General features: G+C 41.3%; 49 protein-coding genes and 1 pseudogene (1 of these 50 running past the window's edge). 7 read left to right on the top strand and 43 right to left on the bottom strand.

The genetic code is table 11. The features are described 5' to 3' along the window. The 29 genes and pseudogenes from ABE613_RS12075 to ABE613_RS11935 form a co-directional block, all read right to left on the bottom strand. Positions 1–317 carry the 5' end (the start) of a nucleotidyltransferase family protein gene (locus ABE613_RS12075; RefSeq protein WP_235233854.1) on the bottom strand. Its footprint begins 592 nt before the window's first position, so 317 of the gene's 909 nt are visible here — the first part of the coding sequence; its start codon is at positions 315–317; the stop codon falls past the left edge of the window. Between the two features lie 120 nt (positions 318–437). Next, positions 438–1976 (bottom strand): MBOAT family O-acyltransferase, encoded by a 1539-nt coding sequence (locus ABE613_RS12070; RefSeq protein ID WP_347376490.1) that lies wholly within the window; start codon positions 1974–1976, stop codon positions 438–440. Positions 1977–1991: 15 nt separating this feature from the next. Next, a complete protein-coding gene (locus ABE613_RS12065; RefSeq protein ID WP_347376489.1) occupies positions 1992–2219 on the bottom strand; it encodes a phosphopantetheine-binding protein in 228 nt (75 codons plus the stop codon). Positions 2220–2235: 16 nt separating this feature from the next. Beyond that, positions 2236–3219: a hypothetical protein gene (locus ABE613_RS12060; RefSeq protein WP_347376488.1), complete on the bottom strand. Its 984-nt coding sequence runs from the start codon at positions 3217–3219 to the stop codon at positions 2236–2238. Continuing rightward, positions 3216–4415, bottom strand: coding sequence for an alanine racemase (locus ABE613_RS12055; RefSeq protein WP_347376487.1), 1200 nt, complete (start codon positions 4413–4415; stop codon positions 3216–3218). Before ABE613_RS12055 ends, ABE613_RS12060 begins: the two co-directional genes overlap by 4 nt. Then, positions 4408–5931 carry an amino acid adenylation domain-containing protein gene (locus ABE613_RS12050; protein WP_347376486.1) on the bottom strand — a complete coding sequence of 508 codons (1524 nt, stop codon included), beginning with the start codon at positions 5929–5931 and terminating at the stop codon, positions 4408–4410. Before ABE613_RS12050 ends, ABE613_RS12055 begins: the two co-directional genes overlap by 8 nt. 169 nt (positions 5932–6100) lie before the next feature. After that, positions 6101–6364, bottom strand: coding sequence for an HPr family phosphocarrier protein (locus ABE613_RS12045; RefSeq protein WP_235233865.1), 264 nt, complete (start codon positions 6362–6364; stop codon positions 6101–6103). Between the two features lie 11 nt (positions 6365–6375). Further along, positions 6376–7629: a CdaR family protein gene (locus ABE613_RS12040; RefSeq protein ID WP_235233867.1), complete on the bottom strand. Its 1254-nt coding sequence runs from the start codon at positions 7627–7629 to the stop codon at positions 6376–6378. After that, positions 7607–8491, bottom strand: a complete 885-nt coding sequence (cdaA, locus tag ABE613_RS12035; RefSeq protein ID WP_235233869.1) for a diadenylate cyclase CdaA — start codon at positions 8489–8491, stop codon at positions 7607–7609. Before cdaA ends, ABE613_RS12040 begins: the two co-directional genes overlap by 23 nt. Positions 8492–8529: 38 nt before the next feature. After that, positions 8530–9654: a hypothetical protein gene (locus tag ABE613_RS12030; protein WP_347376485.1), complete on the bottom strand. Its 1125-nt coding sequence runs from the start codon at positions 9652–9654 to the stop codon at positions 8530–8532. Beyond that, positions 9655–10050, bottom strand: coding sequence for a hypothetical protein (locus tag ABE613_RS12025; RefSeq protein WP_235233871.1), 396 nt, complete (start codon positions 10048–10050; stop codon positions 9655–9657). 57 nt (positions 10051–10107) lie between these two features. Next, on the bottom strand, positions 10108–10833 hold the full coding sequence (locus ABE613_RS12020; protein WP_347376484.1) for a double zinc ribbon domain-containing protein: 726 nt from the start codon (positions 10831–10833) through the stop codon (positions 10108–10110). Next, positions 10830–13040 carry an SF1B family DNA helicase RecD2 gene (recD2, locus tag ABE613_RS12015; RefSeq protein WP_347376483.1) on the bottom strand — a complete coding sequence of 737 codons (2211 nt, stop codon included), beginning with the start codon at positions 13038–13040 and terminating at the stop codon, positions 10830–10832. The genes ABE613_RS12020 and recD2 overlap by 4 nt, the downstream gene beginning before the upstream one ends. Then, a complete protein-coding gene (locus ABE613_RS12010) occupies positions 13040–14029 on the bottom strand; it encodes a rod shape-determining protein (RefSeq protein WP_328282622.1) in 990 nt (329 codons plus the stop codon). Before ABE613_RS12010 ends, recD2 begins: the two co-directional genes overlap by 1 nt. Before the next feature lie 139 nt (positions 14030–14168). Beyond that, complete coding sequence (gene uvrA, locus ABE613_RS12005) at positions 14169–17012, bottom strand: excinuclease ABC subunit UvrA (protein ID WP_347376482.1); 2844 nt, start codon at positions 17010–17012, stop codon at positions 14169–14171. A gap of 13 nt (positions 17013–17025) precedes the next feature. Then, positions 17026–19020: an excinuclease ABC subunit UvrB gene (uvrB, locus tag ABE613_RS12000; protein WP_347376481.1), complete on the bottom strand. Its 1995-nt coding sequence runs from the start codon at positions 19018–19020 to the stop codon at positions 17026–17028. 286 nt (positions 19021–19306) lie between these two features. Continuing rightward, positions 19307–19969: a PDDEXK nuclease domain-containing protein gene (locus ABE613_RS11995; protein ID WP_347376480.1), complete on the bottom strand. Its 663-nt coding sequence runs from the start codon at positions 19967–19969 to the stop codon at positions 19307–19309. Positions 19970–20177: 208 nt separating this feature from the next. Continuing rightward, on the bottom strand, positions 20178–21179 hold the full coding sequence (locus ABE613_RS11990; RefSeq protein WP_235231682.1) for a virulence RhuM family protein: 1002 nt from the start codon (positions 21177–21179) through the stop codon (positions 20178–20180). Positions 21180–21543: 364 nt separating this feature from the next. Beyond that, positions 21544–21813, bottom strand: a pseudogene (locus tag ABE613_RS11985) (DEAD/DEAH box helicase family protein); the annotation flags it as partial. A gap of 213 nt (positions 21814–22026) precedes the next feature. Further along, positions 22027–23082, bottom strand: coding sequence for an acyltransferase family protein (locus ABE613_RS11980; protein WP_347376479.1), 1056 nt, complete (start codon positions 23080–23082; stop codon positions 22027–22029). A gap of 4 nt (positions 23083–23086) precedes the next feature. Continuing rightward, the gene (locus tag ABE613_RS11975) at positions 23087–24628 is read right to left on the bottom strand and encodes a nitrite/sulfite reductase (protein WP_235231686.1); all 1542 of its coding nucleotides are present in this window, start codon (positions 24626–24628) and stop codon (positions 23087–23089) included. 38 nt (positions 24629–24666) lie between these two features. Next, positions 24667–25809 (bottom strand): sporulation integral membrane protein YtvI, encoded by a 1143-nt coding sequence (gene ytvI, locus ABE613_RS11970; protein ID WP_347376478.1) that lies wholly within the window; start codon positions 25807–25809, stop codon positions 24667–24669. Continuing rightward, positions 25799–26416, bottom strand: a complete 618-nt coding sequence (gene yihA, locus ABE613_RS11965) for a ribosome biogenesis GTP-binding protein YihA/YsxC (RefSeq protein ID WP_347376477.1) — start codon at positions 26414–26416, stop codon at positions 25799–25801. The genes ytvI and yihA overlap by 11 nt, the downstream gene beginning before the upstream one ends. An 11-nt stretch (positions 26417–26427) precedes the next feature. Next, entirely contained in the window at positions 26428–28794 is a 2367-nt protein-coding gene (gene lon, locus ABE613_RS11960; protein WP_347376476.1) for an endopeptidase La, read from the bottom strand. Positions 28795–28873: 79 nt separating this feature from the next. After that, complete coding sequence (gene clpX, locus ABE613_RS11955) at positions 28874–30133, bottom strand: ATP-dependent Clp protease ATP-binding subunit ClpX (RefSeq protein ID WP_235231693.1); 1260 nt, start codon at positions 30131–30133, stop codon at positions 28874–28876. A 33-nt stretch (positions 30134–30166) separates the two neighbouring features. Continuing rightward, complete coding sequence (clpP, locus tag ABE613_RS11950; RefSeq protein WP_235231695.1) at positions 30167–30748, bottom strand: ATP-dependent Clp endopeptidase proteolytic subunit ClpP; 582 nt, start codon at positions 30746–30748, stop codon at positions 30167–30169. A gap of 28 nt (positions 30749–30776) precedes the next feature. Then, a complete protein-coding gene (tig, locus tag ABE613_RS11945; protein WP_235231696.1) occupies positions 30777–32063 on the bottom strand; it encodes a trigger factor in 1287 nt (428 codons plus the stop codon). Between the two features lie 121 nt (positions 32064–32184). Then, a complete protein-coding gene (locus ABE613_RS11940) occupies positions 32185–32874 on the bottom strand; it encodes a hypothetical protein (RefSeq protein WP_347376475.1) in 690 nt (229 codons plus the stop codon). 11 nt (positions 32875–32885) lie between these two features. Further along, on the bottom strand, positions 32886–33434 hold the full coding sequence (locus tag ABE613_RS11935; protein ID WP_347376474.1) for a DJ-1 family glyoxalase III: 549 nt from the start codon (positions 33432–33434) through the stop codon (positions 32886–32888). 109 nt (positions 33435–33543) lie between these two features. On the opposite strand from ABE613_RS11935, the gene ABE613_RS11930 reads away from it, so the two are divergent. After that, on the top strand, positions 33544–33987 hold the full coding sequence (locus ABE613_RS11930) for a CYTH domain-containing protein (RefSeq protein ID WP_347376473.1): 444 nt from the start codon (positions 33544–33546) through the stop codon (positions 33985–33987). 110 nt (positions 33988–34097) lie between these two features. Then, a complete protein-coding gene (locus tag ABE613_RS11925; protein ID WP_235231701.1) occupies positions 34098–34502 on the top strand; it encodes a helix-turn-helix domain-containing protein in 405 nt (134 codons plus the stop codon). Here ABE613_RS11925 and ABE613_RS11920 read toward each other — a convergent pair. From ABE613_RS11920 to ABE613_RS11870, 11 genes are all read right to left on the bottom strand, one after another. Then, positions 34499–35707, bottom strand: a complete 1209-nt coding sequence (locus ABE613_RS11920; protein WP_235231703.1) for an aspartate kinase — start codon at positions 35705–35707, stop codon at positions 34499–34501. The two genes, ABE613_RS11925 and ABE613_RS11920, sit on opposite strands and share 4 nt — an antisense overlap. Continuing rightward, positions 35701–36912: a cofactor-independent phosphoglycerate mutase gene (locus ABE613_RS11915; RefSeq protein WP_347376472.1), complete on the bottom strand. Its 1212-nt coding sequence runs from the start codon at positions 36910–36912 to the stop codon at positions 35701–35703. The genes ABE613_RS11920 and ABE613_RS11915 overlap by 7 nt, the downstream gene beginning before the upstream one ends. A gap of 22 nt (positions 36913–36934) precedes the next feature. Next, positions 36935–38158 carry a homoserine dehydrogenase gene (locus tag ABE613_RS11910; RefSeq protein ID WP_235231705.1) on the bottom strand — a complete coding sequence of 408 codons (1224 nt, stop codon included), beginning with the start codon at positions 38156–38158 and terminating at the stop codon, positions 36935–36937. A gap of 15 nt (positions 38159–38173) precedes the next feature. Then, a protein-coding gene (gene prfB / locus ABE613_RS11905; protein ID WP_420370566.1) for a peptide chain release factor 2 occupies positions 38174–39278 on the bottom strand; the annotation gives its coding sequence in 2 pieces (ribosomal slippage) (positions 38174–39214 and positions 39216–39278; 1104 coding nt in all). A gap of 14 nt (positions 39279–39292) precedes the next feature. Continuing rightward, complete coding sequence (gene secA, locus ABE613_RS11900) at positions 39293–41860, bottom strand: preprotein translocase subunit SecA (RefSeq protein WP_235231707.1); 2568 nt, start codon at positions 41858–41860, stop codon at positions 39293–39295. A gap of 101 nt (positions 41861–41961) precedes the next feature. Then, positions 41962–42774 (bottom strand): phosphoribosylformimino-5-aminoimidazole carboxamide ribotide isomerase, encoded by an 813-nt coding sequence (gene hisA, locus ABE613_RS11895; protein ID WP_347376471.1) that lies wholly within the window; start codon positions 42772–42774, stop codon positions 41962–41964. Positions 42775–42912: 138 nt separating this feature from the next. Beyond that, positions 42913–43251, bottom strand: a complete 339-nt coding sequence (locus ABE613_RS11890) for a hypothetical protein (RefSeq protein WP_235231710.1) — start codon at positions 43249–43251, stop codon at positions 42913–42915. A 111-nt stretch (positions 43252–43362) separates the two neighbouring features. Further along, positions 43363–45315: a fructose-1,6-bisphosphatase gene (locus ABE613_RS11885; RefSeq protein ID WP_235231711.1), complete on the bottom strand. Its 1953-nt coding sequence runs from the start codon at positions 45313–45315 to the stop codon at positions 43363–43365. A gap of 92 nt (positions 45316–45407) precedes the next feature. Beyond that, positions 45408–46166: a 4-hydroxy-tetrahydrodipicolinate reductase gene (gene dapB, locus ABE613_RS11880; RefSeq protein ID WP_235231712.1), complete on the bottom strand. Its 759-nt coding sequence runs from the start codon at positions 46164–46166 to the stop codon at positions 45408–45410. 16 nt (positions 46167–46182) lie between these two features. Beyond that, positions 46183–47073: a 4-hydroxy-tetrahydrodipicolinate synthase gene (gene dapA / locus ABE613_RS11875; protein ID WP_347376470.1), complete on the bottom strand. Its 891-nt coding sequence runs from the start codon at positions 47071–47073 to the stop codon at positions 46183–46185. 84 nt (positions 47074–47157) lie between these two features. Beyond that, positions 47158–47787 (bottom strand): single-stranded DNA-binding protein, encoded by a 630-nt coding sequence (locus ABE613_RS11870; protein WP_235231715.1) that lies wholly within the window; start codon positions 47785–47787, stop codon positions 47158–47160. Between the two features lie 197 nt (positions 47788–47984). Here ABE613_RS11870 and typA point away from each other — a divergent pair, with 197 nt between their 5' ends. The 4 genes from typA to hpf all read left to right on the top strand — a co-directional run bounded on the left by typA (position 47985) and on the right by hpf (position 51947). Next, positions 47985–49808 carry a translational GTPase TypA gene (gene typA / locus ABE613_RS11865; protein WP_347376469.1) on the top strand — a complete coding sequence of 608 codons (1824 nt, stop codon included), beginning with the start codon at positions 47985–47987 and terminating at the stop codon, positions 49806–49808. After that, positions 49808–50713 carry a phosphatase PAP2 family protein gene (locus tag ABE613_RS11860; RefSeq protein ID WP_347376468.1) on the top strand — a complete coding sequence of 302 codons (906 nt, stop codon included), beginning with the start codon at positions 49808–49810 and terminating at the stop codon, positions 50711–50713. Before typA ends, ABE613_RS11860 begins: the two co-directional genes overlap by 1 nt. Further along, positions 50698–51309 carry a transporter gene (locus ABE613_RS11855; protein ID WP_235231719.1) on the top strand — a complete coding sequence of 204 codons (612 nt, stop codon included), beginning with the start codon at positions 50698–50700 and terminating at the stop codon, positions 51307–51309. The genes ABE613_RS11860 and ABE613_RS11855 overlap by 16 nt, the downstream gene beginning before the upstream one ends. A 101-nt stretch (positions 51310–51410) precedes the next feature. Next, complete coding sequence (gene hpf / locus ABE613_RS11850; protein WP_347376467.1) at positions 51411–51947, top strand: ribosome hibernation-promoting factor, HPF/YfiA family; 537 nt, start codon at positions 51411–51413, stop codon at positions 51945–51947. 211 nt (positions 51948–52158) lie between these two features. On the opposite strand, the gene ABE613_RS11845 is transcribed toward hpf, so the two are convergent. Beyond that, positions 52159–52824 (bottom strand): YigZ family protein, encoded by a 666-nt coding sequence (locus ABE613_RS11845; protein WP_347376466.1) that lies wholly within the window; start codon positions 52822–52824, stop codon positions 52159–52161. Positions 52825–52977: 153 nt separating this feature from the next. Between ABE613_RS11845 and ABE613_RS11840 the strand changes: the two genes are divergently transcribed. Next, positions 52978–55494, top strand: a complete 2517-nt coding sequence (locus ABE613_RS11840) for a transglycosylase domain-containing protein (RefSeq protein WP_347376465.1) — start codon at positions 52978–52980, stop codon at positions 55492–55494. Positions 55495–55582: 88 nt separating this feature from the next. Here the strand turns inward: ABE613_RS11840 and ABE613_RS11835 are convergent, their stop codons facing one another. Both ABE613_RS11835 and hprK read right to left on the bottom strand, forming a co-directional pair. Beyond that, a complete protein-coding gene (locus ABE613_RS11835; RefSeq protein WP_347376464.1) occupies positions 55583–56515 on the bottom strand; it encodes an ROK family glucokinase in 933 nt (310 codons plus the stop codon). A 13-nt stretch (positions 56516–56528) separates the two neighbouring features. Further along, complete coding sequence (gene hprK, locus ABE613_RS11830; protein WP_235231726.1) at positions 56529–57455, bottom strand: HPr(Ser) kinase/phosphatase; 927 nt, start codon at positions 57453–57455, stop codon at positions 56529–56531. Between the last annotated feature and the right edge of the window lie 216 nt (positions 57456–57671).

The following is a 57671-nucleotide window of genomic DNA, read 5'->3' as shown; positions in this document are numbered from 1 at the left end:
GCTTGTCCGGTTCCCCATGGTTTGGTTCTTCCTTCCAGCTTATCTTTGAACTGCGTTGGAATATTATCCAATTCCTGATAGGCATAATCAACCGCTACAACTTTCTCAATACGATTGCCTATGATTTCTTTAAAGTCTTTTTCAAGATCCTTACGTATTACAAATACCACTTTATTAAATCCGGCTTCCAGAGCATCATAGATAGAATAATCCATAATGATTTCTCCATTTGGTCCTACCGGCTCTAACTGTTTAATACCGCCACCGAACCTGCTTCCGATTCCTGCTGCCATGATAACCAATGTAACATTTTTCATACTGTTTACTCCTTGTAGAAAATTAATAGTTCCTTGTTAGTTGATTGTATTATACAATACTTTTTGTGAATTGTACAATGATACATTATTTCGATTTTCCACTAATATCTTCTCATTTTTCTAAAATTGTGCGTAGATGAATCCGCCAGCTGTATCCATTACACAACCGAACATTGGAATGCAGAATACCAGCATTCCATATACTGCCCATCTTAATATCAACGGCTTCTGCCCAAGGCTTTCCCGTATCTTAACTCCTCGTTCTTGAAGCACGCTGATCAAGAATACGACAAGACATCCCATTGCCAGAATCGCATAATCCAGCCGATCCAGTCCCAGTGACATTATCGTTCCGTCCGAAAGCGTCTGCAATGCGAATCCTGTCACCGTACTTTTCATCATAGCCCATGCTGCCGACAGGCTGACCGCCATATCAAAATACCAGCTGATATTGACCAACAGAAAGGTTCGCAGAATCTGAATCACATGCCAACACTTGGCCTTGGGATCTATATGGGAGAATGCCAATCCTTTCTTATAGACCGGAGCAAGGAGGCTACTGATTGCAATAATCAGACCATTATAGAATCCATAAGCAATGTATTTCCACGCTGCTCCATGCCAGATACCTACTACAAGAAACACAATAATATTAGCCACACAGATAGGCAGGACTCTTCCCGTCTTCTTCCCGAATACCTTCTTGGTCCATTTTCCAAACTTTCCCATCCATTTTGACAAAGAGATTGGATAGAAGATATAATCTTTCATCCAAGTCCCCAGTGTAATATGCCAACGGTGCCAGAAATCCGTAATCGAAGTCGCAAAATACGGTCGTCTGAAGTTCTGATCCAGTTCGATTCCAAACAGACTTGCCACACCTGCCACTACATCCATTCCACCAGAAAAATCCATATATAATTGTATCGAATACATCAGAACCGCCATTATATTCGTGACACCTGAATACTGTGTATAATTCAAGAACACTTGGTTGACCACTACAGATGCCCGGTCGGCAAGCACCATCTTCTTGAAGAATCCCCATAAGATTAACTGTAAGGCGTTCTCAATGTTGATGAGATCAAACCGATGTTCTGCATATAATTGTTCTGCCAGACGATGATACCTTCCAATCGGTCCCTGCAGGATCTGTGGAAAGAAGGAGACGAACAGCGCGAATCGGAAAAAGTTATGCTCAGCCTTACATTTTCCCCAGTACACATCGATAATATATCCCATCGACTGGAACGTATAAAACGAGATACCAAGAGGCAATAGAAGCATCTGAAACGAGATACCTGTGTGGAATACGGCATTGATATTCTCAACCACAAAGTTTGTATACTTCAGAACTGCTAACATTCCAAAGTTCAATACCAGGCATCCTGTCAGAATCGCTTTTTTTCTTGCTTTCCTTCTCTTCTTTTCTTCCTTTGAATCCCCTTGATCACGATCGATCCACTCCAGAAGTCTTCCCGTACCGTAAGTGATAATGGTGGTATACAGAAGGAAGAACAGGAGTTTCACTCCTGATGACGCATAATAGATATAGCTGAATATCAACAGCCAGATCCATTGATACTGCTTAGGGATCAGGTAATATCCCACAGCTGCGATTCCTACGAATAGCAGGAATTCCATTGATATCAGAGACATATCTTTCCTCCACTTTTAAGCTTCCTGGAGCCGTTGTACCATTTCCCATAATGCCTGTGCAGAGTTAAAATTCTCTGGGATGATATCGACTGGTGTGATCTCAACATCAAAAGCATCCTCCAATTCACTTACAATACTTAAGATTGCAAATGAATCCAGTAATTCGTCGTCAATCAGAGTTGTACAGTTCTCGTAATCCACATCTGGCTGAATATCCTTTAATATTTCTAATAATTGTTCCATTGTCTTGTTCCTCCTTTTAATCATTCTCTTTTAGATAATTGCCTAGTTCAAGGCTGAATTGTTCTGCTGCATCTCCATACATGTGACCATCATAATCCCAATAGTTATCTATACTTCTGTCATACGCAAGAGCCGAATCAAAGATAAAATTATGATATGGAATACGATATTGCTGCATCAGTTCTGTAAAATACCGGTCAGACTGCTGATAACTTTCCGGTGTGTTGGCATATGTCTCTGCCGGTACCGGAAGTGTGATCACTTCCAATTCAATATTTTCCTTCTTGCAATGGTTTAAGATTTTTTCAAAATATTCTTCTGCCTCCGGCCGGAGTTGTTCCTCATTCCATGGAACATTATTGAAGGTTCCCTTCTCTGCTCCTTCTACCTTATCCTGATAGATGAAACCGTCACCGCCGTAATGACCTCCGGGAATATCCAGAATCGCCGGATCATATTGCCGATATTCCGCGCTCAATTTCTTTCGGATTGTCTGCGGTGCTTGAGGGAGAAGATTCTTATAGTAGCTCCACGGGAATATTGTCTGTCTATAATCCAGCTTTATAATCTTATCCCCAAGATACTGAAGCTTGTTCATGGACCAGGGCATTTCCTTATAGAACATACCAGCTACCGTTCCCATATTCTGGTCGGTGATCCAGTAGGATGGGTCTAGCTCATAGATAATCTTTTTCGGTTTCTGCTGCCTGCATGCTTCCTTGATCAGATAATAAGTATCGACAGGATATTCATTTGCCATGCACAAGTTAAAACTATTCCTACCCGTCACCTGATCCACTACTTGTGGGCTGATTCCATACTGTCCATGGGATGTCCCTACGAACAGATAATCATAAGGGCCATCTTCCTTCAACTCATGGAGATTCAGCCATATAACATTCGGTGGCATCGTAACCCAACTCAGGCAACAAGACAGAATCACGCACAAGATCACGAATATGATCATTCTAATGATATGGTTGTTTCTCTTCTCTTTCATCTTTCTGCCATCCCATTCATGATATCTGTCTGCCTCCGTTCCCGTATCATCTGAATGCCATTTTCCTTCGAGTAGAACAGTATCTGCGGAAGATCTCTGCTTAAGAACAGGTAGATCCCTTCTGTAACCGCATAAGCTCCTGTCCGTTCGAAGATGATGATATCCCCCACTGCAGCATCTTTTAGTGGAAGTTGCTTCACAATGACATCATTGACTGTACAGAGTGATCCGCAGATGTTCCAATTCTCTTCTGTCACATCTCCTTCATTTTTTTGCACATTTTTATGAACATGTTGATAATATGGAGTTTTCATAGCCATCGCCTGCCCATAATATGTGAGATGATTGATTCCGCCATCCACGATTGCATACTGTTGTCCATGGTTTTTCTTTTGATCTGCAATGCTGGTCAGATAATATCCACAATAAGCAGACAGATACCTTCCCATTTCCAAAGTAATCTTCCCTGTATATTTTAATTCTGACAATAGGTTTCGAAGTCCTTGTAGTAACTCTCCATCATCCGTCTCCTCATCCGTCTGAAAATACGGCACGTAGAGGCCCGGTCCATATTCCAGTTCTTCTGCCTCATAACCTGATTCTTCTTTTAATCTCTGAAGAAATGTATCCAGATATCTCAGCTCTTTCTCAATCTTTTCCATCTTCTTTTTCTGCGTTCCGGAATAATACTGTAATCCCACGAAAGAGATATGCGGATATGCTTTCCGTTTTTCAATTATGGTACAGATATCTTCTTCATCAACACCGAACTGATTTCCACTGGTCAATCGGACCAATGCACGAATCACATTGCCTGTCTGAGCAGCACAATACTCCAGAAGCTCCAACTGTTCCAGGGATTCGATTGTATAAGTCCCCTTTGATCCATATGTTTCCATAATGGAGAGAATATCTTCTTTTTCTTTATTTACACCAGATAAGACAATCTGCTCCATGGCAATCCCTGCACGTTCACAGATACGAAATTCTCCCATCGAACACACTTCATACTTATCAACGCGTGTTTGAATCGGCTTTATCAGGAATGGATTGGCTTTCATTGCATAACACAGCTGAATTGACTGGGCAAGTTCTTGCTTTACCATCTCAATTCTACTTATCAGCTCATCAATATCAAAAAGATATGCCGGAGTAGCACATTCTCTGGCTATCGTCTGCAGCTGTACTCTATCCATAGATACCCTCCCTGTATTCTTTCATCATTTTCTTTCGGTCAATCTTTCCATTCTTTGTAATTGGAAGTCGATCCATCTTCACCCACACGTTTGGAATCATATATGCCGGAAGCTTCTTTCCCAATGCACGGACAATCTGCCGTTTCTCAGCCTCGCCTTCATAAAAAGCAATGATCTTATTCTCCGGCTCATCATAAGTACAACAGGCTCTGCGGATTCCCTCTGCCATCTCCATCGCCAGCTCGATCTCTCCAAGCTCAATCCTGTGTCCCATATGCTTGATCTGGAAGTCTTTTCTGGAAGCAAAGTACAGATATCCATCGTGCCCATAATAGGCCATATCTCCTGTACGATATATACGTTCCAGATACTTTTCATTCAGCGGATTCTGAACGAATACTTTCTTGGTCTGTTCCGGATTCCGATAATATCCCAGAGACAGGGCTGTTCCAGAGACGCAGATCTCTCCTTTCTTTCCAGCTTCCCGCACAAGTTGATTCCCCTCATCCAGTAAAAATACCTTTTCATTGGGAAATGGTTGTCCTATTGGCAGACTCTCTCCTGGCTGAAATTCCCGGTCCACAATATAATAGGTACAATTACAGGTAATCTCTGTGGGCCCATATACATTCGCATACAAGGCATCCGGCAGATATTTTTTCCATTCATTCAAGTGCTTTATCGGCATGACCTCTCCGCTAAAGATAATTTTATTCACTTTTTGAGGTACTTTATATTCCAGTCCTTTTAACGTTGTAACTATACACAGTGCGGACACTGCCCAGATCAATGTAGTGATCTCTCGCTCGTCCAGATAATCCAAAAGCTTTGTCGGAAATGAGAACATCTTCTTTGGAATAATCTGCATAGTTGCCCCTGTTTTCAAAGTAGAATAGATATCCTTCACGGATACATCAAAGTCGAGGGGCGCCTGATTACCGATGACATCTTTGTCTGTAATCCCGAATATATCAACAAATTCTTCCATAAAATCAATGACTGATCGGTGACTGACTAACACTCCTTTAGGGATCCCTGTGGAACCAGATGTGAAAATTGCATATAAAGGATCTATGTCAAGTCTCTGCTCACGAATCGTTTCTAATAGAACTGCATCTTCTTCCCCCTGTAACGCTTCCAGAATATTTACAACATTCCTTTCATATTCCAATGCCTTGAACTGTTTCTCATAATCCGGGTGTAACACCAGAACTTCTGACTGAAGAGTCTGAAGAATCTGTTTCAATCTTTCTGAGGGAAGCTTTGGATCCAGCAGCACATAAAAACAGCCGGCATACACTGCACCCAGGAATGCATAGATGGTCTCCACTCTTTTCTCCATGAATACAGGAACCGGTGATCTTGGCGGAACATAATTGGCCAACTTCGTGCCTACAGATCTGGCAGTTTTCCACAACTCTTTATAAGTACATGTTGACATTTCATCTGCAAATGCAATCTTATCTGGATAATGTCTTGCTGATTGTTCCAGATAGTCTAATATATTTCTAATCATAAGATTCTCCCATCAATTATTTACACACTACTTATTAAGTTTATACTATAACTACCTTTAAATCTAGATGTAATTTCTGAATAATTCTTAATAATTTTGTAATTTTTAAAACAAATCAAGAAAGGCAGTTTACACATCTTATGTAAACTGCCCTTCTCTCTTTTTCACCTTATTCACCAAGTCCATCTGCAATGACTTTTGTCATCGTCCGCATTGCTTCTTCTTCATCTTCCCCGTCGCAGATCAGTTCAATCTCATCGCCTCTTTTAATGCAGGCTCCGAGAACACTCAAGACACTCTTTGCATTGGCTGTCGTATTGCCATACACAAATGTCACTTTACACTTAAAACTGCTGGCAGTGTTACAGAAGATTCCTGCGGGTCTAAGATGCAAGCCTGTAGGATTGGTAATCGTTACTTTTTGCTTAACCATAATTCCTCCGTTTATTCCTCCTGCTCTTGTTTTTCTTCCAGTATCACTTCTACGCTCACCTCATTCACCAGAGAACATCCCGACGGAAGTTCCACTGATACGGGCACGGTATAAGTTCCTGGTCTTGTATAATCTTTAAGGTCTATACTGACTTTTTTTGCAATCGAGAACGTATTCAGAGTTGCATCCGGACCTTTGATCTGAATCTCAAGATCTACGACCGATCCATAACTCAATTCCAGATTACTGTCAAGGTTATTAACGGTAATCGAACTAGTGGATACTTCGAAGTTCTTTGCCCCCGGCTTTTCCACCGCGATTGTAACCACTACATTATCCGCATTCTCATCTACCAGAGAAACATCTTCCGGGAGATACTGCGAGATATCTATACTTCTCTCTGTTCTCTGCGTCAGGTTCACTGCTGTGAGAGCTGACGCAGGCACTGATATCTCAGTTACTCTTGCCAGGGCACTTTTGCTTCCTGAGATACGGACCTCCTGAGGTTCTACACTGATCTCACTGATCTTATATCCATCTGCTGCCGTCACCATCGAAGTATCTAACTCTACCTTCACACTCTTGATCTGATGTAATGTCACTTCGACAGTAAGTCCTTCTTTTCCAAGATTATTAGCCAGTAGCGATTGGTCAATGACATTATTATTCGCATCGTACAACACCAGTCGTGCTTCCACTTCTGTATCCGATGACAAGCCCGACACATCCACTTCTGCCACAACTCTATTGATGCTGTCAATCACTGTCTTCGGGCCACGAATCGTCACCTTTTCAGGATTAGCCTTCAATTCTCCGATGACATATCCTTCTCTTACCGTTCCCAATGTAGTAGGAGTAATCGGGAAATTGTTCTTTGCTTCATCATCAATCTGTATCTGAAGGTTTCTTGGATTCGAGACAGCACTATCGTACTTATATCCCTCAATCTTGACCTCGATCGGAATCTGTGTGCCAAGTGACATCTCTTTCATATCAGCAATTGCCACAATATCTTCTGCTTTGATATCATTCAACACGGAACGCTGAGCAGTCACTGTAACACTCACTTCCTGTGTATCATCTACAATCTGATAGGTTCGGTTTGCTGACGTTACTACTTCTTCATTGATTACTTGTACCGGAATACCGGTATAGGTCTTATCCGTTACCGGATCATCGATATTAACCACGATCAGCCACATGAACAATGCGATAAAGAAGGCTAATATCTTAAGACCGAAATTAACTGTTAGTCTTTTTTTCATGCTTATGCCTTCCTTTCCACAATGCTGTCAACCTATTTACTTCTGTCTGCTTATCCTGAATTCTTACCAATCTCTCCCTTAATTCTTTTTCACTGATATTTCGATAGATCCTGCCTCCCTGTGCCACAGAGACTGCTCCCGTCTCTTCTGATACTACAATAATCAGTGCATCGCTTACTTCACTCATACCGACAGCCGCACGGTGTCTGGTTCCAAGATCCTTGCTGATTCCCATGTTGTCAGACAGCGGCAGATAACACGTTGCAGACACAATCCTGTCTCCCCGCACGATAATCGCACCATCATGGAGAGGTGTATTATGTTCAAAGATATTAATCAGCACCTGACTGGACACCAGACAATCCATCTGAATCCCAGTACTCTCATATTCTGTGAGCCGAATGGCCTGCTCTACTACGATAAGAGCTCCTGTCTTGACCTTACCCATTGCATAAGCTGCGCTGATCATACTCTCTCTTGTTTCCTCACTGAAGCGCACCTTCTCTCGCTTGGTCTCAAATGGAATCATAGATGGCAGAAACTTCCGTTCTCCCAGTTTTTCCAGCGCACGCCTTAGCTCAGGCTGGAACACCACAACTGCAGCCGTCGCCATCACCGTGACCGCATTCTTGGCCAGGAACAGAATTGTATGCATCTCAAATATTGCGGCGATCAGAATGAATACAGCAAGTACCAGAATACCTTTCATGAGCATCCAAGCTTTCGTATTTTTAATCCACACTATCAGCTGATAGATCAAAAATGTAAGGATTAAAATCTCTACAATATCCGTAATACGCACTTCCGGGAAATACAAGTCTCTTACATATCTTCCAAGAAAATTGCTGATCTGCTGTTCCATTCTTTCACCTCCTTTATATTGCTATTATTATGATGCCTCTAATCCTTTAAATTAAGATCTTTTCTAAGGCTCTGTGTCAGAAGCATCTTATCTACTTCTTTCATATCATGTTTCTTTGCAGCCGGTCCTTTTTTGGGTGCTGGCTTTTTTCCACTTTTTTTCACATTTACTCTACGGTTCTGAGCCTGGGAATCTGCTTTTTTGCGAACCGTCTCTGTATCAATGATCTCAGTCTCCTGACGTTCGTTAATTCGCTTAACAGTCTTCTCTGGTGTTGCCACCGATACCTTTGGAATTGCTTTTACATAATAATAATACTCATCATCTTCAAACTGAAGGTTCTCACTTCTTGCATAATCCACTGAGAACAGGAACAATTCCAGAATCAGTCCAATTACGATTGCTCCGACATTCCCACCGATCAAAGTTCCATAAGAAGTATGTACTCCTAATGCGATGTCTCCTGCTACGATTACAATGACATTAGCAACGGCACCTGCGACAATAGCCACCTTCCACGCATGATCCATAGAAGTTCTGCGCAATGTAAATACTACAAAAAAGCAAATTATAAATGCAACGATAACGATCCACATCTCTTTATTCTGAAATACCTGCTGTACATACTTTGTTACCTGCGTCAGCATTCCTTTTGCACCGACATTTTCAATATTCACAGAACTCTTTTTTACATATTCCAGCATGTAATACACAATCGTTCCGCAAGAGATTGCGATCAGACTGATTGGGGTTGCCACCAGACCACATGCCACCGGGATAATATATGGGACTTTCAGGAAGAATGCCAACGGTGTCAACAGAACGATTAATGCCTTCTTCGGTGTCAGCCGCAGATAGAAAATGTACATAATCAAAAATATAACTGCTGTTACCGCCAACATTCCAATAGACAAAGCAAACATATGGGCAAGAATCAGTACTGTTGCCATGATTACTGTCACCATCAACGGAAGGAAAGTACAGATTACCGCAAGTGCAAGACTTGCCACCGGCGATGCCACAGCCTTCATAAACCCTACATTGTGGTTGATTACCGTAAATGTCACAATTGCAAGAATAAACTGGAATATCTTGTCAAACACCTTTGAATTCTTAGCATATAGCTCTTGTATCCGTCCGCGAAATACGTATATCATATCCATCTATTTGTTCTCCTTTTCATACATCTTAAGCAATCTTGTCAGATTATGATTATATTTCTTCACTCTCTGTCTGGCCTTCTTATGCTTCTCATTATAAATAAAGCTGCTGATAATCAAATATATGATAACCAGCGCAACATATCCCAGCAATATGATTCCAATCATCATCACCAGTGCTCCATTTGACATCTTCTCCATCAGAGTATCCAGACCCGCCAGTATCACCAGTGCAACTGCCAATATATATCCAACGGTAACCCATAAAAAAGTGCATATCGTATGCAGACTTGCATAATCCTTACGGTAATACGCACTGATTTTAAAATCTTCCTTTCCTTGTGTCTGTTCATAGAACGCAAGATGGGTCATAAGTTTTACCTTTTTTTCATCTAACATAATCCACCTCAAAATGTTTCACTATCCATTTAAACATCATTTTTAGTATAACAAATATCAGTATCCTTGTCCAATACTTATGGTCAAAAAGTATACTTTTTCAACTCCCGCTTTTTTCAGAGTTTTCGCGGCATAATCTATAGTATTTCCCGTTGTATAGATATCATCAATCAATAGCACTGCTGACACCGGGACAAAACCTTTTCTCACAGAAAATGCATGACTCAGATTCTTCTTCCGCTCATCATGATCTAACGTTTTCTGAGGATTGGTAGATATACATCGTACCAGACTTTTCGTATCTACCGGTATATTCATATTCTTTCCAATCTCTGCACTGATAATCTGTGCCTGATTATAGCCTCGCTTTTTCCTTCGTTTTTTATGAAGGGGAATCGGAATGATAAGATCTGGGTTCCACCTTTTGATCATATGACCATAGGTACGTATTAATTCCTCTGCATAATGGATTCCATATCTTCTCTGATTATGATATTTGAATTGATAGATGGATGTGTTGACCGGAGCTTTGTGAAGCCATAGGCTCAGCCCTCTGTCATAAAAATGATGTGTACATGTACAATCATGACAATACTCTTGTTCTGCATATCGGATCGGCTTTCCGCACTGCATACACCGCGGTTCCCGGACTTTTAAGTGTTCCAGTTTCCGCCTGCATGCAGTGCAGATTCCCTGACGATATACCTTTCCACAAAATGGACAGACCTCTGGCCACAGCCATAGACTGATTCTTTTCAGAAAAGCCTGTAATATCTTTATCATTGTAATTCCTGGATTCGTTCTGCAAGGCTTGTGTTACGATCCTGTTCGTTGGTATTATGAATCATTTCCTGAAATACCACATCACTTCCTACTAACGTTACACATTGCTTTGCTCTTGTGACAGCCGTGTACAGAAGGTTCCTGTGATACAACTGCCTTGGTCCCTGCAGTAACGGAATCACGACCGCAGGATATTCACTCCCCTGAGATTTATGTATAGTAATCGCATAAGCGAGTTCCAGCTCATCCAGCAAAGTATATGGATACTTCACCAGGCGCTGCTCATCATACTCCACAATTACCACTTCTTCATATGTATTGATCTCCTTGATGATTCCCATATCACCATTAAAGATGCCCTGGCCTTTGTCGATGGTCATTCCATATCTTGTCACCACTTCCCACTCCAGCTGATAGTTATTCTTGATCTGCATGACCTTGTCACCTTCTCGGAACAGACGATCTCCATACTCTTTTTCCGTCTTTTTGGGCTCTGGTGGATTCAGATATTCCTGGAGTATCCGGTTCAGACGTTCCACACCTAACAGACCTTTTCTCATAGGCGTCAGAACCTGAATATCATAAGGCTTGGCATTGACATACTTCGGGAGTTTCTTTTGGATCAATGTAATCACAACACTGATAATCACATTGGCATCCTGCCGCTTCAGGAAGAAGAAGTCCCGGCTCTTATTATCTAATACAACCTCTTCTCCACGATTGATCTTATGAGCATTGACCACAATATCGCTTTCTCCTGCCTGACGAAATATCTTCGTCAACATAACGACGGCAAAGCAATGGGAATCAATAATATCCTTCAGTACACTTCCCGGTCCTACGCTTGGAAGCTGGTTACGGTCACCCACCAGTATCAATCTGGTTCCCGGAACGATTGCTCCCAGCAAAGCATACATCAGTGGAAGGTCTACCATTGACATCTCATCAATAATGATCACATCTGCCTCCAGAGGATTCTCTTCATTTCTCTGAAAACCATTGGTACTGTCATCTTCTGGATTCCCACTGACCTCTAACAATCGATGGATCGTCTGTGCCTCATATCCGGTTGCCTCCGTCATACGCTTGGCAGCACGACCGGTAGGTGCAGCCAGATAGATGTCCATTCCTTCACTTTCAAAGAAATGTATCATCGCATTGATGGTCGTCGTCTTTCCGGTTCCCGGTCCTCCCGTCAAGACCATGACGCCTCTGCGTGCAGCTTCCATCACCGCTGTTCTCTGCTTATCATCCAGATACAGTCCTGTATTCTTCTCGATCGCCTGAAGCCGACGTTCCAGATTGTCCTCTGCAACATCACAGTTCACATTCAGATCATGCAGCATCTTAGCTACATTCATCTCCATGTAATAATAATGGGAAGAATAGATGCGCATTCCATTCTCCGCTTTCTTCATAACGATTTTCTTTTCCATGGCGAGATCCATCAGATATTTCTCGATATCCTGAATCTCCACTTCCAGAAGTTCACTTGCTTTTCTTAATAATACTTCTTGCTTCAGATAGACATGTCCATCATTCACACTCTGTAAAAGCGTATAGAAAATGCCGCTGCGGATGCGATAGTCAGAATCCGTATGAATTCCAACCTTTGCTGCAATCTCATCAGCGGTCTTAAACCCAACTCCCGACACATGATCGGCAAGCTGATAAGGATTTTCCTCGATCACACGATATACGTTCCTGCCATAATGCTGGTATATCTTGGCTGCCAGGGTCGTTGATATTCCATATTTCTGCAGATATATCATTGCCTGGCGCATATCCTTCTTCTCTTCTACCTGTATGGCAATCTCTCTTGCCTTTCGCTCGCTGATTCCCTTGATCTCAGCCAGCCGTTCCGGCTCCTCTTCTATAATTCGAAAGGTATCTTCTTTGAATTTCTTAACGATCTTTCCGGCAAGTGCTGTGCCCACACCCTTTACTGCTCCAGAGCCCAGATACCGTTCAATGGATATCAGGTCCTCCGGTTCGCACACCTCAGAAGTCTCTACCTTCATCTGGAGACCATATAATTTGTGCGTAGTATACTCTCCTTCCAGTTTCAGGAGCTCTCCTTCTTCGATATAATGAAAGTTACCGACACACGTCACTTCACCATCATCGTTACTCAGATGAAATACTGTATATCCGTTATCTTCATTACGGTATACAATATGTTCTACATATCCTTTTATACTTTCCATTAGAATTCTCTTCGTCCGCCCATTAACTCTACAAACTGTCCGGTTCCAATCGCAACCACTTTCATTGGATCATCTGCAGTCATGGTATTGATTCCTGTCTTTTCTTCTATCAGCTCTTCCAGGCCTCTCAGCAAAGCTCCGCCGCCGGTAAGCATGATTCCACGATCCAGGATATCTGCCGACAATTCCGGTGGTGTGCGTTCCAGTACATTGATAACCTCTTCCACGATCTGACCCGTCGGCTCTCGAAGCGCCTCCTCCGTCTCGGAAGATGTAACGGTTACCGTCTTCGGAAGACCTGTCACAAGATTTCTTCCTCTGACTTCCATGACCTCATCTTCAATCAATGGATAAGTAGTCCCTATCTTAATCTTAATATCTTCTGCCGTTCTCTCACCGATCAAAAGATTATGCTTCTTACGCATATAGCGGACAATGGCTTCATCAAAATCATCGCCTGCAATCTTAATAGAAGAATTTACTACTGTTCCTCCCAGGGAAATCACCGCAATATCTGCAGTTCCGCCACCGATATCTACGATCATGTTACCGCAAGGCTTGGAGATGTCTATCCCGGCTCCGATCGCAGCTGCCACCGGCTCTTCGATTAAGTTCACTTCTCTCGCGCCTGCCGCATAAGTTGCCTCTTCTACTGCCTTTCGTTCCACTTCGGTAACCCCACTTGGAACACAGATACTGATTCTCGGCTTCTTAAATGTCCGCTTGCCCAATGCTTTCTGTACAAAATACTTAATCATCTTTTCTGTAACTGTATAGTCTGAGATCACACCCTGACGTAGCGGCCGGACAGCCACAATATTTCCCGGTGTTCTTCCCAGCATCAGACGTGCTTCCTCGCCGATTGCCTTTATCGCGTTCGTATCCCTGTCATAAGCTACAACGGAAGGCTCTTTTAATATGACGCCTTTCCCTTTTACATAGACCAGAACGCTTGCTGTTCCCAAATCAATTCCAATATCTACTGACATCCTTATTTCCCCTTTCATTAAGCTATCTATATGATTATCATTTGTTTATTTATTCACATGCACCTTTAGTGCACGTTCCATTATAATCAACTTTCCTGAAAATGGAAACCTTTTTTTCTTAAATCTTTGTGAATTCCATCTACTTGCGCAGCATGGCATCGATGTATTTTCCTGTGTAGGATATTGGGTTCTTTGCGACCTCTTCTGGTGTCCCTTTTGCAATTACAGTTCCACCTTTGTCTCCTCCTTCCGGCCCGATATCAATGATATAATCTGCCGTCTTAATCACATCCAGATTATGTTCAATGACTACTACCGTATTGCCATCCGAAGAGAGCCTGCGCAGAATCTCTGTCAATTTGTGAACGTCCGCAAAATGCAGTCCTGTTGTTGGCTCATCTAAGATATAGATTGTCTTTCCGGTACTTCTCTTGCTTAATTCCGTAGCAAGCTTAATCCGCTGCGCTTCTCCGCCTGACAGTGTGGTAGACGGCTGTCCCAGCCGGATATAAGATAATCCAACATCATACAGCGTCTCCATCTTTCTTCGAATGCTGGGTACATTTTCAAAGAAATGTAACGCCTCTTCGACCGTCATATCCAGGACGTCATAGATGCTCTTTCCTTTATATTTCACTTCCAGTGTCTCCCGATTATAGCGCTTTCCGCCACAGACCTCACAAGGAACATACACATCCGGCAGGAAATGCATCTCAATCTTCAGGATTCCGTCTCCGGCACAGGCTTCGCATCTTCCACCCTTCACATTAAAACTGAATCTGCCTTTCTTATATCCTCTTGCTTTCGCATCCGGCGTTGCCGCGAACAGATCGCGGATCAGATCGAACACTCCCGTATAAGTCGCAGGATTAGATCGCGGAGTACGTCCGATTGGAGACTGGTCAATATTGATGACCTTGTCCAGCTGACTGATTCCTTCTATATCTTTATGTTTTCCCGGGATTGTTCTTGCACGGTTCAATTCTCTCGCAAGGCGCTTGTACAAGATCTCATTCACAAGAGAACTCTTCCCCGATCCGGAAACACCTGTTACACATGTCATCACTCCCAAAGGGAATTCTACATCAATGTTCTTCAGGTTGTTCTCCTGCGCACCAATGACCTTCAGCCATCCGGTTGGCTGCATCCGTTTCTCAGGCACAGGGATCTTAATTCTACCACTTAGGTATGCGCCGGTTATGGAATTTTTATTCTCCATAATCTCTTTTGCAGTGCCTTGGGCAACGACTTCTCCGCCGTGTTCGCCAGCTCCCGGTCCAATATCCACAATATAATCTGCTGCCAGCATCGTATCTTCATCATGCTCTACAACGATTACAGAATTACCCAGATCGCGCAAATGGCGCAATGTGCCCAACAACTTGTCATTATCTCGCTGATGCAGCCCAATGCTCGGTTCATCCAGAATATAAGCAACCCCAACCAGGCCAGAGCCGATCTGCGTTGCCAGCCGAATCCGCTGTGCCTCTCCACCAGAAAGGCTTCCAGTTGCGCGGGCCAATGTCAGGTAATTCAGACCTACGTCCATTAAAAATTGAATACGGGCATTGATCTCCTTTAAGATCTGTCCTCCAATCATCTGTTGCTGCTTACTCAACTGCAATTGCTTTAAGAATACTTGCAATTTTTCGATGGACATGGCCGTTACTTCAGAGATATTCTTATCTCCTACTGTAACAGCCAATGCTCCTGGCTTCAATCTCTGTCCGCCACACTCATGGCAAGGTGTGATACACATAAATTCTTCATATTCAGCCTTGACAGTTTCTGAAGATGTCTCCCGGTAGCGCCGTTCAACATTCCGAATCAGTCCTTCAAATGCCACATCGTAGATTCCCTCACCGCGCTGTCCGCGATAATGTACCTTTACCTCTTTTCCTCCAGTTCCATAAATCAACACATCGTGTATCTTTTTTGGATAATCTTTAAATGGTGTATCCAAAGAAAAATTATATTCTTTACTCAGCGCATCCAGAATCGCATAAGTGAAACTCTTCTTATCCGTACAGGACTGCCATCCCATGACAGCGATTGCCCCTTCGCTGATGCTAAGATTCTTGTCTGGAATCATCAGATCTTCATCGAATTCCATCTTATATCCCAATCCAAAACACTCTGGGCATGCACCGAAGGGATTATTGAACGAAAAACTTCTCGGTTCAATCTCATCAATGCTGATACCACAGTCCGGACAAGAAAAACTCTGGCTGAAATTCATCGGCTCACCACCGATGACATCCACAATCATCAGTCCCTCCGCAAGTGCCAGAACATTCTCAATAGAATCTGTCAGCCGCTGCTCAATTCCTTCTTTTACGACCAGTCGGTCTACAATAATCTCGATATTATGCTTGATATTTTTATCCAGAGTAATCTCTTCCGACAATTCATAGAGATTGCCATCCACCCTCACACGGACATAACCGCTTTTTTTCGCGCGTTCAAATAATTTGGCATGGGTTCCTTTTCTTCCTCTTACGACCGGCGCCAACAGCTGTATCTTCGTCCGCTCCGGCAATTCCAGAATCTGATCTACCATCTGATCTACCGTCTGCTTCTTAATCTCTTTACCACACTTCGGGCAATGTGGAATACCGATTCTTGCATACAGCAATCGAAAATAATCATAGATCTCTGTGACCGTTCCCACCGTTGAACGCGGATTCCTGTTCGTAGACTTCTGATCAATGGAAATCGCCGGGGACAGTCCTTCAATGCTCTCTACATCTGGCTTCTCCATCTGTCCCAGGAATTGCCTTGCATAAGATGACAAGGATTCCATATATCTTCTCTGCCCTTCCGCGTAAATAGTGTCAAACGCAAGAGATGATTTCCCGGAGCCGCTGAGTCCCGTCAATACCACCAACTCATTTCTTGGAATATCCAGATCAATATTCTTCAGATTATGCTCATTGGCACCTCGTATTCTTATATATTGCTTCTTATCATTGTTCTTCGACATTGTTCTATCCCTTTCACATCTGCTGCAGCTGTTGCTTCAGTTCTACAATCTTATCTCTTAATTCTGCGGCAGCTTCAAAATTCAATTCTGTTGCAGCCTTCTTCATCTGTTTACTCAATTCCTTGATTAACTTCTCAAGTTCCTTTTCACTCATAGACTCCGGATCTTTTTCCATCCGAATCTCTTCTGCAGCGACCTTCTTCGATACTGCGATCAGATCACGTACACTCTTCTGAATGGTCTTCGGAGTAATCCCATGCTCCTCATTGTACGCCATCTGTACCTTGCGGCGGCGCTCTGTCTCATCGATTGCCTGACGCATGGAATCTGTCATCACATCCGCATACATGATAACATGTCCTTCTGCATTTCGCGCCGCACGCCCAATTGTCTGAATCAAAGACGTTGCCGAACGTAAGAACCCTTCCTTATCGGCATCCAGAATCGCCACCAGGGTAATCTCTGGAATATCCAGACCTTCTCTCAAAAGATTGATTCCCACCAGCACGTCAAAGACATCCAGACGCATATCCCGAACGATCTCCGTCCGTTCCAATGTATCCACATCCGAATGCAGATAACGTACACGGATGCCCAATTCTCGCATATAATCCGTCAGATCCTCTGCCATTCGCTTCGTCAATGTCGTAATCAATATCTTATTCTTCTTGGCGATCTCCTTATTGACCTCACTTACCAGATCGTCAATCTGGCCTTCCACCGGGCGCACTTCCACCTCAGGATCTAATAGCCCTGTCGGACGGATGACCTGCTCAGCTCTAAGCAGTTCATGCTGTTCCTCATAAGGTCCGGGAGTCGCTGATACAAATAGTACCTGATCAATCTTACCTTCAAATTCTTCAAAATTCAAGGGGCGATTGTCTTTTGCCGACGGCAGACGGAATCCATATTCTACCAACGTAGACTTTCTGGACTGATCACCATGGAACATACCTCCAATCTGCGGCACTGTCTTATGCGACTCATCAATCATCATGATAAAATCATCCGGGAAATAATCTATCAACGTATGTGGCGGCTGTCCCGGTGCCAGTCCCGTCAAATGTCTTGAATAATTCTCTATTCCTGAACAAAAACCGGTCTCCCGCATCATCTCGATATCAAAATTCGTCCGCTCAGAGATTCTCTGAGCTTCCAGAAGCTTCCCTTCACTCTTAAAGAATCGGATCTGCTCCTCCAGTTCTTCTTCAATCCCCTGAATCGCCCGTTCCATATTCTCTTTCGACACTACATAGTGGGAAGCAGGAAAGATGGCGATATGACTCAGTTCATTCTTAATCTCTCCCGTTAATACATCAACCTCAGTGATCCGGTCAATCTCATCTCCAAAGAATTCAACCCGCACCACATATTCCTCAGATCCTGCCGGAAACACCTCCAATACATCCCCATGAACCCGGAATGTGCCGCGCTTAAAGTCCATCTCATTACGATCATATTGTATATCGATCAACTTGCGGATAACTTCATCACGATCCTTGATCATACCCGGACGCAGGGAAATGACCATGTTCTGATAATCAATCGGCGAACCCAGACCATAGATGCAAGATACGCTGGCCACGATAATCACATCCCGCCGCTCCGATAACGCTGCCGTGGCAGAATGGCGAAGCTTGTCTATCTCATCGTTGATGGATGAGTCCTTGGCAATGTAAGTGTCAGAGGAAGGGACATAAGCCTCCGGCTGGTAATAATCATAGTAGGACACAAAATACTCCACCGCATTGTTCGGGAAGAACTCCTTGAATTCACCGTAGAGCTGTGCAGCAAGGGTCTTGTTATGCGCTATGATAAGCGTTGGTTTATTTAATTGTTGGATAACATTTGCCATCGTGAAGGTCTTACCGGAACCGGTGACACCAAGAAGCGTCTGGCATTGGTTACCTTCTTTAAAACCTTTTACTAACTGCTCAATCGCCTGCGGCTGATCGCCGGTCGGCTTGTATTCAGAATGTAATTCAAAACATTTTTGTGCATCTTGCATAAAAACACCTCTTAAAATCTATAGTATAAAAAATTTATCCATCAGCCAAAAATTCGTGTAATTATTGTAAATTCATCTAGTTAATACTCCAAATTAACCCTTTACTCGAATTTAAGAACTCAAAAGTTAACATATGTATTGAAAACAAACATTATTCCGATTCAAATGTTGAATTTTTTGACGATTCGACAATTTTGTTCAATAAATTATCCACACACTGAATTGGCTACACACGTGTAGCCAATTCAAATACATCTAATGGCTTTCGCATTTTTTTGAAATAATTTTAATCCTGATTATATATCAATTGATTTCGTTCCAATTCTTTTTGCAACTCTTCTATAGTAGGTAAAACAGTCATGTATTTAGAAGCAAAAATCTGTTGATTCTCATGTAAAACAGAATATTTAACCATCGTTTCATCTTTGTCCGTACAAAAAATAATACCAATAGTGGGATTATCATCTTCCCTACGTTTCAAATCATCAAACATACGCACATACATATCCATTTGCCCAATATCTTGGTGCGTTAACTTTGTTGTTTTTAAGTCAATAAGTACAAAACACTTCAAAATATAATTGTAAAAAACTAAATCAATATAAAAATCTGTTGTTTCCGTGCAAATTCTCATCTGTCTACCTACAAATGAAAATCCTTTTCCCATTTCTAATAAGAATTTTTGAAGATTGCTAATAATAGCCTTTTCAATATCACTTTCTAAATGTCCATCATTTTGCTTTACTCCCATAAATTCTAGCACAAACGGATCCTTAACAAATTCTAATGTTTTATTCTCCGTATCTGGCAACTGTGTAGACAGCATTCTCTTATAATATCCACTTTTAATATTACGTTCCAACACTCTTACAGTCCAATTTTCATTAGCCGCTTCATCCAAATAGAAATTGCGTTCTTCTTCGTCTGAAATACGCATAATATTTCTCAAATGAGACCATATTTACTGAGATAATCCACAACTGGAATTTAGTTTTTCACTTAAGTATCTGATATTCCAACAAAAATATATTCACCATATGTATTTGCTAACGCAGAAATCTCTTTTACTTATTTAGCACCGGACACTTCATCATTTTTAAATTCAAAAAAGAACGATTCTTCTATTTCATTCAAAAAATGTAATATTAATTTTCTCTTTAACCTTTAAGATATTTTTCTACTTCCCGATCAAACTCAGAAACATACTCCCTATCCTGTTTTACCCTAAACACTTCATATTCTTTTTCAGCTTTTTCCATCGCAGTATCATGTGATACTTTTCCTTTTCCAGCCAATACCTTACGCCTGTTATTCGTTAAAAACTGATTTGTCTGGTCAACCCAATCCTGCATACTCATTAATATCTCATCTTCAGCCATTAATTCTGCATAATCAATGAACATAGTTACCAGTCTATTTAAGCGGGATAATTCTTTTTCATTTAAATAATTTTTTGCAATTCCAATATCACGTTTTAAAACCTTGCCATCAGGAGCATCTTTCCATGTAGTTAACCCCATCGCAGGTTTTCCCGAATCAGCACGTTCATATATCAGTTCTGCAGCGGTCTTGCCCGTAACCGCAAAATGCAATTTGTTCTGGACAAAAGCATAGAAATTCTTTGTAATTTCACTGTTTTTATCGTAATCATAACTGCATTGCTCAAAAATATCCGTGATTTTTTGATAAGCTCTTCGCTCACTTGCCCTGATTTCACGGATACGCTCCAATAATTCATCAAAATAATCTTTTCCAAAAGGCTTTCCATTTTTAAGCATATCATCATTCAACACAAACCCTTTGGTAATATATTCTTTTAATGTTTTAGTAGCCCACTGTCGAAACCGCGTAGCTTTCTTGGAGTTAACTCGATATCCAACCGCAATGATTGCATCCAGATTATAACATTTTACATTTCTTTTAACATTCCGTTGACCCTCATTTTGAACTACCGAGAAAAACTCGGTAGTTGACACTTCGTCTAATTCTTCTTCCTTGTAAATGTTTTTCAAATGTAAAGAAATATTATCGGTTGTACAGTCAAATAATTCTGCCATTGCTTTTTGTGTCATCCAAAAAGTATCTTCTTTGAAAAACACATTTACATATATATTGGTATCTTCAACCTGATATAGAACTATCTCATGCTCCTGATTCATTCCTATTTTCACCTCATCTCAAAACATTAAAGAATATATCCACTTTATCATTAAATTTTCAAATAAAAGCTAATGACTTTTGCATTTCGTAATCTCCCTTTATCTCTTTATAATATAATGCGACATCCTTAAACTTCTCAACAATTATATCATGGTAAGAATTGGAGAAATAAAGTTTCCCTCATTCCATCTCTTACTACTTTCCTACCAATATTATCTCGTACATTACACAAATACATGTCACTAATCTCACCTGTTCATCCGCTGTTATTCTGTCCATATATTTCAATTCTTTCCAGAAAATATGAAATATTCAATATTAAACAGCACTATATATCACGGTTATCACCCTGCCTCCAAACTAGGACATAAAATACTCCGCTGCATTGTTTGGGAAGAATTCTTTAAATTCACCATATAATTGTGCCGCGAGAGTCTTGTTGTGGGCTATGATAAGCGTCGGTTTATTTAATTGTTGGATAACATTGGCCATCGTAAAGGTCTTTCCTGAACCAGTGACACCAAGAAGCGTCTGGCACTGGTTACCTTCCTTGAACCCTTTTACTAACTGCTCAATCGCCTGCGGCTGGTCACCGGTCGGGGCGTATTCTGATACTAATTCAAAATGATCCATGAAATCCTCCTATGAATCTATTATCTGCATTTTCTGTTGCCATTATATCAGAATATAAAACAAAAGTACAGGACAATCGAATGTTTGTTCTGTACTTTCTCAGCTTTATATTATATACTACATACTTACAACTGTTTTTCATCTTCTTCCGCACAAGTATAAAGCGGCTATTTTATTGCCGATGTCATGTTAGAACTGGAATAAACCACAGTATTAGTTCGACTTCCGGTGAAGCAGTGCACTCAACAGAATTGTAAATCCAAAATTAAACATAATATAGAACATCGTTCCTCTTAATGTATTTTCCATCTGCACAAAGGATGCATATGTCAACAATATCGGCTGATGAAGTAAGTAGCATTCCATACTAATATTGCCGGCAAATTGAAATGGCTTCATTTTAAATAGATTGGAAAAAACTCCTTTCCCGAGTCCCATAATAATTAATACAAGAATATTGGGAATCAGCCAATATACCTGCATACTGAATGAGTTGACTGGCAACGGTAAGAAGAATAATGCAACCCAAAGTACCAGAGCTCCTCCTTCTAAGAAGGAGAATAATGTAATATTTCCGATTGATTTTCTCTCATCATTTACTCGATACATCATCCTTCCCACACACATTCCCAGCAAGTATTCTGCCAGTCTGGATGGAGGAAATGCATAGATGCAATATCCAAAATCTTCCCGATTTCTGACCAACACCGCTACAAGAAAGATAAAAATGGCCAGACATACGCTAACGCCGGTAAGTATTGCCTTTTCTCTTTTATTTTTATGTAATTTATCAAGCAGATAACGCACAGGAAGGTCAAATAGATATAAAAACATAATAGCCGATATGAACCAGGTAACACCATTATAGTGAAGATATGGATTCCACCATGCCTGGATCATAAGTAAGCATTTCATCAACGTCCAGCTACTCTCCTTTAATGCGTTCATATCTCCATTATTAATTATAGAAGGCAAATCCGTCTGTAATATACAGTAAATAACAGACAAGAACAAAATCGGATATATTTTTTTTATTTTTTTCCATTGATGGAGTAACATAGCTTTTACCGTAGGCTTCTCATATCGGTCTGCAGAAGAATAACCCGAACCAAATCCTGACAATATGAAGAAAAAGCTTACCATTGCATAAGCAGAGTTGGCTGAATAGAAATATGGTTCAAGATTCGTTCCAAGAGCATGAAACAAAAAAATAAAACAAAATCCTATAAATCTTAAAAATTGTAATTGATCTAATCTCTTACCTTTCATCGCGTTAATTTAATAAATACTTCTCTGCAATTGTTTTTAATTTTTTAGGTTCTTCTGCATACCAGGTCTCGAATGTCTTATTTTCTGCCTGAATTGTTTTTCCAAGTTCAACGAAGAATGCCGGCATATCTTTCTGCAGCATCATGCCCCACTGTTCTCCGAAACGTTCCTCTCCCTGCTGATCAGAGCCATTTACATGGAAGGTAAATGCAGGTTCTACAACATCATTTACCCTTTTTGCTCCACCATGGAATCCCAATGTTCCAATCTGATGAGTTCCACAGGAAGAAGTACAGCCTGAAATATGAATTCGTGGCAATATCCCATCTGCAAAATCATATTTTCTTACTTCATGAATGATCTCAGCCAATGCTCCCTGTGAATCGCGCAGCCCAATCTGACAAATAGTCGCTCCAATACAAGAAACGGATGTCTCAAAGAGATTTTGTGCACCATCGTCCGTTACTTTCAGAACTTTCTGTGCTTCATCACCATTCAGATTAACGACATAAATAGTCTCATCTGGTGCAATGCGGATTTCTACTGCTTCCATATCTTTAATCACATCATAAAGCTCTGCAAATTTAGAAACTGCAGGTACTCCGCCAAGTGGATGATAAGCAACCGCATACAGACCCTCCTGTTTCTGGGCGATGACACGTTTTCCTGTTACTTTTGTTCCGTCAGATACTTTCTTAACTGGAGTTGCTTTCACATCAATATCTAAATTTTCATTTGCCTTTACAGATTCTAATTTTTCAAGATATGCTTTCTTGTATCCCTCAACTCCTAATGACTCCTGCATATAACGGGTTCTTGCCTTCGCCCGGTTCTCATAATTTCCATATGCCAGGAATGTCTCTACCATTGCCTTTACATAATACAACACTTGTGACGGCTGCACATCTTCTGCTACTTTTACACCCATACGAGGGTTATTTCCAAGACCGCCGGCACTATATACATCAAATGTTCCGTTGGCAGTTGCCACAAATCCCAGATCTCTGAATGTAGCATGTGTTACATTTGCCGGAGAGTTAGAAAATCCTACTTTCAGTTTTCTAGGCATTTTAACGGTTTTAATAAAACCAAGCAAATAATCCGATACAGCTTCCGCATATGGAAGTACATCAAAGTACTCTCCTTCTTCTACTCCTGACAAAGGGGACACCATAGTATTTCTTGGAAAATCTCCGCCACCGCCTCTGGTGACAATTCCTACATCCAATGCTTTTTCCATGATATCACAAGCCGCTTTTCCATCCAGATTATGGAACTGAATCGTCTGGCAAGTTGTAAAATGCGCTTTTTCCACGCCATATTCTTCAATGGAATCAACTACAAATTTTAATTTTTCCTTTGTCAGTCTTCCACCAGGCAGACGCAATCTTAACATACTTGCCTGTCCACCCTTCTGAGCATAACTTCCAAATCCGCCGGAAAATCCTTTGTACTCTTTCATATTAACTTCTTTTGCATAAAACTTGTCTGTCATCTCTCGAAATTTCGCAAGATCCTCACGAAACTCTTTTAGCAATTTTTCCATAATACTCTCTCCTTTTTTGTGTATTTTGTCAGCGTTCCCTAATTTCTTAAACTTAATATTCCCTCTGCTAATATTTTTATATCATCCAAAATGTAATCAAATGCTCCTGCCTTGTATAGATTTATCGCGATCATTCCAATCGGAACGGCAAAAATCATACCGAACACACCTCCAATCTTGTATCCGGTATATAGCAAGAACAGAGTGAGTAATGGACGTAATCCCATGCTGTCTCCTACTAATTTTGGCTGAATCAACTGTCTCACCAACTGAGTAACAGCATATAAAATAACCAATCCCACTACTAATTTGTAATTTCCCATAAAGAATTGATATATTGCCCATGGAATCAGCGCTGTTCCAGTTCCAAAAAATGGCAGAAAATCTAAAAGTGCAATTAAAAGTCCCAAAAGGAACGAAAAATGAATATTCAATATTATAAATCCGACAACCAAGATTATGTATACAACAACCATGATCTTCAACTGGGCTTTTAAATATCCTCCAACGGCAAATTTCAGATTATCGATTACCATTGTCATACGACTCACCAGTGCATCTGGTGCTACTTTTTTAGACCATCGGATAACATCTTCCCGCTCGGCAATAAAAAAGTATGCGGAGATAAAAGTAACGATTGTTGCTACCAGCACGGACGGAATACTCTTGGCGAATCTTCCGGCAGCTGACACAGTAGGTTCACTGATTCTACTCATCAGTTCTCCCATCATCTCGTCAAAATTAGCAACCATGGTATGCCATCCTTCCTGTACTCCATCCGGAAGCTTTCCAAAGACACCTTCCATACTGTTCCCTATCTGACTCAATCCAGACTCCAGATCTCGGTACATTCCAGGCATATCTTGAATCAAGAAGGATATTTCTTTCCATAATGTACTGATAATGAAATATATTATAAAACAGACTGCCGCCAGAACACCAACAATCATAATCACGGAACCTAATTTTTTTACGATTTTCACTCGTTTTTCCAGCCAATTTACTACCGGACTGGCGATATATGCTATAAACCATCCGATTACAAACGGCATAAAAAATCCAAGCAACTTGTAACCCAGATAGAGAAACAATAATGTTCCGACCAGGCTAAAGGCCAGACTTACGATGACCTTCCAGTAAGGGCGGTCATCTTTCAGCTGCTCTCTAAAATTAGTTTTCATCCGTCTGTTCCACCTCTTCTTCGATCAGGTACTCACTCTCAACCAGATCCCAGATGTCATCTCTGCCCTGCTTAGTAACGGAAGAAAATGGTATGATCTTCGTTCCCGGAACCAGATTCAGACCTGTTTTAATCGCTTTTATCTGCTTATCAATCTGACTTCTCTTAATCTTATCCAGCTTTGTTGCAATAATGATCGGATAGTATCCCTGTGCTACGATCCAGTCATACATCATCTTATCATTAGCAGATGGATCATGGCGAATGTCGATCAAAAGGAACACTGCCTGCAGCTGCTTAGAACCATGAAGATATCGTTCAATCAATTGGCCCCATTTTACTTTTTCCTGCTCCGATACTTTCGCATAACCATATCCTGGGAGGTCTACCAGATACATTTCTTCATTGATATTATAGAAATTAATCGTCTGCGTTTTTCCTGGTGTTGCCGAGATACGTGCATATGACTTACGGTTGATCAAAGCATTAATCAGCGAAGATTTCCCTACGTTAGATTTTCCCGCAAATGCAATTTCCGGCAATGTATTCTCTGGCAACTTACTGGTTATTCCGCATACCGTTTCCAAATTAACATTTCTGATTATCATAATTTTTCCCCTTATTTGTTCTTAGGTTTCGCAGCCCTTCTTTGCTTTACAAAAGCAATTTTCAACAATTCCTCCATATGAGATACCGGAATGATCTCCAATCCTTTCGTAATCTCCGATGAAAGTTCTTCTACATCAATTTCATTTTCTTTTGGCACAATGACCGTCTGAATCCCGGCATTTTTAGCCGCCAGAAGTTTCTCTTTTAATCCACCGATTGGAAGGACGCGTCCTCTTAAAGTAATCTCACCCGTCATAGCGAGATCTGCTCTTACCTTTCTTCCCGTAATTGCCGACATCATAGCCGTTGCCATAGTAATTCCGGCAGAAGGACCATCCTTTGGCACAGCGCCTTCCGGAATGTGGATATGTACATCGTGAGATTTGAAGAAATCTTCTGGAATCTTATATTCTTTACTGACTGAACGGATATAGCTGATTCCTGTTCTGGCTGATTCCTTCATAACATCTCCCAGCTGACCTGTCAGTAAGATCTCTCCCTCTCCTGGCATGACATTTACTTCTATCTGAAGGGTATCTCCACCCACACTGGTCCATGCAAGTCCACGGACGATTCCCACTTCATCGGAATCGTTCTTCATCTGATAGATATAAAGCTCCTTGCCAAGATATGTATGAAGATTGCGCTCCGTTACATGAACCGCGTTCTTCTTTGTCTCCAGAATCTCTCTTGCTGCTTTCCGGCAGATATCTCCAATTTTTCTCTCCAGTTGTCTGACTCCAGCCTCTTTCGTATAATTACGTGCAATCTTCCACAACGCTTTCTTACTGATGGTCAATTGTTCCGATGTAAGTCCGTGCTTTTCCATTTGCTTAGGAATCAAATGCTCCATAGCAATGTGCATCTTTTCATTCTCTGTGTAACTGCTGACCTCAATCACTTCCATACGATCCAAAAGCGGTCTTGGAATTGTCTGTAAAGTATTCGCAGTCGTTACAAACAATACCTCTGACAAATCTACCGGAACCTCCAGATAATGATCACGGAACTTATGGTTCTGCTCACTGTCCAATACTTCCAATAACGCAGAGAAAGTATCTCCTTTATAATCATTGCTGACCTTGTCAATCTCATCCAATAACATCAACGGATTCTTCACGCCTGCTTGTTTTAATCCATTAGCAATTCTTCCTGGCATTGCTCCTACATAAGTCTTACGATGTCCACGAATCTCAGCTTCATCACGTACACCACCAAGAGATATGCGCACATAAGGCTTCTTCAATGCCCTGGCTAATGATTTCGCTATCGATGTTTTTCCAGTTCCCGGAGGTCCCACCAGGCACAGAATTGGCGTCTCACCTTTCTTTGTAAGCGCACGAACTGCCAGAAATTCCAGCACTCGTTCTTTTACTTTCTCCAATCCATAATGATCCTCTTCCAATACTTGCTTTGCAAAAGCAATATCCTGATGTTCTTCACACATCTTATCCCATGGCATCTCCAGAACCGTCTCAATATAAGTACGTGTAACTCCGATTTCAGCGGGATTACCCATGGAATTTTTAAATCTTTTGATTTCTTTATTAAGCTTTTCCTTCACTTCTTCCGGCGCCTGAAGTTCATCCGTTTTCTGTTGGAATTCTTCTGCATCTGACAATGTATTGTCATCTCCCAATTCTTCACGGATCAGTTTTAACTCTTCGCGAAGAATGTATTCTCTCTGATTTTTATCTACTCTTTCTTTTACCTTCGCCTGAATCTCATCTTTTACATTCAAAATCTGAATCTCATTGACTAACTTATAAGCAAGCAATTCATATCTTCTCATCAAATTCGTTTCTTCCAGCAATTGCTGGGCATCCAGATAAGAGAAGGGAACATTTGCTGCAATGATATCTACTAATCTTGACAATTCATTTATATTTTCAATCTGAAGCGCCAACTCTTTCGATAATTTGGGATTCTTCAAAAGGTACTCTTTGAAAATATCTTTCATTCCCCGAAGCATGGCTTCCATATTTAGCGGATGTTCTTCCGCTCCTATATCTTCTACAGAAGTATCCTCATCTGGCATTGTAGTAACATTAGCTCTAAGATAAGGTTCTTCAAATTCTATCGTATTTATACATGCTCTGGTATCCCCAGACACCAGGACTCTGTTTATTTTCTTCGGTAATTTTACAATCTGACGGATGGTTGCAACGCATCCAACCCGATATACATCTGCCATTTTCGGGTCTTCTGCCTCAATATCCTTCTGGGCTGACAAGAATATCTTCTGATTCCCTTCCATGGCTTCTTCAATAGCCTTGAGCGATTTTTCACGGCTGACATCAAAATGACGTACCATTTCCGGCAATACAGCAACTCCTCTCAAAGCTACCATTGGCAGACTCATTGTCTCTCTGTTCATAAATATTTCTCCTAATCACAGTTCTTATAGAGTAAAAATAAGCGGGCACAACTGAACTATTTGCACCCGCCTTTTGTTATTATGCACTTTCAAATCTGACGGATGTGTGAACACACTCCGGTTCTCCGATTCCTTTTACGACGTCTTCTGTAATACGGCATGACTTCAACGTCTCATCTGATGGAGCCTGATACATGATATCCATCATGATATTCTCCATGATTGCACGCAAACCTCTGGCGCCAGTTTTTCTCTTAAGCGAAGTTTCAGCAACTGCCTCAAGTGCTTCGTCATCAAAAATCAATTCAACGCCATCTAACTCAAGCATTTTCTGATATTGTTTTACAATTGCATTCTTTGGTTCTGTCAGAATCCGAATTAAAGCTTCTCTGTCTAACATTTCCAAAGATACCGTAACCGGAACACGCCCTACCAATTCTGGAATCAGACCGTATTTTACAAGATCCTGCGGCAACACCTGCTGCAGTAACCGGTCAACATCATTCTCATGCTTTTCTGCAATCTCAACATTAAATCCAATGGATTTCTGATCAATACGTTTTTCAATAATCTTATCAATTCCTTCAAACGCACCGCCACAAATAAACAGGATGTTGGTAGTATCGATCTGAATCAATTCCTGATGAGGATGTTTTCTTCCTCCCTGTGGCGGAACATTCGCAACAGTTCCTTCCACAATCTTAAGCAATGCCTGCTGAACACCTTCTCCAGAAACATCTCTTGTGATAGATGGATTTTCTGATTTACGCGTAATCTTATCAATTTCATCAATGTAAATGATACCATATTCAGCACGCTCAATATCTCCATCGGCAGCCTGGATCAGCTTCAGGAGAATATTCTCCACATCTTCCCCTACATATCCGGCTTCCGTCAGAGCAGTCGCATCCGCAATAGCAAATGGAACACCCAAAATCTTCGCAAGAGATTGTGCGAGCAATGTCTTACCACATCCGGTAGGACCAAGCATAAGAATATTACTCTTGCTCAATTCCACTCCCAGATCTTTTCCTGCCATGATTCTCTTATAATGATTGTACACAGCAACTGATAAGACTTTCTTTGCCTCATCCTGACCAATTACATACTCATCCAGAAATTCCTTGATCTCTTCCGGCTTTAACAGATTAATATCCGCAAATGGATTCCATCTTCTTCCATTGTCATATTCGAATTCTTCTTCTATAATCTCAGAGCAGACGTCCACACACTCATCACAGATATATGCCCCATTAGGACCTGCGATCAATTTTCTTACCTGATTCTGCGTCTTATTACAGAAGGAGCATCTCACCTGATCATCGTTCTTTCCTACCACACTCTCACCTCGTCTAAGGACAGATGCCTTGCACTAGCGTCTCGTGATTACCTCATCGATCAAGCCATATGCTTTTGCTTCTTCCGCAGACATGAAGTTATCACGCTCTGTATCAGCGCTGATCACATCTAACGGCTGTCCTGTATTTTCTGCTAATATCTGATTTAATTTCTGACGAATCTTCAAAATATGTTCTGCCGCAATCTTAATCTCAGTTGCCTGCCCCTGTGCACCGCCTGATGGCTGGTGAATCATAATCTCTGCATTTGGAAGAGCCAGTCTCTTGCCCTTCGTTCCCCCTGCCAGCAAGAAAGATCCCATACTTGCAGCCATACCGATACAGATAGTCTCTATGTCACATTTGATATACTGCATGGTATCATAGATCGCCATACCGGCTGTCACAGAACCTCCCGGGCTGTTAATATACAGATGGATATCCTTCTCAGGATCCTCTGCTTCCAAGAATAACAGCTGAGCTACGATCACACTCGCAGATGCATCTGTCACTTCTTCTCCCAGGAAAATAATTCTATCTTTCAATAATCTTGAATAGATGTCGTAGGAGCGTTCCCCGCGGCTTGTCTGTTCAATGACATAAGGTACTAAACTCATGTATATGCCTCCTCCTGACTACATATTCTTATTTTTCAACAGCATTCTCTACCAAGAAGGTAACAGCCTCCTGAACTGCCATATCTTCTTTCATCTGTTTCTTTTCATTGTCGCTCATGAACTCTTTGAGCTTATCAACTTCCATCTTATAAGCTTCTGCCATCTTAGCCAGCTCTTCATCTAACTTTTCATCACTGATCTCAATGTTCTCAGCTTTTGCAATTGCCTCTAATACAAGACGTGTCTCGATACGTTTGATTGCCTGAGGTCTCATCTCTTCTAACATCTTGTCAGCAGTCATTCCTGTAAACTGGAAGTACTGTTCCATAGTAAGTCCCTGAGACTGGATTCTCTGACCGAAGTCTTCTACCATCTGTAAAGCCTGAGTCTCGATCATAGCCTTTGGAATCTCATACTCTGCATTCTTAACAGCCTGTTCAACAACCTGATCTTCCTGCTTTGTCTTGCCTTCAGAAGCTTTCTGTTCTTTAATCTTTGCCTTAATATCAGCTTTGTATTCTTCTAATGTGTCAAATTCTGAAACTTCTGCTGCGAATTCATCATCAATCTCCGGAAGTTCTTTTGCCTTGATCTCATGGATTGTACATTTGAATACAGCTGCTTTTCCTTTCAGATCTTCTGCATGATAATCTTCTGGGAATGTTACATTGACTTCTACTTCTTTTTCAGCTTCAGCGCCAACCAATTGCTCTTCGAAGCCCGGGATAAATGATCCGGAACCAATTGTCAGCGGATAGTTCTCTCCTTTACCGCCTTCGAAAGCAACGCCATCAACAAATCCTTCAAAATCAAGGATTACTTCATCTCCATCCTGTACCGGACGGTCCTCTACTGTAATTGTTCTTGCGTTCTTCTCAGCTTCTTCCTGAACCTTTGCATCTACTTCCTTCTGTGTGACACGTGTAGAGATCTTATCTACTTCAAGTCCTTTGTACTCACCAAGAGTAACCTCTGGCTTTGTTGCAACTTCTGCTGTAAAGATAAATGGCTTTCCTTTTTCGATCTGAACAACATCGATCTCTGGTCTGGATACGATCTCAAGTTCACATTCATCATATGCATCTGCGTATGCCTTTGGAATCAGAGCATTTGCTGCATCATCGTAAAAGATCTCTGCGCCGTACATTTTTTCAATCATCTGACGTGGTACTTTTCCTTTACGGAATCCTGGAAGAGAGATTTTGTTTTTCTGCTTCATATAGGCACTCTGAAGCGCTTTCTCTAAATCATCGGCAGAAACTTCAATGGTAAGTTTTGCCATGTTTTTTTCTAATTTTTCTACCTGTAAACTCATTTACTATTTCCTCCTGTTTCTATACTCTTTCGGGTTGCCTATCTTTCGGTAGTCGGGAAGATGGGCAGACTACACTACATTACATTCACCAAAGAAGTATAACACAAAGCTTCTGAAATATCTAGCCTTGAATTTCATCTAACCGAAGTATTTTTCGGATTAATTGGTCCATATCATCCTCATCAATGTAATATTCCTTGTCTTTATCCTGTTTTACATGAAGAACTACACTTTTCTTTTCCCCATATTGGCTGTCCATATAAGCGACTTCCAAAAGTTCATAGGCATGATTCACGATATCATTTAATATCTGTTGAGTAGTCTCTTCCTCCGATGCGCCTTCATACTCTCCATTTTTTATCTTCTGAGCGACTTTTAACGAATCTTCCGTCAAAAGTTGCTGAAAATCTACGAATACATCAGACGGATGAATCTCAACCGTTACTTCATATTCTCCTTTACCTGTCTTCTTGGCTTCTTTCACGTTATAACGCATAGTCGTGAATATCTTAGATACCAGTTCTGCAAACTGCGATGTCTTCGTGTCGCTCATCTCAATCTCATTCGTAATGTTACTGGAAACAAACTGATCAATCGAATCACGGTACATCTGCATCAAGGATTCTTCCGTTGCATCTTTTGAATACTTCTTCGCCTGTGTAATGTCTCCCTGAAAGGTCAGATCAAGAACTGCCTGTACATATCCGGCTGCATCAAACTTTTTTCCACATCCTGTCGCTGTTAACATTAACACCACGATCAACACGCACAGTTTTCCCCACTTTTTTCGCTTATTCATCACCATTTTCATAGTCGCTTCTCTTAATAATATATGATTGCATCTGCAATCTCAGCTGCCTTTTCTGGTCCTGACAGGACTTCAATTAATTTCAGTGCAAAGTCTATCGCCGTTCCAACTCCCCGACTGGTAATGATATTGCCATCCACTGTTACATTCGCTCCAGTCATAACCGCACCCTGAATCTCCTTTTCCACAGATGGATAACAGCTGACACGCTTTCCTTTCAGTAATCCCAGATTGCCAAGTACCGTTGGTGCTGCACAGATTGCTCCAACATATTTTCCCTCGTTATAAAAATCTTTTACAACTCTACGGACACCTTCATGCTCATTCAAATTCGTGGTCCCCGGTATTCCTCCCGGCAGAACAATCATATCAGATTCCACAAAATTAACCTCTTCAAACAGATCCTCTGTCTGGACATTGATTCCATGTGCTCCATGAACCGTATATTCTTCTGTAGTGGAAACAGTATCCACATAAATTTTTGCTCTTCTAAGTAAATCAACCACTGTCAGTGCTTCAACTTCTTCAAATCCATCAGCTAAAATTACACTTACTTTTTTCATCACTATCATCCTCCTTAACATTTGATTCTAACACCGTTTACTTTTGGTGTAAACTATATTATGATACCTATAATACTTTTTTTGATTTATAGACAGGAGGTCCGAAACATTGGAAATAGAACGTAAATATCTCGTACAGCAACTGCCTGAATCTTTGAGCGGCTATCCATGCCGAATTATTGAACAAGGCTATCTCAATACCGATCCCGTTGTACGCATCCGACGTGACAATGAAAAATATGAGCTTACTTATAAATCCAAGGGATTTATGACACGAATGGAATACAATCTTCCATTGACACAGGAAGCTTATGAACATCTTCTCACTAAGATTGATGGGCGTCTTATTCAAAAGAAACGTTATATGATTCCCTTGAACAATGATCTTGCTGCAGAACTGGATATTTTTGAAGGCGATCTCGCGCCTCTTATTCTTGTCGAAGTAGAATTTCCCTCGGAAGAAGCCGCACTTGCCTTTGTCCCACCATCCTGGTTCGGGGATGATGTTACTTTTTCTGGTAAATATCACAACAGTACTCTCAGCAAATTGTAAAGCAACATTTTGTTGCTTTATTGTATTTTGAAACGATTCGATGCATAGATATCTATTTATTGGCCAAATTGCTATACTAACAAGAGAAATGCCTTGTAGGAGTTGACATTATGCCTAATATACAGTTAGCCAATAACTTAAAATATCTACGAAAAAAGCACAACCTGACTCAGACTACTCTGAGTCAGATTCTGAATATATCCAGACAGGCGTACTCAAACTATGAGACCAGTAAGCGCACACCTGACTTGGATTCTCTTCTGCAGCTTACGACTTTCTATCAGGTTAACCTGAACGATCTCGTTCTCGGCAACCTTCAAGACACGACGATCTATTCTGACAAAGTATCAGAAACTGTAGTTCCTTATACTTTTGTCAAAGACAAAAAAACCGGCAATACCATCTATCTCACAGATGAAGAACTGGATCTTATCACCCAGTTCCGCACACTTTCTAAAGAGAATAAACAGATCATTACCGGTTTTCTTCACTCTAATTCCAAAAATTCTGTTTAATCAGACAGTGCAAATCCATCATGTACTGCATTCATTGCTTTATCAATATCTTTCTTTGGAACCAGCACTGTAATGCGAATTTCAGAGGTAGATATCATATTAATATTTACTCTGGAATTATAGAGAGATTCGAACATCTTTGCCGCAACTCCTGGATTACTCATCATTCCAGCTCCTACGACTGACAATTTTGCGACATCTTCATTCCATGTGATGTCCTGAATTGTAAGTCTTTCTTTATTCTCTCCTAACACCTTAATTGCTTCTTCCAAGTCGTCGGATGCTACCGTGAAGGAGATATCCTTGGTACCTTCTCTTCCGACAGACTGAAGGATGATATCTACATTAATGTTATTTCCTGCAAGCGTGTCAAAGATAGCAAATGCGATTCCCGGCTTATCCTGTACTCCAATCACAGAGATTCTGGCTGTATTCTTATCGGCTGCCACACCTGTTACTAACAATTTTTCCATACCTTTTCCCTCCTTGACCACGGTTCCTTCCGAGCGATTCAAACTAGATCGTACTACTAACTCAACATTGTATTTTTTCGCCATTTCTACCGAGCGGTTGTGAAGTACCTTTGCACCGAGACTTGCCAGCTCCAACATCTCATCATATGTAATCTCGTCAATCTTTCTGGCATTCTTCACCACCCTTGGATCAGCAGTATAGACACCATCTACATCCGTATATATCTCGCATTTATCCGCATGAAGAGCTGCCGCCAACGCCACTGCTGTTGTGTCTGATCCACCTCTTCCCAAGGTTGTAATATCATCATATTTATTCACACCCTGAAAACCAGTGACAATAACAATCTTTCTGGAATCAAGTTCATGAAGAATTCGCTCGGTCTCTACACGTTTAAAACGTGCATTGCCATAACGAGAAGTAGAATGCATTCTTACTTGAAAAGCATTCAATGAAACTGCTGGTACATCCAGTGACTGCATTGCCATAGCCATCAATGATACCGACACCTGCTCACCTGTCGTAAGGAGCATATCCAGTTCTCTTTTCTTCGCCTTTGGATTAATCGTATTTGCCAATTCCAGCAATTCATCTGTTGTATCCCCCATAGCAGAAAGTACAACCACTATATCGTTTCCATCTTTATAATCTTCAATGCAACGTTTTGCAACATTGAAGATACGTTCCTTGTTGGCCACAGAACTGCCGCCAAATTTCTTTACAATTAGCATAATTCCTCCTGTAACAAGTGTCCAATTAACCGGTAGCCGTCTGCCCAGTTTCTCCCCGTTGAAGCCGCAGTCTTCTCATTATATGTCGGAAGTCCCGCCTGTGAACCGGTACTATCATACAATAGATATGGGATTGGCTCTCCCGTATGTGTACGAACTTCAATTGGGGTTGGATGATCCGGCAAAAGCAGAATTCTAAAATCTTCCTGTGCCTGTTTTAATCCATCCACCACAATATTCAACACCTTTTTATCGACATTCTCAATTGCTGTTATTTTATCCGGAATACTTCCCTGATGTCCCATCTCATCTGGAGCTTCTACATGAATATAAGCGAAATCATACCCATCTTTTGTCAATGCTTTCACAGCTGCCTGTGCCTTTCCTTCATAATTAGTATGAAGTCCGCCATTGGCACCTTCTACAATGATACGGTCCATGCCGGCTCCTACCGCAATCCCTTTCAGAAGATCGACAGCAGAGATCATAACACCTTTCTTGCCTGTGCGCTCCTCAAATGACGTCAATGCCGGTTTCTTTCCAGCGCCCCAGAACCATGCAGAATTGGCCGGATGCAATCCATTCTTTCTGCGCTCTATGTTCAACGGATGATTTTCCAGAATATCATAGCTTTTCTTCATCATATCCCGAAGGACTTCATCTTCCGGCAGATAGTCTCCAATTCGTTTCGTCAGAATATCATGAGGAGGTGTAAGTTCAACCACTTTACCATTCTTCCAGATCAGAAGATGACGGTAACTGGTTCCTACATAGAATTCATATCCTTCCTTTTTCAGACCTTCTTTCAGTGCTTCAACAAGAATCGCTGCATCTTCTGTACTGATCTCATCCGAACTGTGATCGATAATCGTACGGTCCTCATAAGCGCAATCCTCTTCTGACAGAGTCACTATATTGCAGCGGAATGATACATCTGTATCTTCCATGTCCACGCCAATACTAAGTGCTTCCAACGGAGAACGCCCCGTATAATAAATCTTCGGATCATATCCCATAACTGCCAGATTAGCGGTATCACTTCCCGGTGCCATTCCTTCCGGAACCATAGATGCCATCCCTAGTTCAGAAACTGGTGACAAGGCATCCATTGTCGGTGTATTGGCAGCCTCTAATGTCGTCCTGCCATCCAACTCCTCCAATGGTCTCCCGGCCATCCCATCACTAAGTACTACCACGTATTTCATAATTATCTCTCTCCCATTCCTTCTAGTCTTCAATACGTATCATATGTAATATCTGATCTTTGTAGATATTTGCTCTGGTGTCGTAATCTCCTTCCATCATCACCGGCGTCGTGAAGCCAAATTCGCCTTCCAGCCCTTCTGCTTTAACGATCTCCACATCACCAAACGAATCCTGAAGCTTGGGCAACATCTCATCAGCATTTCCTTTCATACGGATAAAGAAACGACGTTTTGCATCAGCCTTATCTTCCAAATGCAGTTTTTCCTGCTTCCACATCGTCATGATGTTGCGATTCAGATGCTTTGCTGCATCCACAACGTCTGCCACTACCGCACTTGCTGTCGGAAGCTTTCCTGCGCCACTTCCATAGAACATTGCATCACCAAGGACGTTGCCATGCACAAAGATTGAATTAAAGACTCCATTTACATTGTAAAGTGGGTGCTCTGGATATAACATGCAAGGTGCAACAATCGCATGAAGACGGTTTCCAGCATAGCGCTTGCTGGATGCAAGCAGTTTGATGGTTGTTCCCATCGCTTTTGCATATTTCATATCTTCCACAGTAATTTCTGTAATTCCCTCACAATAGATATCTTCAAAATCCACCTGCTGTCCAGAGATCAAAGAAGATAAGATTGCAATCTTACGACACGCATCATATCCTTCCACATCAGCCTCAGGATTGCGTTCTGCATATCCATTTGCCTGTGCTTCTTTTAACACTGTATCGTAATCAGCCCCCTCATAGAACATCTTCGTCAACATATAATTTGTTGTTCCATTCAGAATTCCAGTAATCTCTTCAATCTCATCAGCTGTCAGAGACGAATTCAATGGACGGATGATTGGAATTCCACCTCCGACACTTGCCTCAAACAAGAAATTAATGTTATGTTCTTTCGCAATTGACAACAGCTCCGCACCATGCTTCGCTACCAGTGCTTTATTGGAAGTCGCCACACTCTTTCCTGCCTGCAGACATCTTTTCACAAAAGTATAGGCTGGTTCAATTCCTCCCATAACTTCTACAACAATCTTAATCTCATCATCATTCACGATAGTCTCAAAATCATGAATAATCTTATCCTGAACAGGATCTCCCGGGAAATCTCTCAAGTCAAGTACATATTTAATATTTAATTCATCACCTATTCTCTGGTTGATACGTGCTCCATTGGTATTGACAACCTCTACCACTCCTGAACCAACCGTTCCATAACCCATAACCGCTATATTTACCATATGTTCCTCCCTCAATTATCTTACAGTTTCTTTCAGATATGCATTTATGAATATATCAATATTGCCATCTAATACCGCATTCACATTGCTGCTCTCCACATTCGTTCTGTGATCTTTCACCAATGTGTATGGCTGCATAACATAAGAACGAATCTGATTGCCAAATCCAATTTCTTTTACTTCACCTCGGATATCTGATACTTTTTCTGCCTGTTCCTGCTCTTTCATGAGCTGAAGTTTTACCTTCAGCATCTGCATTGCTTTTTCTTTATTAAAATGCTGAGAACGTTCATTCTGGCATTGTACCACAATCCCTGTGGGAAGATGCGTGATTCGAATCGCAGAAGACGTCTTGTTGACATGCTGCCCACCCGCTCCGCTGGCACGATAGGTATCTATCTTCAGATCATCATCGGCAATCTCAATATCTATCTCATCTTCAATGTCTGGCACTACATCACAGGATGCAAAGGATGTCTGTCTTTTTCCAGCCGCATTGAATGGCGATATTCTCACAAGTCTGTGAACGCCTTTTTCCGACTTTAGATACCCGTAAGCATTTTCACCATTCACCTCGAATGTAACCGTCTTAATTCCTGTAATATCTCCATCCAGATAATCCAACACCTGAATCGTAAATCCTTTTCGTTCTGCCCAGCGGCTGTACATTCGATAGAGCATGCTGGCCCAGTCACAGGATTCCGTTCCTCCGGCACCAGCATGAATCGTAAAAATTGCATTACAGGAATCATACTCACCAGACAACAATGTCTGAATCCGTAACGATTCGAACGCTTCTTCAAACTCCTGAATCTCTTTTTCAATCTCTTTTGGCATCGAAGGATCGTTTTCTTCATATGCCATCTCAATCAACAGATTGATATCATCATAAGAAGCATATAATTCGTGAATAATCTTTACCATATCCTGAAGACTTTTCAGTTCTTTCATAAATCGCTGAGACTCTTCCGGATTATCCCAGAACCCAGGTTCTTCTATCTTTCGTTCCAGTTCTTCTATCCGTCTTTCCTTGCCTTCCAGGTCAAAGTGAATCCCTCATCTCGGCAAGAGGCTCTTCATAGGCATTCATAACAACTTTAAACTGATCTAATTCAACCACTTTTTCACCTCTTTCTATTTTTTACGTCCACAACACTGCTTGTACTTCTTTCCACTTCCGCATGGACATGGATCATTCGGATATACTTTCTTCTCTGCACGCTTCTTAGGAGCACGAACAGCACTTTCATCCTTATTGGTTCCAGTTACCTTCGCTACCTGTTCTCTCTCTACCTTCTGTTCAATTTTCACATGGAACAGCGCGCGAATCGTATCTTCCGTGATACTCTTTGTCATATGATCGAACATGTCGTACCCAATCATCTTATATTCTACTTTTGGATCTCTCTGTCCATAGGCCTGAAGGCCGATTCCTTGACGCAGCTGATCCATATCGTCAATATGATCCATCCATTTTGCATCTATGACTTTAAGCAGAATAACACGTTCGATTTCACGAATATGCTCTGGTTCCGGGAATTCAGATTCCTTGGCTTCATATGCCTTTGTAGCACGCTCTTTCAAAAGATGCTTCAACGCTTTCTGGCTTATGTCTTTGACATCTTCTTCTGTAACAGGCGCCATCGGGATCGTATTATGAATGGTAAGATTTAACTCTGCAAGATTCCACTCATCATAATCCTGATCAGCACTGATGACCATATCTACAATATTCTCCACATAATCATTGATCATATGGAAGATAGAATCACGCATGTTCTCACCATCCAGAACACGTCGTCTCTCTTCATAGATGATCTCTCTCTGCTCATTCATGACCTGATCATATTCTAACAGATTCTTACGAATCCCAAAGTTATTGCTTTCTATCTTCTGCTGTGCTTTTTCAATTGCACTGGACAGCATCTTATGCTCAATCTGTTCTCCTTCTTCTACTCCCAGGGTAGTAAATACACTCATCAATCTTTCAGATCCGAACAGACGCATCAGATCATCTTCCAGCGAAATATAGAAACGGGACTCTCCCGGATCTCCCTGACGTCCGGAACGTCCGCGCAGCTGATTGTCAATTCGTCTGGATTCATGACGTTCCGTACCAATAATCTTCAATCCTCCAGCTTCTCTTGCTTCTTCATCCAGTTTAATATCTGTACCACGACCTGCCATGTTAGTTGCAATCGTTACAGCATCATGGACACCTGCCTGGGCAACGATCTCAGCTTCCATCTCATGGAACTTCGCATTCAACACGTTATGTTTAATGCCACGTCTTTTTAACATGCCACTCAATAATTCAGAATTCTCAATCGTAATGGTACCTACAAGTACAGGCTGATGCCTTGCATGTGCCTCTTCAATGGCATCACATACTGCCTTAAATTTTTCTTTTTGTGTCTTATATACCGCATCTTCAAGGTCCTTTCGAATAACCGGGACATTGGTTGGAATCTCAATAACATCCATGCCATAGATCTGACGGAATTCCTGTTCTTCTGTCAGAGCAGTACCAGTCATACCTGCCTTCTTGGCGAATTTATTAAACAGATTCTGGAAAGTAATGGTAGCCAGAGTCTTGCTTTCTCTTCTTACTTTTACATGTTCTTTTGCTTCAATTGCCTGATGAAGTCCGTCGGAATAACGACGTCCCGGCATTATACGTCCGGTAAACTCATCTACGATCAGGACTTCGTCATCTTTTACTACATAATCCTTATCTCTGAACATCAGGTTATGAGCGCGAAGTGCAAGAATAATATTGTGCTGAATCTCAAGATTTTCCGGATCAGCAAGGTTATCAATATGGAAGAACTGCTCAACCTTCTTCACACCATCTTCTGTCAGGTTGATATTCTTCTCCTTTTCATTAACGATAAAATCGCCTGTTTCTTCAATATCTTCTCCCATGATGGCATTCATCTTGGTGAACTCTCCGCTTGCCTCGCCACGTTCCAGCTGACGTGCCAGAATATCACATGCATCATAGAGCCTAGTAGATTTTCCACTCTGTCCTGATATGATCAACGGAGTCCTGGCTTCATCGATCAACACAGAGTCTACTTCATCGATAATGGCATACTTCAATCCCCTCTGTACCAGTTGTTCCTTGTAAATGACCATATTATCTCTCAGATAATCAAAACCAAGCTCATTGTTCGTGACATATGTGATATCGCAATTATAAGCAGCACGGCGTTCATCATTATCCATGCCATTCAATACAACACCTACGGTAAGGCCAAGAAATTCATGTACTTTTCCCATCCATTCCGCATCACGCTTTGCCAGATAATCGTTGACAGTGACAATATTTACACCTTCGCCGGTCAACGCATTCAGATATGCCGGCAATGTCGATACCAGAGTCTTTCCTTCACCGGTCTTCATCTCCGCGATACGTCCCTGATGAAGAATAATACCTCCGATCAACTGTACACGGTAATGCTTCATACCAAGAGAACGGTAAGCAGCTTCTCTTACGACTGCAAACGCTTCCGGAAGGATATCATCCAATGTCTCTCCGCCTGCAAGCCTTTCCTTAAATTCTCTGGTCTTATCTTTTAATTCGCTGTCCGAAAGCTTCTGCATCTCTGGCTCCAGCGCCTCGATTGCATCCACGATTGGATAGATTCTCTTTAATTCATTTTCACTATGTGTTCCGAAAATTTTCTGTATTAAACCCATATTGACTTAATGCTCCTTGTCATTCATTTGGTCATAATATGACCACTCTATCCCTCATTCTAACACTATCTATATTTCAATTCAACAAATTCATAAAGTATTTACAAACTGTTAATTTTCCTGCAACTCTCTTCGGATTCCTGACAACTAAAGTGCTTCACCGTCTGATAAGGTATCTTCCCTCCAAACAGATCCAACGCACTTCCAATGGTAAAGTCCAGTTTCCCCTTGGAAATCATCTGAAAATGCTTCAGATCCTCCAGGCTTCCGATTCCACCTGCATATGTGATGGGGATCTGATCTTGGCTGCATAAGATCGCAATCAGTTCCTCTTCCACGCCGGAAGCTTTTCCTTCTACATCTACTCCATGTACCAGAAATTCATCACAATATTCTGCGATTCTATATAACACTTCCGGATCCAGTTTTACCTGTGTAAATGTCTGCCATCGGTTTGTCACTATATAATATTCCCCATCCCTTTTCCGGCAACTCAGATCAATGACAACATGCTCTTTTCCGACAGTTCTGCGTAAGCTATCCATTCGGTCCCATCGGATGATTCCATCCTGGAATACATAAGAAGTCACAATGACATGACTTGCACCTGCACCGATATATTCTTCTGCATTCTCAGAAGTAATGCCACCGCCAATCTGAAGTCCTCCAGGATATGCCTCCAGCGCCTTCAGAGCCTGTACTTTTGTCTGTTCATAGTATTGGGAAGACGGCGGATTCAGAAGAATCACATGTCCACCTTTTAATCCATCCTTTCGGTACAAACGTGCAAAATAATCCGTATCCTGAACAGCGGAAAAATTCTCAACCGCCTGATCGTTTTCATCCGTCAGGCTACCGCCTACGATCTGTTTTACTTTTCCATTGTGTATGTCAATACATGGTCTGAATCTCATACTTATGTATCTCCTCGCAAATATCATTCTTATCGTGATATTTTATCACACTAAAGCAAAAAAAACTATATATGATCATAAAATCTCTGATTTTAGCAAATCAGCAGGGCACATTACATGTCCTGCTGATTGAATACACTATCGTTTTTCTGTTGTATTATTATTGACATTGTCGTTTGTGTTATTGACATTGTCATTCGTATTGTTTCCGTTTTCGTTGGTTCCATTTCCATTCAGCGCATCTCCCACATCATCTACACCGTCACGGATATCATCACCAATCTCATCGGCAACTCCATTATTATTGTTATCATACGTGGTACCATCTGTTGCACCGTTGGTCGTATTGTTCTGATCTGTCGCTGCGTTGTTATTTGCCGCATTATCATCTGCGTTTCCATTGCTGCCACATGCAGTTATTCCCATCATCACTCCAGTACACATAAGAATCAATACTAATTTTTTGAACTGTTTCATGTCTTAATCTCCCTTTCATGTATATTCATCTATAATCAAGTATTACTTGTTGCTAGTAATATTTGCAAATCATAGAATTCTATACTTTTTTCTGACTGGGATATTTTTACATTATAAACGTTCTGCAATTTTACCACTTCGATAAGCTTCCAACAGACACTCCAGATCTTCAATCTGTTCCTTCAGATCTTTTCCGATATCTGTATCCCCTACCAGTTTCCGTTCCAATACTCTTTTTACGACAATACTGTCTGAATGAATATCACTTTCCTTTTCAATTGCCGCCTCGGTTGACTCGAACGGCTCATGGGCCGCAAGAATCAGACCATAAGAATTATAGATCAGTGTATATCCGGCAATTCCGGTTTCTTTTTGGTATGCTCTGGAAAATCCTCCGTCAATGACCAGCACTTTACCGCCACATTTGATCGGACTCTCTCCATTCTTCGTCTTCACCGGCACATGTCCGTTAATAATATGTCTGCATTCATTCTGGAGTCCGAATTCATCCATGATCCTATCCACAACTTTTTCATTCTCTAACAGACAATAATATGGATTCTTCTTCTCTTTATGTGTCTCTTTTTCCGCAAGGAAATATCGTTCAAAGGTTGCCATCTTATCCTTGCCGAATAACGGAGAATTTTCACTCAGCCAGATATACCACATCATATCCTTACCACGTTCCTTTTCTTTGCCATCCAACGCATAGAATCCTTTGCGGACATAGCTTTCCAGAACCTCATACAAGCCTTTTCCTTTATAGGAATGCCCATAGATACGAACATTTTTCAAGCTGCCATCTTCATTCAGAGGAACACATCCATGATACAGAAGATTGTTATTATATACTTTATATAATCCACCTTTATTCAACAGGAACCTCATATGGCGCTGTAACTTTTCACAATTCAGGAAAGCCCGCTCCAGTCTTTCCATAATATCTTCTTCTTCTTTCGTCAGCGCATAAGGTTTCTTCGGATCAATCGTCGGGAAATTCTTGTCCAGAAGTTCATATGTCTTACCATCCAATTCAATCGTTCCAGCTTCATAATCAATATGATGCAAAAGATTTCTCTTTTCCATCTTAAATCCCGGATTCTTCTTGATAATCTGTCCTTCCACTTTGAACTGAATGATTGAAATTGCCTTATGCATCTTGATATTCATCAGTTTCTCGCCTGGTGTATGTCCGGAATCAGCCTTCAGCTGAAAACATTCACACGGATCATCCTTATATACATTCAGTGCAAAGGTTGCAAGCGGAAGCAGATTGATTCCATATGCATCTTCCAAAATGTCCAGATTTCCATATCTCGCACAGATTCGGATCACATTGGCAATGCAGCCTCTCTGCCCTGCTGCAGCTCCCATCCACAACACATCATGATTTCCCCATTGAATATCAATAGAGTGATACTCCATTAATTTATCCATGATAATATGTGGTCCTGGACCTCTGTCGAAAATATCCCCAACAATATGCAGATGATCCACCGTTAACCGCTGAATCAGTTCGCTCAAAGCAATAATAAATTCTTCTGCTCTTCCTATTCTGATAATCGTACTTACGATTGCATTGTAATAAGATTCCTTATCGCTGATATCCGCCTTTTCCGTAATCAATTCTTCAATTACATAAGCAAAATCTGCCGGCAATGCTTTTCTGACTTTTGACCGTGTATATTTACTTGCCGCACATTTGCAGATCTCAATCAACCGATACAGAGTAATCTTATACCAGTCTTCCATGTTCTCTTCTTCCTTCTTGATCCGATCCATCTTTTCTTTCGGATAATAAATAAGAGTAGCAAGGGTCTGTTTATCCTTACTACTCATAGTATTCCCGAATACATCGTCGATTTTACGGCGCACGGAACCAGAGCCATTCTTCAATACATGAGAAAATGCCTCATATTCCCCATGAATATCCGTAAGAAAATGCTCTGTGCCTTTCGGCAAATTCAGAATCGCCTGTAAGTTAATAATCTCTGTCGACGCTTTAGCGATGGTTGGATAAAGTTGAGAAAGTCTTTCTAAATAACGTACCTCTAACTCTTTCATAAAATCCTCCATTTTGCTCGCTTCGCTCGCTAGGAAATCAAAACCTCTCCATGTGGGTTATCCGTTCCCAGTAAATTTATAATACAGTTCCTCTAGAACTGAATTACATCGGACATATCGTATCTTCCAGCTGGTTTTCCAGCAAGGAATTTGGCTGCTTCAACTGCACCTTTTCCAAACACAGCTTTTGAATAAGCAGTATGCTTGAATTCGATAACTTCATCAGCCCCTGCGTAGATCACTTCATGATCCCCGACAATTGTTCCGCCACGAACAGCCGAGATCCCAATCTCTTTCTGATCACGTTTCTTGCGCACCTGACTTCTGTCATACACATAAGTATATTCATTATTCATTGATTCATTAATAGAATCAGCCAGTGCAAGTGCGGTTCCACTCGGTGCATCCAGTTTCTGGTTATGATGCTTTTCCACCAGTTCAATATCAAATCCTGCCGGTGCCAGTACTTTCGTTGCATCTTTTAAAAGTTTCATAAGCAGATTGATCCCCAGCGACATATTTGCCGACTTCAAAACTGCAACCTTTTTAGACGCTTCTTCTACTTTTGCCAGCTGCTCCTCAGACAGTCCGGTTGTACATAAAACCACCGGTATCTGCTTCTTCACACAATAATCAAGAAGTCCATCTGCAGCTGCGGCATTGGAAAAATCAATGATAACATCTGCTTTTACATCACATTTTTCAATGCTGTCAAATACCGGATAATCATTAGCAAGACCGGTATATGTATCAACTCCTGCCACAAATTCTATTGCTTCATCTGCTTTGACAAGGCCTGTGATCACCTGCCCCATTCTGCCATTGCATCCATGCATAATTGCGCGTATCATCTTCTGTCCTCCTGCCTTATGCCAATTGAATTCCAAAATCCTTCATCGCCTGTGCCAAAGCCTTCTCATGCTCTGGAGTCAGTTCTGTCAACGGCATACGAAGCGGTCCGCAATCCTTGCCCATCAATGCCATTGCTTTTTTAACCGGGATCGGATTAACTTCACAGAATAACTGTTCAATCAACGGAATTGCCTTTAACTGAAGTGCTGCGCTTCCTGCCACATCCCCTTCAAAGAACTTTGCACAGATATCATGTGTCTCCTGTGGCGCAACATTAGAGAGAACAGAAATGACACCTTTTGCCCCAAGAGAAAGTAACGGTACAATCTGGTCATCATTTCCAGAATACAGATCAATGTTGCCATCTGTCAGAGACATGATCTTTGCCACCTGTGATATATTACCGGAAGCTTCTTTTACTCCTACGATATTATCAACATTTTTTACGAGTTCTGCCACTGTTGCCGGTTCAATATTACAACCAGTTCTGCTGGCAACACTATACATGATAATCGGAGTTTTTACCTCTTTTGCCACAGCCGTATAGTGAGCAATCAATCCTGCCTGAGTTGCCTTATTGTAATAAGGTGTTACAAGCAAAAGACCATCTGCTCCATGTTCTGCCGCATCCTTAGACAATTCAATTGCTGTTCTTGTGCAGTTAGAACCTGTTCCCGCAATCACCGGAATTCTTCCTTTTGCTCTTTCAATCGTGAATCTGACGCACTCTGCATGTTCCTCTTCTGTCATAGTAGCAGACTCTCCGGTCGTTCCGCAGATAACAATGCTGTCTGTTCCATTTGCACAGTGATAATCAATTAATTCATCCAGTTTATCATAATTAATACTTTCATCTTCATTAAATGGTGTGACGATTGCCACGCCGGCACCTGTAAAAATAGACATAGTAATCCTCCTGACTTTCATAATAATCTATTGAAATTCTATCATCAATCAAATATGATGTCAATGAAAGTCTCTGCCGGATTCTTAATCTTCCAGACATTCCAGCTTGCTGACAGATACTTCATATGCCGTTCTTTTCTCAGTCTCTGTCTCCGTCAGTTTCTTAATATATTCCCTACTCTGAATCCGTCCAATAATCTGAACATGCTCACCAACTTCAAAAGCCGAAGCAAATCTTGCATTTCTTCCCCAACAAATACATGGTATGTAATCTGATTTGCCATATGGCCGGTTGACAGCCAGCAACAGGTCTGCAATCTCTCTTCCAAGTGGTGTCTTTCGATACACTGGCAATTTACAGATATAGCCATCCAGAAAAATATTATTCGTCTTTGCTCCATCCAGTTCCTCATCAATAAATTCTGCTTCTCTTACAAACACCGACAGAACCAGACGGTTCTTTTGTTCATCATGTCTGTTATAAGAGCGGAACTGTCCACTTACCATAATGAATTCTCCCGTATAATCCTGCGTCACATCAATCAGGCGTTCTGAGATCATAAGCGGAATCCGGTCTTCCGAATTACTGAGACGTTTTACATTAACATCCACCATATAAAAGCCCTCTCCGTACACCTCATGGCTGAATGTAAAAGGTGATGCAATCTCTCCCATAATCGTTACCTGGTTGTTTTCAATAATCTTATCTGACATAATTTTACAATCTCCCTTCCTCTGAATCGTATTTTGAGTTGTCAAGCATCCTGCGAAAATTCCCATAGTTTTGCAGGGTCATTACATAGTCTATGAAGGGAGTTACTATTTTAGAACTAAAATACTTGTAAATTTTTCGAAATGTGATAAACTAATGAAGTTGCATATATTAATAGGTAGAGAAAAGGAAGATTGGTATGAATACAAAACGTGAAGATGTACGTAATATAGCCATTATCGCCCATGTCGACCATGGTAAAACAACATTAGTAGATGAACTTTTAAAACAAAGCGGTGTATTCCGAGAAAACCAGGAAGTAGAAGAGCGCGTCATGGACTCTAACGATATCGAAAGAGAACGTGGAATTACGATTCTTTCCAAGAACACTGCCGTATATTATAAAAATACAAAAATCAACATCATTGACACCCCTGGGCATGCCGACTTCGGCGGCGAAGTAGAACGTGTCTTAAAAATGGTAAATGGTGTCGTTCTGGTAGTTGATGCTTTTGAAGGTGCCATGCCGCAGACCAAATTCGTACTGCGCAAGGCTCTGGAATTAGATCTGCCAGTAATCGTTTGTATCAACAAGATTGACCGTCCAGAAGCAAGACCTGATGAAGTTATTGACGAGGTCTTAGAATTATTCATGGATCTTGATGCTTCTGATGAACAACTTGACTGTCCTTTCGTCTATGCATCTGCTAAAGCAGGCGTTGCTGTATTGGATCTGACCGATGAAGAGCGTGACATGAAGCCTCTCTTCGAGACCATTTTAAGTTACATTCCTGCACCGGAAGGAGATCCTGATGCAGACACACAAGTACTGATCAGCACCATTGATTATAACGAATATGTAGGTCGTATCGGCGTCGGAAAAGTAGATAACGGTACGATCAGAGTTGGTATGGATGCCATTGTTGTAAATGAACATGATCCAGAACGTCAGGAAAAAGTCCGTATCAGCAAACTATATGAATTTGACGGTCTGAATAAAGTAGAGGTAAAGGAAGCTACGATTGGATCTATTGTTGCTATTTCTGGAATCTCCGACATTTCTATCGGAGATACGATCTGTTCTCCTGAAAATCCAAAAGCAATTCCTTTTCAGAAGATTTCAGAACCTACAATCGCAATGCAATTTATTGTAAATGACAGTCCATTTGCAGGTCTGGAAGGAAAATATGTGACTTCCCGCCACTTACGTGACCGTCTGTTCCGAGAATTAAACACAGATGTCAGCCTTCGAGTTGAAGAAATGGACAACACCGACAGTTTTAAAGTATCTGGACGTGGCGAGCTGCATCTGTCTGTATTAATCGAAAATATGCGCCGTGAAGGATACGAATTTGCAGTCAGCAAGGCTGAGGTTCTGTATAAAAAAGATGAGAACGGTAAATTACTAGAACCTATGGAGGCAGCTTACATTGATGTCCCAGATGAATTCACCGGTACTGTTATCGATAAACTCAGTCAAAGAAAAGGTGAATTGCAGAATATGGGAGCCTCCAATGGCGGTTATACCCGTCTGGAATTCCGAATTCCAGCCCGTGGATTGATTGGTTACCGCGGTGAATTTTTAACAGATACCAAAGGAAATGGTATTATGAATACGGCTTTTGATGGATATGCTCCATATAAAGGTGATATTCAGTATCGTAAACAAGGTTCTCTGATTGCTTATGAGACCGGAGAATCTGTCACTTATGGATTATTCAGTGCTCAGGAGCGTGGTGTCCTCTTTATCGGACCTGGAGAAAAAGTATATTCCGGTATGGTTATCGGAGAAAATGCAAAGACCGATGATATCGAAGTCAATGTATGTAAGACCAAACATCTTACCAACACTCGTTCTTCCAGTGCAGACGAAGCACTTCGCCTGACACCACCAAAAATCCTTAGTCTGGAAGAAGCACTTGACTTTATTGATACCGATGAATTACTGGAAGTAACTCCAAAAGCCCTTAGAATCCGCAAAAAGATCTTAGATCCTAAGATGAGAAAACGAGGAAATAAATAATGACATTTTTATGGCTGTTGGAAGGAATTCGCACTCCTTTCTTAGATAAATTGATGCAACTAATCACTTATTTTGGCCAGGAACTGATTATCATAGCGGTTATCTGCGTACTTTACTGGTGCGCGGATAAGCGCTTTGCTTATCTCCTGGGATTTACGTACTTTACTGCCGGCTTGTGTGTTCAATCCCTGAAAATCACTTTCCGTATCCCAAGGCCCTGGATTCTGGATCCAGATTTTACAGCTGTAAAGAGCGCCGTCCCAGGCGCGACCGGATATTCTTTTCCAAGCGGTCACACACAAGGAGCCACCTGTCTGTTTTTTCCACTGGCTTTAAAGGCTCAAAATATTTGGTGCAAAATTCTCTGCATCCTTGCCTTTTTGTCTATCGGTTTTTCCAGAATGTATCTGGGATGCCACACTCCAAAAGATGTATTGGTATCTATGCTGATTTCTATTCTGGTATCTCTTGTTATCTGGAAATTTCAGACATTTTTACTGGATGATTCACGTTATCTGAAACAGATTGCCAGCATTCTGGCACTTTTGTCATTTGCCGTGGCTGCCTATGCTCTTGTCCTGAAAAGCAATGGAACAATTGAGACAAAATACGCCACAGACTGCTGTAAAGCCGCCGGTGCAGGCCTTGGATTCGCCATTGGCTGGTACATTGAACGGACAAAAATGAATTTCGATACACATACCGGAAATATCGTCACACAGATTCTGAAGCTAATCATTGGACTGATCATTGCACTTTTGATTAAAGAGGGCTTTTCCACGATCTTTGGAAGTTCCATCTTGGCAAAAATGGCAGAATATTTTATACTGGTTTTATGGGTACTTGTTATCTATCCATTTATATTCAGTAAAATATTAAGGAGAAATGTATGCAGCAATATATAGCTAATTTTTTGAAACGAATAACTGAAATCCTGGAATTCTTTATTTCCATTATGCTGGCCATCGGAATCGTTCTTTTATGTATCCGTATGGCTGCTTCCTTAGGTAATATTCCTGATCTCAGTATCTGGCCGAACTATGACGATCTTCTTGAAACCTGCTTCAACCTTATCATCGGTGTTGAGTTGATTCGAATGATGTACTATCATACTCCCAACACTGTATTTGAAGTATTGCTTTTCGCAATTGCCCGCCAGATTATCATTGATCACTCTTCCATCTGGGGAAGCCTGATTGGTGTATGTGCAATTGCAGTATTGTTTGCCACACGAAAGTTCCTTTTCTGTGAATTTGATATATCTGAGGCCACCATTTTTCGGGCAAGCACAAAAGTATCATCTATTAATAAGCTCTTAAATATCCACATCCCTTATAAGGAACATGAGACCTTGCTTGATGTGACCATGCAGAAGCTAGAGGAGACCGAGACAGGATGTCATGTCGGCGCATGTGTCTATTTTGCAAATGTCGGTCTTCGTATTGCCAAAGTACATGATGGAAAAATTTCAAGAATTGAAGTAATACGTGCTATACATTAGTCTTCAAACGTGTTATACTACATATATCAGATAGATTACTTGTCTTGTCGTAAATTGTCAGACTAATCTTCTGAAATTATGTCGAAAAGGAGTTGGACAGCATGAAGTTTATCATTATTGGGAAAAACATCGATGTAACACCTGGTTTAAGAGAATCCGTTGAAAGCAAATTAGGTAAACTAGAGAGGTATTTTACTTCTGACACGGAGATTCACGTAACATTGAGCATCCAGAAAGAGCGTCAGAAAATCGAGGTAACCATCCCTGTAAAGGGTGACATTATCCGTTCTGAGCAGGAAAGCAATGATATGTATGTTTCTATTGATCTGGTAGAGGAGGTCATCGAACGCCAGCTTCGCAAATATAAAAACAAATTGATTGCAAGACATCAGGAAGGCGGCAATTTCAAACAGGAATTTATTGACGCAGAAGACACTGCAGAGGATGAAAACGAGATTAAGATCGTCCGTACGAAAAAGTTTGGATTCAAACCAATGTATCCTGAAGATGCATGTGTACAGATGGAACTTCTCGGACATGACTTCTACGTATTCTGCAACGCAGAGACAGATGAAGTCAACGTAGTTTACAAAAGAAAAAATGGAACCTACGGCTTAATCGAACCAGAATTTTTATAAAGCTACAAGCAATAAAAAAATAAAAAAAGAGGTTACCAGAGCATTCATGCTCTGGTAACCTCTTTTTTTATTTTTTCATGGCGACAGCCATGACTGAGATGCAACGCAGTGGCATCTCGGTTTATTGCGTTCTCCTCACTTTGCTCTCTTTTCATGGCGACAGCCATGACTGAGATGCAACGCAGTGGCATCTCGGTTTATTGCGTTCTCCTCATTTTTCCAGGATTTCCAAAACTTGCACATTCCCATCTATATTGGCAAAATAACAAAACTCTCCCTCTTGCATCATGGCCTGTCCATTAGTTCCTTCTGTAATCTCCGCCTTCACTGCTGCAAGCTCATCTTCTGGAATCAACGCTTCTAATTCCACTTTATCTGTATATACCGAATCCAGAATCTGAAGCCCTCTCTGTCCTAAAATGTACTGAATTTTCCCTAATCCAGTATAATCTGTTGAAATACAAAGTTTAACTCCCAAAATTTTGGTTATAATCACAGATGAGGCTAAGCCTTGTTTAGTTGCAGCTGAATATGCACGGACCAGCCCTCCGGTTCCCAGTAATGTCCCTCCAAAATACCTCGTTACTACCACGGCGACATTATGAATCTCCTCTCCAAGCAGAACCTCCAACATGGGTTTCCCCGCCGTACCGCTGGGCTCTCCGTCATCACTGCACCGCTGAAGTTCATTGCGTTCTCCGATCACATAAGCAAAGCAATGATGTCTGGCATCCCAGTATTTTTTTCTGACTGATTCAATAAATGCCAATACTTCTTCTTCTGACCCGGCCGGAATTACCGTCGCAATAAACCGTGATTTTTTCTCCACGATTTCTCCCTCTCCGCCTTGATATACCGCCTTATATTCTGATAACATATCGTCTTCCTTTCACACCTAATACATAATCCTTATCTATTACTATACCTAATTTCTTAAGATTTTCCTACTGAAATATGAACTTTTCATTTTTTTCTTTATTAACGATTGGTTATTTGGTATAATAACGGGGTATGAAGGAGGCCTAAATGCATGAATTATGGTAAGAAAAAAGCTTCGCAAAAGCAAAAAAAGATAACGTCCAAATCTACCATGCAGGGGAAAAGAATAGGCGTACGGCTTTTTAAAGCATTTCTTCTCTGCCTGGTAGTCGTATCGGTCGTCGGGGTCATTGGAGTTGGCGTATTTGTCAAAAAGATCATTGATGATACCCCCAAAGTCTCCCCCGAAGATGTAAAACCGAAAGGATTCACTACCTTCGTGTATGCGGATGATGGTACAACAGAGATCGAACGTTTCGTATCTTCCGGTTCAAACCGTGTATACAAATCTATTGATGAAATACCTGTCGATCTGCAGCATGCCTTTGTTGCAATCGAAGATGAACGTTTTTATGAGCACAATGGTATTGACCTTCAAGGTATTGCCCGTGCTGCAGTAATTGGAATTACTTCCGGTGATTTTTCCCAGGGTGCAAGTACCATTACACAGCAGCTGATAAAAAATAATGTATTTACTAATTTCATGGACGAGCAGACATTCTATGACAAGCTGCAGCGTAAGATCCAGGAACAGTATCTGGCATTACAGATCGAAAAGCAGATGGACAAGGACACCATTATGGAGAGTTACCTGAATACCATTAACCTTGGTCAGAACTGTCTGGGCGTACAGGCTGCTGCAAAGCGCTATTTTAATAAAGACGTCAATGAATTGACCTTATCGGAATGTGCCGTAATTGCCGGTATCACTCAGAATCCTACTGGCTACAACCCAATTACAAACCCAGAGGATAATTCTAAGCGTAGAGATAAAGTACTGAAGAACATGTTGGAGCAAGGATATATAGATCAGGCTGCTTATGACGAGGCTAAAGCAGATGATGTCTATTCCCGAATCCAGACGGTAAATAGCGCTGCTCAGGACGAAAATCCATATAGCTATTTTGTAGACGCCCTGACAGAACAAGTGATTGACGATTTAAAAACACAGCTTGGATATACAGAAACACAGGCTTACAACGCTGTATACAGCGGAGGTCTCAGCATCTACTCTACTCAGAACAGAGAAATCCAACAGATCTGTGATGAGGAAATGAATAATGATGCAAACTATCCCGGACTAAAAGAATATGGACTGGATTATGCACTTACTGTTACCAGAGCTGATGGAAGTGTGGAAAACTACAGTTCCGGTCATATCAAACAATATGTGAAGAATACGTACGGAAAAGAACAGGGACTTCTCTATTCCAGTGAAGAAGAAGCACGTGCTATGATTGAAGAATGGAAGTCAACCATTGCTCAGGAAGGCGATACTTACGATGAAGTCGTTAATATTTCTCCTCAGCCTCAGGCTTCTGTTACTATTATTGATCAGTCTACCGGACAGATTAAAGCTATGGTCGGAGGCCGCGGTGAGAAATCAACCAGCCTGGGCTTGAATCGTGCTTACAAAGGTTCCAAACGTCAGCCTGGTTCTTGTTTTAAGATACTTGCTGCTTATGCTCCTGCTTTAGATTCTTGCGGCAAGACGTTAGCTACCGTTATCAAAGATGAGCCTTATACTTTAAAAGGCGGCCAGGTGCTTAGAAATGCCAATGGGCGTTACGGTGGAGACACAACGATCCGCAAGGCTATTACATGGTCTATCAACGTATGCGCAGTTAAGCTTAGTGATGAGATCACACAGGAACTTGGATTTGAATATTGTGAAAAATTCGGTATTTCTACTCTGGTAAAGAGCAAGGAAATCAATGGCGATATCTACAGCGACATTACACAGACACTTGCACTTGGCGGTCTTACAGAAGGTGTCTACAATTATGAAATGTGTGCCGCATATGCTACAATTGCCAATGGCGGTGTCTATCATACACCTACTTTATATACTAAGATTCTTGATCACGATGGTAACGTACTGCTGGAAGGAACCGGCGAAACTCGTACAGTAATCAAAGACAGTACCGCCGCACTTTTGACCAGTGCTATGCAGGATGTAGTTAATTCCGGTACCGGTACTGCCTGCCAGTTACCAAACATGCCAGTTGCAGGAAAAACAGGTACTACAACCTCTAACAAGGACTTATGGTTCTGTGGATTTACCCCATATTATACTTGCGCTGTATGGGGTGGTTATGACGATAATAAGGAATGTAGTTATGATACGAATTTCCGTTTCCGAATCTGGAAAAGCATTATGAGCAGAGTTCATGCAAATCTAGAGACTAAAGAATTCACAATGCCTGCTTCCGTTCAACAGAAAACCGTATGTTCTATCTCCGGTCTATTAGCAGTATCCGGAAATTGTCCTGGTATCACTGAGTACTTTGCAACGGATACACTGCCAACGGAAAGCTGTCCTGGACATGTGGCGGAAGAGCCAGAAGAAGAGACCGAAGAGAATGGTGACAATACCGAGACAGATCCAGGAACGACTCCTACAACTCCGACTGATCCAGGCGGTGGCGGTACTGATACCCCAACAACTCCGACCGATCCAGGCGGTGGCGGCGGAGACACCGGTGGTGGTGAAGCTCCTCTCCAATAGGCGATAATTCTTAAATTATAAAACAGCAGAATCAAAATCTTGATTCTGCTGTTTTAATTCATATCTTATTAAATTTCATCTACTGTCTTTAAAGAATTAACTTTGCTGCCCCACAGATTCCTGCATCATTTCCGAGTGTTGCAAGAACGAACTCCGTATTCTTATTAGCAAAGAATGCTTTTTCCTGGAAGTTTTTCTCTACATAGTCAAGAAGAATCTCACCAGCCTTAGAAACACCTCCACCGATAACGATTACAGATGGATCTACTACTGCTGCAAGATTAGCCATTGCATGTCCAAGGTATACGCCAAACTCTTCTACGATTTCTTCTGCGACCTTATCTCCATCCTTCAGAGCATCGAACACTGTCTTTGCGCTGATTTCTTTCTTATCTCTAAGAGAAGATGCTGCATCATCAGCTGCCAGACGTTTTTTCGCAAGTCTTGCAATTCCTGTAGCAGATGCATATTGTTCCAGACAACCTGTTTTTCCACATCCACAATGTTCAGTCTCCTCATAATTCACACAAAGATGACCAATCTCTCCGCCTGCACCATGAGCACCTACCAGCGGATGACCATTGACGATGACTCCGCCGCCGACACCGGTTCCCAGTGTAACCATGATCATATTCTTCTGACCTTTTCCAGCTCCCAGCCACATCTCACCAAGAGCAGCTACGTTCGCATCGTTTCCTGCTGCAACCTTAAGACCGGTCAACTCTTCCATCTCACGGTTCACTTCTTTATAGCCCCATCCGAGATTCGCTGTATTCTGCACAACACCATTATCATCCACTGGTGCCGGTACTCCTATTCCGATACCACTCATCTGTGAAGCCTCAATTCCTTTTTCTTCCATCTTTTTCTTGAGAGATTCTGCTATGTCCGGAAGAATTGCTTCTCCTTTATTCTCTGTACGAGTCTTAATCTCCCATTTATCCACGAGTTCTCCATCTGTTTTAAAAAGTCCAATTTTTACAGTTGTACCCCCTATATCAACTCCAAAACAATATTTCATCTCCCATATCCTCCTATTTTTTTATTAAATTCTCTTGTACACGTTTATATAATTCCTGAGCCGCATTATAACCCATCTTCTTCTGTCTGTGATTGATTGCGGCCGTCTCAACAATGATAGCAAGATTACGTCCCGGACGAATTGGAATCTGATGACATAAAACCTTATTGCCAAGGAATTCTGTGTACTCTTCCTCAAGGCCAAGACGATCATATTGTTTCTCTTTATTCCAATCCTCCAGTGTAATAACAAGATCGATATTCTTAGTCTCTCTTACACTCTGTACACCAAATAAAGTCTTAACATCTACAATACCGATACCACGCAATTCAATAAAATGTCTTGTAATATCCGGTGCTGACCCGACCAAAGTCACATCGCTGACTTTGCGAAGCTCTACCACATCATCACTGACCAGACGATGCCCGCGCTTAATCAACTCAAGCGCTGCTTCACTCTTGCCAATGCCACTTTCTCCCATAATCAGGACACCAACGCCATATACATCTACCAACACTCCGTGAATGGAAATACATGGAGCCAATTCCACATTCAGCCAACGAATAATCTCTGCAGTAAACTCAGAAGTCTTCTTTTCTGTTACGAATACCGGAACCTGTGATTGATTCGCCATCTCTAAAAACATGGGTTCAGGCTGCAGATTTCTCGAAAAGATGACGCATGGAAGCTGATAAGACAAAAACTGTTCATAAATCTCTTTGCGTTTTTCCTCTTCCATCTTCTCCAAAAAAGTATACTCTACATATCCAATCAATTGAACACGGTCTGAGTCAAAATGTTCAAAATATCCTGTAAGTTGCAGAGCCGGTCGATTAATATCCGGAACCTCGATCGCAATATGTTCAACATCAACGTCTGGCGTAAGATTCTTAAGGTCCATCTTCTCTACGACCTTTTTTAATTCTACTTTACTAGCCATATTATTCTCCTCCACGCATTATTATTTTTTTATTATATCATATTCGTGAAAAAAGTTATAGACATCCTGTGCTGATTTTTCATTCATAGAAGGGAGTTCCACACTTTTGCAGTTAGTTATGAACTGATATAGCTCGAAAGCTTTATAGAATAAGGCTTCCGAGCATTTTTTATTTTATATTTTTAACTTTTATATATAGCGTTTTATAACGTTTCG

This window comes from Dorea chungnamensis (assembly GCF_039832125.1).
Classification (GTDB): domain Bacteria; phylum Bacillota; class Clostridia; order Lachnospirales; family Lachnospiraceae; genus JAFBIX01.
This window is presented reverse-complemented; position numbering and strand designations above follow the sequence as displayed.

Excerpts from the sequence above, each read along its gene's own strand:
- ABE613_RS12070 (WP_347376490.1), bottom strand. The coding sequence starts at position 1,976 with ATGTCTCTGATATCAATGGAATTCCTGCTATTCGTAGGAATCGCAGCT.
- ABE613_RS12065 (WP_347376489.1), bottom strand. The coding sequence starts at position 2,219 with ATGGAACAATTATTAGAAATATTAAAGGATATTCAGCCAGATGTGGAT.
- ABE613_RS12060 (WP_347376488.1), bottom strand. The coding sequence starts at position 3,219 with ATGAAAGAGAAGAGAAACAACCATATCATTAGAATGATCATATTCGTG.
- ABE613_RS12055 (WP_347376487.1), bottom strand. The coding sequence starts at position 4,415 with ATGGATAGAGTACAGCTGCAGACGATAGCCAGAGAATGTGCTACTCCG.
- ABE613_RS12050 (WP_347376486.1), bottom strand. The coding sequence starts at position 5,931 with ATGATTAGAAATATATTAGACTATCTGGAACAATCAGCAAGACATTAT.
- ABE613_RS12045 (WP_235233865.1), bottom strand. The coding sequence starts at position 6,364 with ATGGTTAAGCAAAAAGTAACGATTACCAATCCTACAGGCTTGCATCTT.
- ABE613_RS12040 (WP_235233867.1), bottom strand. The coding sequence starts at position 7,629 with ATGAAAAAAAGACTAACAGTTAATTTCGGTCTTAAGATATTAGCCTTC.
- cdaA (WP_235233869.1), bottom strand. The coding sequence starts at position 8,491 with ATGGAACAGCAGATCAGCAATTTTCTTGGAAGATATGTAAGAGACTTG.
- ABE613_RS12030 (WP_347376485.1), bottom strand. The coding sequence starts at position 9,654 with ATGGATATGATATACGTATTTCGCGGACGGATACAAGAGCTATATGCT.
- ABE613_RS12025 (WP_235233871.1), bottom strand. The coding sequence starts at position 10,050 with ATGTTAGATGAAAAAAAGGTAAAACTTATGACCCATCTTGCGTTCTAT.
- ABE613_RS12020 (WP_347376484.1), bottom strand. The coding sequence starts at position 10,833 with ATGATAAAGATATTACAGGCTTTTCTGAAAAGAATCAGTCTATGGCTG.
- recD2 (WP_347376483.1), bottom strand. The coding sequence starts at position 13,040 with ATGGAAAGTATAAAAGGATATGTAGAACATATTGTATACCGTAATGAA.
- ABE613_RS12010 (WP_328282622.1), bottom strand. The coding sequence starts at position 14,029 with ATGTCAGTAGATATTGGAATTGATTTGGGAACAGCAAGCGTTCTGGTC.
- uvrA (WP_347376482.1), bottom strand. The coding sequence starts at position 17,012 with ATGTCGAAGAACAATGATAAGAAGCAATATATAAGAATACGAGGTGCC.
- uvrB (WP_347376481.1), bottom strand. The coding sequence starts at position 19,020 with ATGCAAGATGCACAAAAATGTTTTGAATTACATTCTGAATACAAGCCG.
- ABE613_RS11990 (WP_235231682.1), bottom strand. The coding sequence starts at position 21,179 with ATGAATCAGGAGCATGAGATAGTTCTATATCAGGTTGAAGATACCAAT.
- ABE613_RS11980 (WP_347376479.1), bottom strand. The coding sequence starts at position 23,082 with ATGAAAGGTAAGAGATTAGATCAATTACAATTTTTAAGATTTATAGGA.
- ABE613_RS11975 (WP_235231686.1), bottom strand. The coding sequence starts at position 24,628 with ATGGAAAAATTGCTAAAAGAGTTTCGTGAGGATCTTGCGAAATTTCGA.
- ytvI (WP_347376478.1), bottom strand. The coding sequence starts at position 25,809 with ATGAAAACTAATTTTAGAGAGCAGCTGAAAGATGACCGCCCTTACTGG.
- yihA (WP_347376477.1), bottom strand. The coding sequence starts at position 26,416 with ATGATAATCAGAAATGTTAATTTGGAAACGGTATGCGGAATAACCAGT.
- lon (WP_347376476.1), bottom strand. The coding sequence starts at position 28,794 with ATGAACAGAGAGACAATGAGTCTGCCAATGGTAGCTTTGAGAGGAGTT.
- clpP (WP_235231695.1), bottom strand. The coding sequence starts at position 30,748 with ATGAGTTTAGTACCTTATGTCATTGAACAGACAAGCCGCGGGGAACGC.
- tig (WP_235231696.1), bottom strand. The coding sequence starts at position 32,063 with ATGAGTTTACAGGTAGAAAAATTAGAAAAAAACATGGCAAAACTTACC.
- ABE613_RS11940 (WP_347376475.1), bottom strand. The coding sequence starts at position 32,874 with ATGAAAATGGTGATGAATAAGCGAAAAAAGTGGGGAAAACTGTGCGTG.
- ABE613_RS11935 (WP_347376474.1), bottom strand. The coding sequence starts at position 33,434 with ATGAAAAAAGTAAGTGTAATTTTAGCTGATGGATTTGAAGAAGTTGAA.
- ABE613_RS11925 (WP_235231701.1), top strand. The coding sequence starts at position 34,098 with ATGCCTAATATACAGTTAGCCAATAACTTAAAATATCTACGAAAAAAG.
- ABE613_RS11920 (WP_235231703.1), bottom strand. The coding sequence starts at position 35,707 with ATGCTAATTGTAAAGAAATTTGGCGGCAGTTCTGTGGCCAACAAGGAA.
- ABE613_RS11915 (WP_347376472.1), bottom strand. The coding sequence starts at position 36,912 with ATGAAATACGTGGTAGTACTTAGTGATGGGATGGCCGGGAGACCATTG.
- ABE613_RS11910 (WP_235231705.1), bottom strand. The coding sequence starts at position 38,158 with ATGGTAAATATAGCGGTTATGGGTTATGGAACGGTTGGTTCAGGAGTG.
- secA (WP_235231707.1), bottom strand. The coding sequence starts at position 41,860 with ATGGGTTTAATACAGAAAATTTTCGGAACACATAGTGAAAATGAATTA.
- hisA (WP_347376471.1), bottom strand. The coding sequence starts at position 42,774 with ATGAGATTCAGACCATGTATTGACATACACAATGGAAAAGTAAAACAG.
- ABE613_RS11890 (WP_235231710.1), bottom strand. The coding sequence starts at position 43,251 with ATGAAACAGTTCAAAAAATTAGTATTGATTCTTATGTGTACTGGAGTG.
- ABE613_RS11885 (WP_235231711.1), bottom strand. The coding sequence starts at position 45,315 with ATGAAAGAGTTAGAGGTACGTTATTTAGAAAGACTTTCTCAACTTTAT.
- dapB (WP_235231712.1), bottom strand. The coding sequence starts at position 46,166 with ATGATACGCGCAATTATGCATGGATGCAATGGCAGAATGGGGCAGGTG.
- dapA (WP_347376470.1), bottom strand. The coding sequence starts at position 47,073 with ATGTCTATTTTTACAGGTGCCGGCGTGGCAATCGTCACACCATTTAAT.
- ABE613_RS11870 (WP_235231715.1), bottom strand. The coding sequence starts at position 47,787 with ATGTCAGATAAGATTATTGAAAACAACCAGGTAACGATTATGGGAGAG.
- typA (WP_347376469.1), top strand. The coding sequence starts at position 47,985 with ATGAATACAAAACGTGAAGATGTACGTAATATAGCCATTATCGCCCAT.
- ABE613_RS11860 (WP_347376468.1), top strand. The coding sequence starts at position 49,808 with ATGACATTTTTATGGCTGTTGGAAGGAATTCGCACTCCTTTCTTAGAT.
- ABE613_RS11855 (WP_235231719.1), top strand. The coding sequence starts at position 50,698 with ATGCAGCAATATATAGCTAATTTTTTGAAACGAATAACTGAAATCCTG.
- hpf (WP_347376467.1), top strand. The coding sequence starts at position 51,411 with ATGAAGTTTATCATTATTGGGAAAAACATCGATGTAACACCTGGTTTA.
- ABE613_RS11845 (WP_347376466.1), bottom strand. The coding sequence starts at position 52,824 with ATGTTATCAGAATATAAGGCGGTATATCAAGGCGGAGAGGGAGAAATC.
- ABE613_RS11840 (WP_347376465.1), top strand. The coding sequence starts at position 52,978 with ATGAATTATGGTAAGAAAAAAGCTTCGCAAAAGCAAAAAAAGATAACG.
- ABE613_RS11835 (WP_347376464.1), bottom strand. The coding sequence starts at position 56,515 with ATGAAATATTGTTTTGGAGTTGATATAGGGGGTACAACTGTAAAAATT.
- hprK (WP_235231726.1), bottom strand. The coding sequence starts at position 57,455 with ATGGCTAGTAAAGTAGAATTAAAAAAGGTCGTAGAGAAGATGGACCTT.